The organism is Arthrobacter sp. Sr33, assembly GCF_054511195.1.
On record NZ_JBTNDD010000004.1, the window covers coordinates 228,001 to 280,665 of the forward strand.

The following is a 52,665-nucleotide window of genomic DNA, read 5'->3' on the forward strand; positions in this document are numbered from 1 at the left end:
GCGCGAAGACCGGATCGGAAGATGGCGTGGTCATCAACCACGACCACCGTGATTGGCTGCTGGGGATCATTCACTGCGCACCGTCTGCTTCCTTTTCTGGCATCACCAGCTTAACCTCGGTGCCTTCCGAGTTACTGCGGATGGACACCTCACCTCCGTGTCGGTCCATCCGGCTATACAGGGAGACGCGGATCCCCATCCGATCCTCCGGAATGGTCTCCGGATCGAACCCGCTGCCCCGATCCCTGACGAAGATCGTCGATCCGGTCAGGCCGGCCTCCAGGTACACGGAAATGTTGCCCCCCGCGTGTTTCGCGGCGTTGAGCACCGCCTCGCGGGCTGCCTGCGCCAGAATCTCCTGCCGCGCGGAGAGTTCAGCGTCCCCCACAACCACTACGTCGATGGGAGTGCCGTAGCTATCCTCGATCTCGGCGGCGAGGGCGCGGATCCGCTCCGCCAGGTTTCCAGACTGCTGGGTGGCATCGGCGTACAGCCAGTTTCGCAACTCACGTTCCTGCGCTCGGGCCAGCCGGACCACATCCTGTTCGGAGCCCGCCCGGTTCTGGATCAGCGCGAGGGTCTGCAGCACCGAATCATGGAGGTGGGCGGCGATTTCGGCCCGTTCAGTTTCTCTGGCCCGCCCCGATCTTTCGGTTTCGAGATCCCGCCAGAACTTCAGCCCCCACGGGGCCAACACCAGAAAGACCCCAGCCAGCACCGCTCCCGTGGCTATCAGTGTTGACCAGGTGAGTTCCCAGGAGATGGACCCGGAAACCATGATCAGCACTCCAACAGTCACCAACAGCAGGCCGGCTACCAGTCGGGCCAGGCCTCCGGCCTGCGATACCCCGGCACGGTTCATCAGGCCAGCACGGCGTGTCTCGTCCAGTTGGGTCCAGGCCAGTACTGCCCCGGCCACCACCACACCGACCGGCAGCAGGGTGTCGAGCGGCAGGTTGGCGCCAAGCTGCTGGGCAATCGCCACTGCCGCCACCAGCAAAAGTGCAGTGCCGAGCAGGACTTCGCGTTTACCGATGAGGGATTGAGTGCTGCCGCGCGACCCAGCCGAGGGATCCGCCGTCGGGCTCACCATTGGGCTTGCGGAACTCCCTACGAAGCTGCTGGTGGCCCCACCGGCAGCCCCCTGGGACGTCGGGAAGGTGAGGCGGGGGCCCACTGGGGTGGGGGCCCGCCGGAGTTGTTCCTCCAGGGTGGGGACCAGCACCCACAACCAGCCATAGAGGAAGATCCCTGCCCCGCCGGCAAATGCCAGGCCCACCATGGCGATCCGTGCCACGTTGACCGTGATGCCGAGGTGGGCGGCAAGTCCCGCGCACACACCGGCGATCATCGCGTCGTTGGAGCGAAGCAGGGCTGGTCTCATGACCCAATCCAAACACGATCCCGGGCCGACTGGTGCGGGATTCAGGGAAAGTCAGGTGCCCCTCAGGGACAGGTCAGGGTAGCCCCCGATAGAAACTCTGTTCCCCTGCCGACAGGATTGAGGTATGAACCCGCATCAGGACCCGAACGACCACTCGGATAACCCTCCGATTGAAGCAACACCCGATCCCGTGGAGCCGGCTGCCGGACACGGTCAGGACTTCAGCCCCCGGGACCAGCCCGCAGGCGAGGCTCCTCCCGCCGTCAACGGCATGCCTGACCCAGTCAGCGCTCCCGGGGGGACGCCTCGGGCCGACACACCCCCAGCAGCCTCCACCAACTTCTTTGGCTGGCTTCGTGGCCTTGGCATCGTCAGGGGTCAGGACCGCTGGATCGGCGGGGTCGCCAGCGGTATCGCGGTCCGGACCGGCCTGGACCCGGTCCTCATCCGGGGCGGGTTTATCCTGCTGGCAATCTTCGGCGGCGTGGGAGTCCTGCTGTACGGCCTCGCGTGGGCGCTGCTGCCCGAACCAGACGGACGCATCCACCTCGAATCCGCGGCGCGGGGCAGCTGGACCTCAGGCATGACCGGCGCCCTGATCCTGACGGTTGTGGGAATCGGCCGCCCCAACTTTCCGTTCTTCGTCGACGACGGTGGTGGTGGTGCATTTTTCTGGACCATCTTCTGGATCGGCGCCGTTATCTTCGGGATTTATGTGGTGGTCACTATGTCGAACAAGAAGACGGACGCCCCAGGGACTGCAAGCGCGCCACCCGCCGGGGCCCACACCAGCTCGACTCACACTGTCGCCACCGACAAACCTGGCACGTCCCGACCGCCGGGCACCCTAACCCCACCACCTCTGTACAGTGAGCTGCCACCGCTCCCGGCTCCCAGGCAGAGACCGCCTGTGCCGCAGAAACCTCCGGTCCCCAAGCCGAGCGGCGCCGAATTGGCTCTCTATCTGGGTGGCGCACTCATCGCCGTCGGCGCCGTCCTGGTCCTCGACTACACCGGAATTTTCAGCCTGGGCAACTCAGCGATCCCGGTTGCGATCGCCGCTGGCCTGATCCTGCTCGGATTGGGCATCGTGACGCTGGGTCTCCGCGGCCGCACCTCAGGCTTCCTCGGCTTCATGGCTGCAGTCGGCATGGCGGCAGCAGTGGTGACCGGCTCAACCCTAGGCACGGGAGCTCTCACGATCGGCAGCAGTGCCGCCTGGAGTCCCACCACCGAGAGACCTGCCAGCGACGGATACACCGTGGTTGCGGGTCAGGGCACCGTTGATCTCAGCAACCTGGCCAACCTCGACGAAGATCTGGTGGTCCCAGTGAACAGCCTCGCAGGAAATGTGGGCATCCTGATTCCCGACGACGTCCCGGTTGAGGTGCGCTCCTCAATCGCTCTCGGAGCTCTCAGCACCGTGGATAACGGCCAGGAAGCGACGGCTGGCGGCATGTGGCATCCCGCGCAGATCGATTTGAACCAGGACGCCTCCGGACCGAGGATCATCCTCGAAATCCGCGGCGCCATGAGCCACACCACGGTGGCCGCCACCCAAACCGAACTTGAAAACGTAGGAGGCATCTCGCGATGAGCACCACTGGGTACACTGCCAAGAACGACGGCGGGAAATCAGTCCGCGCCGGCACCGTGGTCTGGGGGCTGATAGCGATCGCGGTGGGAATTCTGGTGCTGCTGTCTCAACTTGTTGACATCAACCTGGACACCGGTCTGGTGCTGATCGGTTTACTGGTCGGCACCGGGGTGGCCCTCGTGGTCGGCGGTCTGATCTCAATGACCGGACGCAAATCCAACCACCACTGACTACCGAAACGGGTTAGCCTAAATCATGGACAAATTCTTCGATATTCTCCGTAAATCACCCATCAAGCGTGCCCCGGGCGGGTGGCTCGGCGGGATTGCTTCCGGCATCGCACTGCAGTTCAACTGGCCAGTCGCGTACGTCCGGATCGGCATCCTCCTGAGTTTCCTCCTGCCGTTCATCAGCATCCCGATGTACTTCGTGGCGTGGCTGCTCCTTCCCAAGACGGACGGCACCGTAGCGTTGCAGAAGATCATCGCCAGCCGGTAACGAACGCCGTAGTGAAGTAGGGGGCGCCCCGCAGCAGCGGGGTGCATCTAGGCAGACACTGCTCAGAATGGCGGTGGGGTTTCCGGCCGTGGTGCTGGTGGTGGGTCTGGTCGGGTGAGGTAGGTTTCGCCGAGTGGTGAGATCGCGATGATCGTCCCGGGGTCGGGTTGTTGGTAGTGCCAGTAGCCTTCGGTTTTGAACATGTGGTGACGTTTACACAGGGACGCCAGATTCCCGTAGGACGTTTTGCCGCCTTGGGACCAGGGGGTGGTGTGGTCGAGTTCGCAGAACACCGCCAACCGGTTACATCCCGGATGCCGACACGTCCCGTCCCTGACCCGGACCGCATCCTTCAGGTCCTGCGGGACCCGATACGTGGTCGCATCAGCGCCCAGCCTGGCCCCGGTAAAGGGGTGGGTGAGGATCCTGGTGAACGATGGTGCGTGCCCGGCGAGTTTCCGTGCCGTCTCGGGATCAATCGGACCGTAGCCTTCCAACTCACCCGGGGTATCCCCGCCGAGGAGAGTCATCACCGGGACGGTGACGAACACCTTCGCCTGCACACCCCAATACGTGCTGGCCTCCCCCGACTGACTAGCCCCGCGGCTCTCTCGCCGCTGACTGGATCCGCTGTTCGTCCGGGATACGGGGTCCGCTGTTCCCGGCCCGGCCCGGTCAGCACCCGGGCCGGGCCCAGCGGCAGTATCAGGTTCGGTCCCAGCGGCAGCACCAGGACCAGCTGGGCCAGCTGGGTCGGGTGCTTCACTCATGTGTCCGGTGGGTCCGGCGCTGGTGAGGACATCCACGAGGACGTCGGCGCGTAACTGGGTGAGGGTCCGGTCCTCGTCGGGGCCTTGCAGGTTACGGGCTGCGGTGTCGACGCGGTGGAAGATCCCGGCAGCTTGTTCGGTGGGCAGGAAGGCTTGGAGCCAGGCCATCCCGTCCTGCGCCGGGTCCAGATACACTCGACGGTCCTGGAGCGCCTTCCGGTGCCGCAGGGTGATCGATTCTGGGTGGAAGATGTCACGTAACCGTTGGGCCTGGCGGTAAAACTTCGCCACCGTGGTCTTGCAGGCCAGACCGATGAGCTGGGCCTCGAATGCGGCCATCACGGCGGGAACGGTATCCGGAATACCGATCGCTTCCCCGACCACCGCCCACGCGTGACGGCGCGATAACCTGCCATTCTCCAACGCGGTCAGGGTGGCCCGGTAATCGCGGACCAGCAGCTCACTATGGTCAAGCAGAGAACCAGCAGTGCGCTCCGGCAGGCGCAGGGCCGCACCGATCTCCGACGCAGCCAGGGCGTGAGTGTGGTCCTGGTCTTCGGCCCACGAATGTTCCTCGGTTATCACGTCATGAAGGTGGGTGGCCGCTTTGGCTTCCTGCGCGTCGACCCAGGACCGCAACACCGACAGCGTCTTGAGTAGGTTCATGGTCTGGCCAGCGTTCAACGTCACCATCGCCGCGACCGACACCTGACCAGACAACGCCGGCAGCGACGCCGGGCCACCCTCGGCAGCCGGATCAAGAGGATCAGTGGGACCGGGGGGATCGGTGGGATCGGTGGATGCCTTCGGTGCCGTCCAGGTCGAGCCCTCGCCCAGGGGCCCGCCGGCACCATACCCACCCGGGATCCTCGAAGCACCCGAAGCCCCCGCAGCACCCGCACACCCTGAAGCGCCCGGGGACCTGTTCGCTGACCCGGAATCCGGACCGGAATCCGGGCCCGGCTCGGGGAAGAGTCCCGATCCGGTAGAAGAAGCTGTATTGCTTTCCATACCTCCATTCCATCATCGGGCACTGACAAAACAGGGGCCGATTCAGGGCCACCAGAAAATCTTTTTCAACTATTTTTCAGACCAGAGAACCCGCCTCTGATAAACGCTCAACCTTTCCCGGCCAAGGGCGGGATGCGCATCGAAGGCGCCCCGGCCCGGGGGCCTGCCCGCCCCGGGCCAGCTGATGTTCGTGTCCTGCTGTAGCAGGACAGGATCACTCGTCCTACCGGATCTGTCGCCGGGCTGGCCCCGGTGACACGCTGGTGTTATGAAACAGTCAACTGCGTCCAGCCGCACCGAAACACCAGGTTCCGCACCCCCGCCCGATCCGGCGAGCGCCGTCGTCGTCGACTCCCTGACGAAGTCTTACCGGCAGGCGAAGAAGGGTGATCTAGTCGCCGTCGACAAGCTGTCGCTGACCATTGAGACCGGCGAAACCTATGCCCTGTTGGGACCCAACGGTGCCGGAAAAAGCACCACGATCGAGATTCTTGAAGGCCACCGCAAACCAACATCCGGCACTGTCACCGTCCTGGGACAGAACCCGTACAAGGCGCCGGCTTTGTTCCGCTCACGCATCGGCATTGTGCTGCAGGAAGCCACCGATATGGGCACACTGAAGGTCGCCGAGGCACTCAAAGACGCTGCCGCCCTCTATCCCAACCCGCGCCGCGTTGATGAAGTGATGGTTGCTGTGGGGATCGAGGAGAAGGCCGGGGCCCTCATCAAGTCCCTCTCCGGTGGTCAGCGCCGACGGGTTGACGTGGCCCTGGGCATGATCGGCAACCCGGAACTGCTGTTTCTCGACGAGCCCACCACCGGCTTCGACCCTGCCGCCCGCCGCCGGTTCTGGGACCTGATCCGGGGCCTTGGCAAGGATGGAACCACAATTGTGCTCACCACCCATTACCTGGACGAAGCCCAGCACCTCTCCGACCGGCTCGGCATCATCGCGTCCGGACGGGTCATCGCCACCGGCACCGCCGACAGCGTGGGAGGCCCGGACCTCAGAATCCCCCGAGTGCGGTGGAGGGACGACGACGGCCAGCACGAAAAGGCCACCACCTCCCCCGGTGCCCTGATCCACCAACTCACCGAGGGAGGCTCCTGGGAACCGACCGATCTGGAGGTTATCCGGCCCAGCCTCGAGGATGTCTACCTAGAACTTCTGCGCCAGCACGACGCCGACACCGTAACCACCACGACCGCTGACCCGCTGACCTCACCCGAAGGAGAACAGGCATGACCACCCTGAACGCCGGCAAGCAGACCGGCGCTGCACACAACGCAGCCTGGCGGCCCAGCACCCTTGCCCTCGGCGGACGCCGGGCCGTCACCGAGATCAAAGCCTTCAACCGGGACGGGCTGTCGTTAATCCTGATCCTGTTCTTCCCGATCGTCATGATGGCGCTCTTCGGGACCGTGTTCGGCAACGACCCCTCAGTGGGCCCACCCGAGGCAAAAGTCACGATGGCACAGTACTACTTCCCGGGGATGCTGGCGCTCGGCACAATCCTCAGCGGCTTCCAGAACCTCAGCGGCTATGTGGCAGCCGACCGGTTCAACGGCGGGATCAAACGGCTCGCTGGAACCCCGCTACCCATGCTGTCCTATTTCATCGGCAAAATGGGTGTCACCCTGTACCTGATTGTCGGGCAGTCAATCATCCTCGTGATCGGCAGCACTCTCTTCCTCGGCATCGACCTCCCCACCACCTGGGGCGCCTGGCTAACCGTAGCCTGGCTGCTACTGGGCGCCACTGCCGCCTGGGCGGTCGTGGGGACAGCCTTCGCGTGCATCGCCAAATCGGCTGAAAGTGCTTCGACTCTGGCAGTGATGCCGGTCCTCATCCTGTCCTTCATCTCGGGTGTCTATTTCCAGTTCACGGGTCTCCCAGAGTGGCTGCAACAGGCGGCCAACCTGACGCCACTACGCTGGACTGCCAGTGGCCTGCGCAGCGTGTTCCTGCCCGAACAGTTTGAACTGGCTGAGCCCGGCCAGACCTGGGCGTTGGGCATGTCAGCCATGGTGATTGGTCTTTGGCTGGTGGTCGGGCTGATTCTGACCCGGCTCACCTTCAAATGGCCACCGCAGAAGTGAGAATTTGTGGGCCGCGGCACCTCACCGGACGTAGGGTGTTGGCATGAACACCAAACCCGAGCGCACCGACCGGCTCCTGCCGGAGAACTCGGTGTGGATCCACGGGATGAAGTGGTGGCACATCGGGTTCTACACAGCATTAGTTGTGGTGGTCCTCGTGGTTCTCAACGGGGAGCCGAACCCCACGATCATGGCGGTGACCCTCAGTGCTCTGGGGGTGTTGGCGGCCACGTACCCCTTCCTGACCCGCCAGCAACATTTGGGGACGTGGCGTCCTACGGCCTACGTGATCCTCCTCATCCTGGTGGTCGGATTTCTGGCCTTCCTCCCAGGCTCCGGAGCTGTACTCCTCTTCGTGGCGTTTCCGCAGATCTGGATGTTCTCCAGCACGGCGCGTGCAGGGCTCATCAGCACGGCAGCCATCTGCGTCGCGGTGGCAACGGGGCAGCTTGTCCGGTTCGGCGGGTCCCCCGAAGACCTCCTCGGAATCGGACTGCAAGCCGGCCTGTCCTTCCTGGCCTCAACGATGCTGGGACTGTGGATCTACAAGATCATTGACCAGAGCGAGGACCGTGCGCAGCTCCTCGCCGAGCTGGAGGCCGCCCGGACCGAACTCCAACTCGCCGACCAGCGGCAGGGCGCCATGGCGGAGCGGGAACGGATGTCCCGTGAAATTCATGACACCCTCGCCCAGGGCTTCACTTCGGTGGTGATGCTGTCCGAAGCAGCGCTCGCACAGCTGCGCAGCACCCGATTGGACGACGGCGCCGCCCAGGACCTGGTGGCACGGCTGGACGCCATCAATACCACCGCACGTGACAACCTACAGGAAGCCCGGTCCCTGATTGCGTCGACCGGGCCGTCCCAGCTGCAGGGCGGAGACCTGCTGGGGGCACTGGACAGGCTTGCCTCGGCGGCGACATCAGCGGGCTGTGACACCTCCTCGACGCTGCCCGATGCCCTGCCGCACCTGACCTCGAACCAGCAAATCGCGCTCCTCCGCTCGGCACAGGAGGCACTCACCAATGTCCGGCGGCATGCTTCGGCTTCCCGGTCCCAGCTGAAACTCGAACACTCGGGATCTCATCTGGTCCTGACCGTCAGCGATGACGGCGGAGGGTTCGACCCGGACCTGGATACCTCCGGCTACGGGCTGAAATCCATCAGCGCACGGCTCGGCGAGATTGGGGGGACTCTCAGTATCAGCTCGGCCAACGGAGAGGGATGCGTCCTCCACATGGTGGTGCCCGTCGAAGATCACCAGAGCACCGTTGCGGCCCCGCCTGCTGCGGCGCAGAACCAGCCGGAACGGGTTGAGGCTCAATGACTCCTGCCCAGCCGCGCAGCAGCAGTTCCACCTCACCCAACTCCCCCGCCCACAGTGCCGACGCGGATACGGTCCGAATTCTTGTGGTTGATGACCATCCGGTGGTGCGCGCCGGGCTGATTAACCTGCTCTCCACCGATCCCCGGATTGTGGTCGCCGCCGAAGCAGCCAACGGGGAGGAAGCAGTGGCCGCCGCGACCGACGTCGTGCCCGACGTCGTCCTCATGGACCTGCGGATGCCGCTCCTGGATGGGGCGGACGCTACCGCCCGCATCCTGGCGAGCCAGCCCGGGGTCAAAGTATTGGTGCTTACCACCTACGACGGCGACTCCGACATTGTGCGGGCCGTCGAGGCCGGCGCGGTCGGTTACCTGCTGAAAGACACCCCGGGTGAAACCATCATCAGTGCGGTGTTCGCGGCGGCCCGTGGGGAAACAGTTCTCGCGCCGCCGATTGCGGCGAAATTGGTGTCACGGCTGAGGGCGCCAGAGCGACCGCGCATGTCGCCGCGGGAACGGGAGGTGCTCCAGTGCGTCGCCCAGGGGCTGAGTAACCCGGATATCGCCGCGAAGCTCTACATTGCCGAAACCACCGTGAAGACCCATCTGCTGCGGATCTTCGCCAAACTGGACGTCGATGATCGAACGCGGGCGGTCGTGGTGGCGATGGAACGTGGCATCCTGAACGGGCACACACCGGGTTCCCGATAGCGGTCTTGCTCCGAAAATGTGTTTAGAATCATAGCTGAGCTCAATGGGGCGCTCTGACCTTTCTACCTCTTCAACCTGCAAGGACCCAGCTCCACATGAAAATCGGAATACTCACCAGCGGTGGCGACTGTCCTGGACTCAACGCCGTGATCCGTGGAGCAGTCCTCAACGGCATCAAGACCCACGACCTGGAATTTGTCGGATTCCGTGACGGCTGGCGTGGTGTGGTGGAGGGCGACATCATCGAGCTCCCCCGTCAGGCCGTCCGGGGCATCTCCAAACAGGGTGGCACCATTCTGGGAACCTCCCGCACCAACCCTTTCGAGGGCAACGGCGGACCCGACGCCATCAAGGCCACCCTCGAACGGCTGGGTATAGACGCGATGATCGTGATCGGCGGCGAAGGAACACTTGCCGCCGCGAATCGGCTTACCGATGCCGGCCTGAAAATTGTCGGCGTGCCCAAGACCGTCGACAACGATCTCGACGCCACCGACTACACCTTCGGCTTTGACACCGCCGTGCAGATCGCCACTGAGGCTATCGACCGGCTCCGGACGACCGGGGAGTCGCACAGCCGCTGCATGGTGGCCGAGGTGATGGGACGCCACGTAGGGTGGATTGCCCTGCACGCCGGGATGGCGTCCGGCGCCCACGCCATCCTCATCCCTGAGCAGCAGACCAGCCTGGAGCAGATCGCCGAGTGGGTCACCGAGGCCAATCACCGTGGTCGTGCGCCCCTTGTGGTGGTGGCCGAAGGTTTTGTCCCGGCGCACCTGGACCAGGCCCACTCCGAACGTGGCCTCGACACCTTCGGGCGGCCGCGCCTCGGCGGGATCGCCGATCAGCTGGCCCCGGAAATCGAATCCCGTACCGGAATCGAAACCCGCGCCACGGTGCTGGGTCATATCCAGCGCGGCGGGGTTCCCTCGGCGTTCGACCGGGTCCTCGCGACGCGTCTCGGCATGGCTGCCGTTGACTCGGTGGTGGACGAAGCCTGGGGCACCATGGTCTCACTCAAGGGAACGGAAATTGCGCGGGTGGGCTTCGCGGCCGCTTTGGGTAACCTCAAGGTGGTCCCCCAGCACCGGTACGACGAGGCAGCCATCCTCTTCGGCTAACGTTGCCTAGATGGAACTTGATCCCGGCACCGTCTCAATCATTCAGCTCGGATGGTCTCGGCTGCTGAAACTCGATGACACCGCGTTCGCCGAGGCAGCTGGCGAACGGGTTTACCGCCGGGACGACGACGCCGAACTGCTGACCTTTGTGCGGCTGTTCGGCGAGGAAGCGTTGGTCGGGCCCGGTTGGGCCCTCGACGCAGCAGCAGAGCTCGACGGCGATGTGCTCGCCCGCCACTCGACCCTGCTCCGGCTCTCCAGAGAACAGGGGGGCCGTGGTCTGGGAGCGGCTGGCCTGTATTTTTGCGATAACCTGCCGACCCTCGAACCCCGCGACGACGTGGCAGTGAGCGATGAGCTGGAGTTCGCCGTCGAGCTGGAGCGGCTTTGCCCGCCCGATGACATCGCCGAAGTGGGTCTGAGCGCTCTGGAACACCGCACCATCCTGGTCGACGACTCGACCGCTCCCCCCACACCGTTCGCCGGCGCAGGGTACGACATCTGGAGCGGCATCCTCGCCCATCTGGGGGTGCTGGCCGCGCCGGGTCACCGCGGTCAGGGCCACGCCACCTTCATCACCAAGGTGGTGATTGAGGATGCCATGGCGGCGGGACTGATTCCGCAGTGGCGGGCACGCACGGATAACAGCGCTTCGATCAGGACGGCGTTGAAGTCAGGCTTCGTCGCGTGCGGCAGCCAAACCAGCGTGCTGCTACCAACCGGGCACTAAACAGGGCGGTTGCTACTGCCCGCCGAACAGCTCCAGCAGGTTCTGACGCTTGAACATCTGGGCCGTCTGTCGTGCCGTGGGATTGCCCCGGTCGGGGTCGGCCCCGGCACCTACCAGCACCGCTGCGACGTCGTCATAACCCTTGAAAGCCACACCCGCCAGTGGCGTCTGACCCTTGTCGTTGACGGCGTTGACATCAACCCCGCGGCGGGCAAGGTCAGCCACGACGCTGGCGTGCCCGTGGTAGGCAGCCAGCATGAGCAGACTGTCACCGCCACTGTTGGTCAGCGTGACGGGAACCCCCGCGTCCAGGTAGCGGCTCAGGGTCGCCGCGTCGCCGGCACGGGCGGCGTCGAACAGCTGGTGTGCCAGTGCGACGGCCTCATCCGCGCTGGTGTCCGGTGAATTGGTGTCCGGTGTGTTGGCGTCCGTCATCGTTACCGGCGTCCTTTCAGGAACCCGGTGGCGCGTCCCACCACCTGGCCCGCGTCCGGCGCCACAATGATTTCCTGCGCTGCGGCGTACACCTCATCGCCGTCCTGCACCACCAGTTCACCCAGTGGATCGACCGAACGTTTCACGACGGCGAGCGCTACCGCGCCCATCTCGTAGTGCTGTGCCACAGAGGTCACCGTGCCGACGGTGCGTCCACCGGCGACGACGGCGCTGCCCACCGCGGGCAGGGTGTGCTGGCTGCCGTCGAGCTGCAGGAAGACGAGGCGGCGTGGTGGGTGTCCGAGGTTGTGCACCCGGGCGACGGTTTCCTGACCTTTATAGCAACCCTTGTTCAGATGAACAGCGGTCCGGATCAGGTCCAGTTCGTGCGGAATCGTCTTCTCATCGGTCTCGGCGCCGGCCCGCGGACGCCACGCGGCGACACGCAGCGCCTCGGAAGCCATGGCGCCGGCCAGGCTCAGACCGTGCCCAGCGAGTTCATCCACGGTGGTAACGAGTTCGGCCTGCGGGATCAGGTATTCGAACCAGGGGCGTTCCAGCCCGGGGTGGTCTTCCTCGGTCACCACCGAATAGGCGTACCCGCCCTCCGTGACCCGCGGCCACGGGTCGACCCACACGGTGCGTGCTACCAGCAACTCGATGGGTTTCACCGATCCCAGCACCGCCCAGGTCTCTGACACGTCGGCGATTTCCACCCGGAGCATGAACTTCATCCGGTTCAGCCACGCGGCCATACCTGCGGCTTCGAAGCCTTCGACGAGCAGCCAGGTAGTGGTTCCGTCGTCGACCACCCGGGCGTTGTATTCGATCCGGCCCTGCACGCTCAACAGGAGGGTCTCGGAGCTGCTGCCGGGCTCCAGGCCCAACAGGAGTTGCGAAGAGAGGGTGTTCAACCAGCTCAGGCGGTCGGGGCCGGTTACCGTGACCACGCCCCGGTGGGACAGGTCGACGACGGCGGTGCCACGGGCGAGGGCGCGCTGTTCCTTGAAGGGGTCACCGTAGTGGGATGCGGTGCCCTGATCGGGTGCGCCAGCGGCGACGGCGCCGGGCCGGGTGAGCAGCGGGCTGAGATAGGTCATGGTGATGTTAACGCATCCTTAGGCGGGCCGTATTCCTTGGCCAGCCGTGGAGCACGACTGGTCAGGATTCTTTTTTGAGAATCGCGGAGGCGTGGGCTTTCAGCGGCTGGCCGTCGGCGGCGACGTCCCAGCGCCAATACAGGTCGCCCTCCACAAGTCCGTACAGGCGTGTGGCGGCCGTGTATTCCTTGGAGTTCTGGCCCCGCATCACCAGGTCGGTGCTGAGCCGAATCTGTGGGCCCTTGATGACCCCGTAGTACAGTTCGGCGATTCCTCCGGGGTGCACAATGGTGGCGGTGATATCGAAACCGTCTTCGGCGTTGCGGAGTTGCTCCACCTCCTCGGCGCTCTTCAGCGCCGGGACGATGTCGGCTGGTTCCAGCCCGGGCCCGCCGTCGGCGTCGTTGAGTTTGCGGTCCAGCGCCCAAAACCCGGTTTCCACTGAGAGCGGGCGCAGGCGGGTGCCATGCTCGTCGGTGAGCCAGCTCTCCGCCGTGTACCGCAGGTACGGGAGCCCATTCTGGGTGAAAGTGACGAGCTGCTCGAAGTGCTCGGACTCGGACGAACCCTCGCCGAGACGGCCAGAGCCCTTCCAGGTACCCAGCAACCAGGACAGTGGCACCAGTTCGGGCGTGAGGTCCGTGGGAATCTCAAAGGACATGGTGAGCGGGCAGCCTTACTTTTGGCCCTTGTACAGGCGGGTGATCACCAGCGCTGCTACCCCAGCCATCGCCAGCGAAGCGAGTACCAACAGTCCAATGAAGAAGATTTCAAGCGCAAGAATCGACATGCGTCCATCCTAACGCGACGTATCGGCAGCTCTCGACCCCAACGGCGCTCCGGTGCGGCGCGGGCCGGCCGGAGGTAGAAGTTAGGCGGTGAGCAGCTTTTCCAGGAAGTAGACGAGCGAGCCGATCACCAAAATGGGTGCGACGCCGACGGACAGGGCCGCTGCCACGTTCAGTGGCGCTTCACGGGCAAGGAGCAGACGCCGGGTGCACACAATGACCGCTCCACTGATCGCACCCACAATGCCTGCGGCGAGGCCGGGCACATCGGTGAACAGAATGGCCCCCAGGGGTCCGGCAGTTGCGGCCAGGACCGTGCCCAGGGGCGCAACAATCCGGTCGGGCCAGGGCAGTAGCGACACGGCCAGGGCAATCATGACGCTGATCCCGGTGACCAGCATCATCCCGGTGTTTCCCGCATTGACCGACAACTGGTCAGCGGCCACCCAGCCGGACCCAAGGCAGACCAGGAAGACCCCCACGCCGACGCCGAGCGTTGATTCCAGCCGAAGGCTTTGGCCGGTTCCACGGAACAGCTGAATCAGGAAGACAGCCCCTAGACCGAGGGCAGCGGCGATAGGCATCCACCGCATGTACTCGCTGTCCGGGGCGGTGTAGGCGGCGGACGTAGCCGCCAGCGCACTCGCGGCCATGACCGTTGACTGGGTTTTCTTGGCCGGGACCCCCAGCAGATGAGGCCAGCCGATAGCTCCCACGAGGATGAGGACCGCAGTCACTGCTGCTACAGCACTTAACGAGACGTAGGACGCAGCCACCACCGAGACGACTGCTGTTGCCGCTGCAGCGGCCACCATCCATATTCTCACCCCAGCAATACTGCCTTACCGCTCCGGCAAGTGAAAACGAGGGTCCCGGGTGGGTCGCATCACACCCGGTATACTGAACCAAATCTGACAGGACTGCTGACCTGTGGAGATCGGTCAGGATCTTCACCAGCCGCCCGACCCAGAGCGCCCGATGATGCGCGTCCAAATATATGGAGGACACATGCCGCACATCTTGATGTTGACGAATAGCCCCGGATCCTCGGTGGGTGTGCTTCCCGCGCTCGAATTGCTGAACCACAAGGTCCACATTCTGCCCGCCGAACCGACCGCATTGCTGGAAACCGAGCCCTGCGACGTGGTGATGGTCGACGCACGTAAAGACATGGTCGGGGCCAGATCGCTCACCCAACTGCTGAAAGCCACCGGACTGAGTGCCCCGCTGATGCTGGTGCTCACCGAGGGTGGGATGGCCGCCGTCGCCGCGAACTGGCTGGCTGACGAGGTCGTCCTCGACTCCGCCGGTCCGGCTGAGGTGGAGGCCAGGCTACGCCTCGTCATCGCGCGGTCCAGTGCCGCCGAGACGGAAAGCAGCAGCGAGATCCGCGCCTCCGGCGTCGTCATTGACGAGGCCAGCTACACCGCCCGGGTCGGCGGGGAACCGTTGAACCTGACCTATAAGGAATTCGAGTTGCTCAAGTACCTGGCGCAGCATCCGGGCAGGGTGTTCACCCGCGATCAGCTACTGCACGAGGTGTGGGGCTACGACTATTACGGCGGCACTCGTACCGTTGACGTTCATGTGCGGCGGCTGCGGGCAAAACTGGGCGCCGACCATGAGCAACTGATCGGGACCGTGCGCAACGTGGGGTACCGGTTCACGCTGAACCGGTCCACCGACGACCGGCCAGCGGTCGACGCCTGAGGATTGCCTCCCTCCAGAAGACGCTTCCCAAAACACGCCGCTTAACGAAAGAAGTCCCTCCCCCACTTGCGTGGCGGTGGGACTTCTTTTGTCTTACAAAGTGGAGGACATACGGGTCGAACGTATCGCGGGCACCCCACTGGTGCATCCCCCGTGAACGATCCCCAACATTACCCCACCGGCTGCTCCAGGCCAAAATCCTCCCCTACGCACGGGGTACCAGGGGGTTAAGCTGGCATCATGACCACAGCCCACGTTCCCACCTGGCCCATTCTCCATTCCGCTGGGGCTCCCGACCCGCGGGTCCTGCAGGACATTCTCGGGCTCGCCGCGGCTGCCGCGGAGGCCGACGGCAACCCTCCTCTGTCCGAGCAGACCCTGGTCAACCTGAAAACCGCGGGTGCCCATCCGGGGTCACTGCTGGTTTTCGCCACCTACGCGGTCGACGACGACTCTTCCGGCGGAGATCCGGCTGGGGCATCCCACGACACCGAAGAACTGGCCGGGGTTGCGGTGGTGAGCCTGCCCCGCACCGGGACCGGCGCTGATAATGCCGATGAGGGTGAAGCTGGCGACCCGGGCGTGCTCGAGCTTGTGGTCCGGCCGACCTACCGCAGCCAGGGAGTCGGGACCGCCCTGGCCGACGCCGTCCAGGCCCACGGGTTGCCGAATCTGCATGCCTGGTCCCACGGCAATCACGCGGCGGCTGTCAGCCTGGCCACCAAGAATGGGTTCGCGCCCGTGCGGGAACTGTGGCGGATGCGTCAGACCCGGGCCGCACTGGAGGAGTCGGTCCTGGCTCCCACCGCCGACCAGATCACCCTGCCCGACGGCGTCGTTCTCCGCGCCTTCCAGCCAGGCGTCGACGAGCCGGCATGGCTGGCGGCGAACCGGGCGGCGTTCGCCCATCACGCCGAGCAGGGCTCAACCACGCTTGAAGACCTCCAGGCGCGGATGGCCGAAGACTGGTTCGACCCCGCAGGGTTCCTGCTGGCGGTCCGTGAATCCGACGGGCAGCTGCTGGGTTTCCACTGGACCAAGGTGCATCCACGCTCGGGTGACCACCCCGCGATGGGTGAGGTGTACGTCGTCGGCGTCACCCCCGATGCCCAGGGCATGGGCCTGGGGAAGGCACTGACTATCGCCGGAATCGAGCACCTGCATCGCCAGGGCCTGCAGGCAATCATGCTTTATGTCGACGCCGACAACACCGCCGCTGTGGCCCTCTACCGCAAGCTGGGATTCACCCGCTGGGATGTTGACGTCATGTACGCGCCGCAGGTTTCCGGGGCAAGCTTGTAAGGTGGATCCTGATGCCGTGAAACCCCTCCAGAGAGGGGTGGATCAAGGCAACCTACCCGCTGTCAGGAGACACTATGGAATCGGAAACCGCGGCACGCGTTCCGGCACGGTATGGCTCGTCCGAAGTTGCACCGGCCCGTGCCACCCAGGACCGCATCGACATCCCGGAGTTCGCCCCGAGCCTGCTCCCCTCCGGCGAGATCACGCCTGACCGGTTCCTCGACCGTGAGTCGAGCTGGCTCGACTTCAACGCCCGGGTGTTGGAGCTCGCCGAAGACCCCGACCTGTACCTGCTGGAGCGGGTCAGCTTCCTCTCCATTTTCGCGTCCAACCTGGACGAGTTTTTCATGGTGCGCGTAGCCGGCCTGAAGCGCCGCATCGCGACCGGCCTGGCTGTCCCGTCAGCCGCCGGCCTGAGCCCCATTGAGCAGCTCGAGCAGATCATGGCCGACGGCTACAAGCTGCAGCAGCGTCACGCCGCCGTCTTCGCAGAGAACATTCGACCGGCCCTGGCCGAGGAGAACATTCACCTCACCACGTGGGACGAGCTCGACGACGCCGCCCGCACCGACCTGAACAAGCTCTTCGCGGAGAAGGTCTTCCCGATCCTGACGCCCCTGGCCGTGGATCCAGCGCACCCCTTCCCGTACATTTCGGGGCTCTCACTGAACCTCGCCGTCGTCGTCCGCAATCCGGTGAGCGAAAAGGAACTCTTCGCCCGCGTCAAGGTTCCCGACCAGTTGCCGCGCCTGATTTCGGTGGACGGCCCCCGCGCCGGGAACGTCACCGGCCGCACGGCCCGGTTCATCCCGCTGGAGGAGGTCATCGCCGTCCACCTGGACCAGTTGTTCCCGGGCATGGAAGTCCTCGAACACCACACCTTCCGGGTGACCCGGAACGAGGACCTCGAAGTGGAAGAGGACGACGCCGAGAACCTCCTTCAGGCGCTGGAGAAGGAGTTGCTGCGCCGCCGGTTCGGCCCACCGGTCCGGCTGGAGGTCACCACCGATATCAATCCGAGCATCCGCGCCCTGCTGTCACGTGAACTCGGCGTGGAAGAGGACGAGGTGTACGGCCTGCCGGCGCCGCTGGATCTCCGTGGGCTCAGCGTGATCGGCGGCATCGACCGCGGCGAGCTTCGCTACCCGAAGCACGTCCCGCACACCAACCGTGACCTCAAGGAAAGCGAGACGTCGAAGGCTGCGAATGTGTTTGCCGCCATGCGCCGCCGCGACATTCTGCTGCACCACCCCTATGACTCGTTTTCCACCTCCGTTCAGGCGTTCCTGGAGCAGGCAGCGGCCGACCCCAAGGTGCAGGCCATCAAGCAGACCCTGTACCGCACGTCGGGCGACTCGCCAATTGTCGATGCGCTGATTGACGCCGCGGAGTCCGGCAAACAGGTACTCGCCCTCGTCGAGATCAAGGCCCGGTTCGACGAACAAGCCAACATCTCCTGGGCACGCAAGCTGGAGCAGGCCGGGGTGCACGTGGTGTACGGGATTGTGGGACTGAAGACGCACTGCAAGCTTTCCCTCGTGGTCCGGCAGGAAATCGATGGACTTCGCCGGTACTGCCACATCGGCACCGGCAACTATCACCCGCGCACGGCCCGCTACTACGAGGATTTCGGCCTGTTGACCGCCAATGACCAGGTGGGCCAGGACCTGACCCGACTGTTCAACCAGCTGTCGGGATATGCGCCGAAATCCACCTTCAAGCGTCTCCTTGTCGCCCCGCGTTCAGTGCGCTCCGGGCTGATTGACCGGATTGAACGCGAGATTGCCAACCAGAAGGCCGGTCTTGCGGCTCGCGTGGTGGTGAAGGTCAACTCGATTGTTGACGAGGCCATCATCGACGCGCTCTATCGTGCATCGCAGGCCGGGGTGAAGGTGGACGTCATTGTCCGCGGGATCTGCTCGGTACGCCCCGGCGTCCCGGGCCTCAGCGAGAACATCACAGTCCGCTCGGTATTGGGCCGTTTCCTTGAGCACTCACGGGTGTTCGCGTTTGCGAACGGCGGAGACCCAGCTGTATTCATCGGTTCGGCGGACATGATGCACCGCAACCTGGACCGTCGGGTGGAGGCGCTGGTGCAGCTCAGCGCGCCCGAGGACATCGCCTACCTCATGTCCCTGCTCGACCGGTACATGGACGAGGGAACGGCGAGCTGGCACCTCGACAACCAGGGCGATTGGACCCGCCACCACAAGGACGACGACGGCGCACCGCTCAGCGACGTGCAGAGCTACCTGCTGGCTTCCCGTGCACGCAACCGGTCAGCGGTCCGCCGCTGATGGCCTCAACTGACGAGGCGGTCACGGAAACCGCCCAGGACGCGGCGCCGGCGGTGGTGGCAGCGGGTGCTATCTGCTGGCGGAAGGAACAGGGGCAGCTCGAGGTACTCCTGATCCACCGTCCAAGCTATACGGACTGGTCCTGGCCCAAGGGCAAGATCGACCCCGGTGAGACCACCCCTGAGTGTGCAGCCCGGGAAGTGTTGGAAGAGGTTGGCCTGCGGATTTCGCTGGGCATTCCCCTGGCGTCGACTCGTTACGCAGTGGCCTCCGGGCAGAAGGTGGTCTACTACTGGGCGGCACGCACGGAGCGCATGACGGTCCGCCCGGACGGCAAGGAAGTAGACAAGTTCCTGTGGGTCGCCCCGGCCCGGGCGTTGGAGTTGTTGACCAACCCTACCGATCGTGAACCCCTTGAATCGTTGATTGCGGCTTACGCAGCGGACCAGCTGGAGACCTGGCCGCTGATCGTGGTCCGCCATGCCAAGGCGAAGCCGCGCTCGTCCTGGACCCGTGCGGAAGGCGAACGCCCCCTGGCGGCTACCGGTCGCCGGCAAGCCGCAGCAGTGAGCCGGCTCCTTGAGGCCTGGGGCCCGTCCTGGGTGGTGAGCAGCCCATGGGAACGGTGTGTTCAGACCGTCGCTCCGTACCTGAAGAACAAGGACATCAAACTCAAACTCGCTGATTCAATGACCGAGCGTAACGCCACGCGCAAGCCGGACAAGGCCCGTTCAACGGTGGAGAAACTCTTCGATAAGCGCCGTCCCGTGGCGCTGTGCACCCACCGCCCGGTCCTCCCCCTCATATTTGGCGTGCTGCAGCGCCACATGCCCGACACCCTGGCAGTTGGACTGCCGGCCGACGACCCGTATCTGGCGCCCGGAGAAGTGCTGATTTCCCACGTCAGCACCAGGACTCCGGGCCGCATTGTCGCGCTCGAGCAGTTCAGGGCCTACGACGACTAAGCCAGTCCGACCCCTAGGACAGTTCATCGCGGATGAAGTCCTCATTTTCCGGAGCGACTACGCGTGAGTACAGGTAGCCGACCAGGAGGACGACGAATGGGAGTGCAATCAGGAACCAGCCCAGCGGGCTGAGTCCCCACGGCGTCACCGAGGGATCCACCCCTTCGGCAGTTGTCCCAGCCAGCAGGCCGAAGCGGGACATGAGGAGATACTCGCCGATCAGGAGCCCGATGAATGCCACGATCGGAGCAATCACTGTAGTGAAGACGCCTTCTGCGCCCTTGTTCCTGCGGAAATAGGCGACGACGGCAAGACAGACCAGTGCTTCGATCAGCACAATTGCCACCACTGCCAGGCCGCTGAACCAATAGAACATGTTCAGGATCGGCTCCAGCTGGAACAACGTGAAGAGCAAAATCACCACACCAGTGACGGCGGAAGTTGTCAGTGAAGCGCTTTGGGGAGCGCCTTTGACATTGACCCGTGCCAGCCGGCCGGGCAGGACTCCGCCACGCCCCAGGGCAAAGACGTAGCGGCCGGCCGCATTCTGAAAAGCCAGGAGGCCGGCAAACAGGCTAGAGAGGACGAGCACACTCATGACCGTGGCCATCCAGCCGCCAACGTATTCGGTGGCCAGGGAGAAAAGGACAGCGGCAGGATCTGCCAGCGGAACTCCATCCACCATCGAGTATTCCACCGTGGCTTCGACCACTCGGGACGCGCCCATACCCGTCACCAGCGCAAACGCGGTTACAGCGAACAACACCGTAATCAACCCAACCGCCAGATAAGTGGCCCGCGGAACAATACGCTTCGGGTCCTTGGATTCCTCACCATAAATTGCGGTAGCTTCGAACCCGATAAATGACGCGAACGCGAAGGCAAACGCAATGCCAGCCGATCCGGCGAGTCCACCCACCAGAATGGCCTGGGGTGAGAAGGAGGCTACGAAGTCGTAGCCCTCGGGGCCGCCGTCAAACAGGATTGCAACGGCGGTGATCGCCAGGGCGAGCACCTCGAGCAGCATCAACGCTCCGAGCACCTTCGCTCCGACATCAACACTTGCCAGCGACAGGACCGTGACGACCGCCCACGCAGCAAACGTCCAAAGCCACCACGGCAGTTCAAGGCCGAGAGCACCCATCTGCCCTGCCATCAGCCCGCCGAAGAAACCGAAAATGGCGAGCTGGATGGCAACGTAGGCGATCAATGAGACAAACGCGGAGCCTAAGCCGACGTTCGCGCCGAGGCCACGTCCGATGTAGGCGAAGAAGGCGCCGGCGTTGGTGACGCGCTGGCTCATCGCTGAGTAACCAACACTGAAGAGCAACAGCGTCAGACCAACGATTAGGTACGCTCCGGGTGCGGCCGCACCGTTTCCCAGCACAATCGCAATCGGGACGGCTCCGGTCATACCGACCAGGGGCGCCGCGGCTGCGACGACGAAAAATACGACGCCAATTACCCCAAGCCTGCCATGGCGCAGCGTGGTCCTTGATCCATCGGCGGGGCTTGATCCGCCGGCGGAGACTGTATCGGGTCTGTTCATGGTCTATCTCCTCAAATGAGCCGTCCCGCCAGGGCGGGACCTTGCGAAAGCTTCCTCCTGCGCATGAGTACTTTTCTGATGCTCTTTGGGAAGCGACTTGCGGTAAGGCAGACGTCGGTTGGCCAGCGAATCGGCCCTAGCCGTTGATCACCTGCGGAACTGCCACGCCCTTCAAACCCTCAACACCGAATTCCAGCCCGTACCCAGACTGCTTGATGCCGCCGAATGGTACGCGGGGGTCGACCGCGCCGTGCTTGTTGATCCACACGGTGCCCGCCTCGATCCGCGACGCTACCTTGCGGGCAGCGTCCACATCGGAGGACCACACGGATGCGCCAAGGCCGACCTCAAGGTCGTTCGCCATGGCAATCGCCTCGTCGACGGTGCTGTAGCGAATGATCGGCAGCGCCGGTCCGAACTGCTCCTCGGCAACGAGCGGATTCTTGTTGTCGACGTCGGCGATGAGAGTGGTCGGGTAGAAGTATCCGACCTGATCCGCATCGGGGTTGCCGCCGATAAGTACACGCGCGCCGGACTCCTTCGCGGCGTCTACCAGGCGAGCCACGATGTCGAACTGTGCCTTGTTCTGCAGCGGTCCAAGGACGTTCGCCTCGTCAAGTCCAACACCCATCGGCATTGCCTCCGCTACAGAGGTCAATGCCTCACAGACCTCGTCGTAAATGTCCTCGTGTACGTACAGTCGTTTCAGGGCGGCGCACGTTTGGCCGGTATTGATAAAGGCGCCCCAGAAGAGCCCTTCCGCGATTGCCTTGGGGTCGGCATCCGGCAGAACAATACCGGCGTCGTTTCCGCCCAGCTCAAGGGTGAGCCGCTTGATGCTGTCAGCGGAGGACTTGATGATCGCCTTGCCCGTGGCCGTGGATCCGGTGAACATGATCTTCCCGACTGCCTCGTGCTCCACCATGCGACTGCCAACCTCACCATCCCCACATACCGCGGTCAATAGACCGTCAGGCAGTTCCTGGTTAAGCACGTGAACCAGTGCAAGGACGCTTAGTGGCGTGTATTCCGACGGCTTCACGACGACGGCGTTCCCCATCCTGAGCGCGGGAGCAATCTGCCAGATGGTGATCATCATCGGCCAGTTCCAGGGGCCGATTGCCCCGACCACACCAATGGGACGGTAGTGAACCTGCGCGAAGGTCTCGCCGTCGTCGGCTACGGTTTCTGGCTCGAGGACCGTGGTGGCGGCTGCGCGGAGCCATGCCGAACACGCACCAACTTCGAAGCGTGCGTTGGGACCGTTGAGCGGCTTGCCCTGTTCCCGGGATAGCAGAATGGCCAGCTCTTCTGCGGAGCGGTCGATCGCTTCGGCGGCCTTCAACAGCATCTCGGTGCGGGCTTCATGGCTGAGCGCGGCCCATGCGGGCTGGGCTGCTGCCGCTGCCGAGATGGCAGCCTCGAGATCGGCGACACTATGCGCCGGTGCCTGACCGACGGTTTCACCGGTCGCGGGGTCCTTGATAGTTCGAGTAGGGCCTGAAGCCGGGGTAATTGAGTCGAGTAGCGCGTCGTAGGTTTCCATGAATACTCCCCTTTGAGTAGTTAGGCCAGGTGTTCCTGACAGCGACCCGGAGGCTGTGATCCCCCGTGAGGTGTGTTCTGCAACACATTGGCTACAGACTAGACCCAGCAACCCTCATCCGTCATCTTTTTTCGACAGCGGGCGAATTTACCTCACGACAGATTCTGCAGAAACCCGTCCAACTGGTCGGTATAGGCGGGGAGATTGTCCTCGGGTACAGATAGGGCAGCTGTGATCTGCGCACCCAGGAACAGGTTCATCAGTTGCTCGCTAATGAGGGCGTCCGGCACCTCGGTGGTAATCTCGCCCGTCTGTCGCGCTTCCCCAAGGTGGCGCTTCAGCGCAACCCGCCACTGCTCCATCGATTCGCGGTGAATGGCCATCTTGAATTCGTCCGTGACAGCCTTCTGCCAAAACGGGATAACGACGCGGGCCTCGCTGACCTTTTCTTCGTCAATCGGCAGGACTTCCCTTCCGAACGCCCGGATTGCAGGTAGCCCCGTCTGGTTGAAGGTCGTTAGGGCAATCCGTTGATTGGTGCGGTTGAAGACATGCCGGAACGCAAAGGTGAGCAGATCGTCTTTCGTCGGAAAGTAGGGTTTCAGTGCCCCATTTGAAAAGCCGGCCTCGAGTGCAATGTCGCGCATCGTTGCGCCCTCGATTCCGTGCCGCGCGATGATTCTCCACGTTGCGTCCACGAGTTCCAGACGTCGCTGGTGATGGTCAACAATCTTGGGCACGTCGCACTTCTCCTTCAGAAAACTCTTGTGATCCATCTTACCTTCGGCTTACTCTACGAACATAGAAAAACACCGGACTGAGGATTCTCATGACAACGTCACCCACAGCGACTGCCAATTCCTACGCACTGGCCACAGCGGAAGAAATTCTGGAAGTGCAACGCATCCTCCGAGACAAGGGCCTGCTCGGAGCGACCAGAAGGATTGCCTACCTCGGGCTTGTCGATCCCAGCCGTGCGGCTACTGCGGGTGAGGAGGGCCGCCGGTTCCGTATTTTCCTTCACGACACGTCGGGCTCAGCACCGCTGGATGTGGTCGTTTCTGCGACTACCGGCGAGGTGCTCACCACTGTGGAGCTGGATACAGCTGTGATGGGTGAGCTCCCGGTGCTTGAGGAGGAGTTCGCAGCCGTGGAGGAACTACTGTCCACCGACGACCGTTGGCTTGCCGCGCTCGCTGCCAGGAACCTCGACGTCGCCACCGTGCGCGTCGCACCGCTGTCCGCTGGTGTGTACGAATACCCCGAAGAAAAAGGGCGACGCATCCTCCGCGGGCTCGCCTTCGTCCAGGAACGCGGGACGGATAGCGCGTGGGCACACCCAATTGACGGGCTGGTGGCGTACGTCGACGTCGTCAAAAAAGAGGTCACGCAAGTCCTGGATCTGGGGGTCATGCCGATCCCGCAGGAGCACGGCAACTACACCGATCCCGAACTGACGGGACCGCTGCGCACTACGCAGAAGCCGATCAGCATCACTCAGCCCGAGGGGCCCAGCTTTGCCGTTACCGGCGGCAATCACGTGGAGTGGGAGAACTGGAGTGTTGACGTCGGCTTCGACGTCCGGGAGGGCGTGGTTCTCCACAACCTCTCCTTCAATGACAAAGGTCGGATCCGGCCCATCATCAAACGTGCCTCCATCGCCGAAATGGTGGTCCCGTATGGTGACCCTTCTCCTGTCCGGTCGTGGCAGAACTACTTCGATACGGGAGAGTATCTCGTGGGCCAATACGCCAACTCACTCGAACTAGGTTGCGACTGCCTGGGTGATATCACCTACCTCAGCCCCGTCATCAGCGATGCGGCAGGGAACCCACGCGAAATCCGGAACGCAATCTGCATGCATGAAGAAGATTGGGGCATCCTCGCCAAACACAGCGACCTATGGTCCGAGATCAACTACACAAGGCGCAACAGGCGACTCGTGATTTCCTTTTTCACCACGGTGGGCAACTACGACTATGGGTTCTACTGGTACCTGTACCTCGACGGCAACATAGAGTTCGAGGCCAAAGCCACCGGCGTCGTCTTCACCAGCGCCTATCCGGTGGACGGATCTCCCAACATGTCGCAGATTGCCCCGGGGCTTGGAGCGCCATTCCACCAACATCTCTTTAGCGCCCGCCTCGATATGGCCATTGACGGCTTCACTAACAGGGTGGAGGAGGAAGACATTGTCCGGCAGCCACTGGGACCGGAGAACCCGCGCGGCAACGCGTTTTCCCGCAAGCGGACGGCACTGACCCGGGAGTCGGAGAGTGTTCGGGAAAGCGATGCGCGAAGCGGCCGCACCTGGGTGATCTCCAACCCGGAGTCCCTGAATCGCCTCGGTGAGCCGGTGGGATACAAGCTGCATTCGGAAGCCCAGCCAACGCTGCTGGCAGATCCCGAGTCCTCCATCGCACAGCGTGCGACCTTCGCCACCAAGGACCTGTGGGTCACCCGGTTCGCTGAGGACGAGCGCTATCCCACCGGCGACTTCGTCAATCAGCATGTGGGCGGCGCTGGACTACCCGCGTACGTTGCGCAGGACCGCGACCTCGATGGGCAAGACCTCGTGGTGTGGCACACCTTCGGGCTGACACACTTCCCCCGGTTGGAGGATTGGCCGATCATGCCGGTGGACACGGTTGGCTTCAAGCTTCGCCCCGAAGGCTTCTTTGACCGCAGCCCGGTCCTGGACGTCCCGCCAAACGCACCGGCTGCTGGCGGGCACTGCCACAGCTAGCCCCGCGGTGAAGCGCGCCGGGTGGCCTTAAAGCACTCAGCCACTAGAGTGGATGGGGTGAGTTCACAACCCATCCCCACCCCGTACGAGGATCTGCTGCGCGATGTGATGGCCAACGGTGCGGTCAAGACCGACCGCACCGGCACCGGAACGCGCAGCGTCTTCGGGCGACAGCTGCGCTTCGACCTCGCGGACTCCTTCCCGCTGGTCACCACCAAACGCGTGCATTTCAAATCCGTGGCCCTGGAGCTGCTCTGGTTCCTTCGCGGGGATTCCAACGTGTCTTGGCTGCAGGAACGCGGCGTCAAAATCTGGAACGAATGGGCCGGCGACGACGGCGAACTCGGCCCGGTCTACGGCGTCCAGTGGCGCTCCTGGCCCACGCCCGACGGCGGACATATCGACCAGATCACCCAGGTGGTCGAGGACCTCAAAACCAACCCGGATTCCCGGCGGCACCTGGTCTCCGCATGGAATGTCTCCGAACTGCACAACATGGCCTTGCCGCCGTGCCACGCGTTCTTCCAGTTCTACGTGGCGGACGGCAAGCTGTCCTGCCAGCTGTACCAGCGTTCGGCGGACACCTTCCTCGGTGTGCCGTTCAACATCGCCTCCTACGCCCTGCTGACCCTGATGGTTGCGCAGCAGGTGGGGCTGGAGCCAGGGGAACTCATCTGGACCGGCGGCGACGTCCATATCTACGACAACCATGTGGAGCAGGTCAGGGAACAGCTGACTCGTGAGCCCTACCCGAGCCCCAAACTGCTGATCAACCGCAAACCCGAGAGCATCTTCGACTACACGCTGGAGGACTTTGACGTGGTGAATTACCAGCACCATCCCACTATCAAGGCACCGATCGCCGTATGAGTTCAATGAATCGCGGCATCATCGAGGCCATCGGACGGGAACCGTTCGTCGGCATGATCTGGGCCCAGACGGAAAACGGTGTGATCGGGAAAGACGGCGGGATGCCGTGGCGTCTCCCCGAGGATATGGAGCACTTCAAGCGGACCACCACGGGACATCCGGTGATCATGGGTCGCCACACCTGGCAGTCCTTTCCCGCCAAATATCGCCCCCTCCCGGACCGCACCAACATCGTGGTGAGCAAGCACGGGCTGGAGGCAGGTGAGTTGGCGGGCGCCGTCGTCGTCGACTCGCTGGAGGACGCACTTGAGGAAGCCCGACGCAGTCCGGGCGCCGAGCAGATCTGGGTGATCGGCGGCGGGCAGATCTACGAAGCCGCCCTGCCAATTGCCCAGGCAGCCGTCGTGACAGTGATCGAGTCGACGACCAAGGGCGACACCTTTGCCCCGACGCTGGGGCCGGACTGGCAACTCGATGGCGTCACTCCACAGCAAGGCTGGCTTACGGGCGCCAACGGCACCCGCTACCGGATCAGCCTGTGGACCCGCGGCCGGGACTAGTCGGATAACTCCGGCGAGCTTCGTAACCAAGCGGGGCTCACGGGGGTCCTGACCTAGACTGGGAGCATGACTTCTGCAGTAAATAGTTCATCCTCAGCGCCCAGCGTCGGCTTCGTCGGCTGGCGCGGCATGGTGGGATCGGTCCTGATGCAGCGCATGCAGGACGAGGGCGATTTCCGCCTGATCAACCCCGTGTTCTTTTCCACTTCCAACGTGGGAGGCGCGGCGCCGTCGTTCGCTGAGGGCGCTCCGGCGCTCCAGGACGCGTACGACGTCGACACGCTGGCCAAGCTCTCCACCATCGTCACCGCCCAGGGCGGCGACTACACCGCCGAGGTGTACCCGAAGCTGCGCGACAGCGGCTGGGACGGACTGTGGATCGACGCGGCGTCAACGCTGCGGATGGAGTCCAGCTCCATCATCGTGCTGGACCCGGTGAACCGGGACGTCATCGACGCCGGGCTCTCCCGCGGTGTGCGCGACTTTGTTGGCGGTAACTGCACCGTCTCCTGCATGCTCATGGGGCTTGGCGGCCTGTTCCGCAACGGCCTCGTCGAGTGGGGAACCTCGATGACGTACCAGGCGGCGTCCGGCGGCGGCGCCCGCCACATGCGTGAACTGTTGAACCAGTTCGGTGCCATCCATGGTGCCGTGGCGCCTAATCTGGACGATCCGGCGTCGGCCATCCTGGCCATCGATCAGGCCGTCCTGGCGCAGCAGCGCAACCCTTCGATGGACGCATCACAGTTCGGGGTGCCCCTGGCGGGATCGGTGATCCCTTGGATTGACGCCGATCTCGGTAACGGGATGTCCCGCGAGGAATGGAAGGCCGGCGCCGAAACCAACAAGATCCTCGGCATAGATGCGGTCGACGGCGGCCGGATCCCGTTCGATGGGCTCTGTGTCAGGATCGGGGCCATGCGGTCACACTCGCAGGCGCTGACCCTGAAGCTCACCGAAGACGTGCCACTCGCCGAGATTGAACGCCTCATTGACAGTGACAACGAATGGGCGACGGTAATCCCCAACACCAAGGAAGCAACCATGGCCGGGCTGACACCGGTCGCGGCGACCGGTTCGCTGTCAGTCCCTGTGGGTCGGCTCCGGAAGCTGGAGATGGGACCGCAGTATCTGAGTGCCTTCACCGTGGGAGATCAGCTGCTGTGGGGCGCCGCAGAGCCGCTGCGCCGGATGCTGCTGATCTCCACCGGAAACCTTTAGGAACCAGACTTCCAGGGACTGAAAGGCTACCCGCTGGGCTAATTGTTAAGGCCTGAACTTTCGGTTCGGAGGGCGCAGCCGATCAGGAGCGGCTCCGGGTGCAGCCGGATACCAAACCGGTGTTCGACGCCGTCGGCCACCAGTGCGGCGATGGCCAGCAGGTCGGCGGCCGAGGCACTCCCCCGGTTGGTGACTGCCAGGGTGTGCTTGGTCGACAGGGAGGCCCGACCGCCTGCAGCGGTGAAGCCGCTGTCTGCGGCGAGGCCAAAGCCCTTCCCGAAGCCGGCCTGATCAATCAGCCAGGCCGCCGATAGTTTGACCTGCCCGTCTTCCGCCGTTGGGTACCGCGGAGCGTTATCGGGGAGGGCCGCCGCGGTGTCGGCGTCGACGAGCGGGTTGGTGAAGAAGGATCCCGTGCTGAACGTGTCGCGGTCGTCGGGGTCCAGCACCATTCCCTTTGCTGCGCGCAGTTTCAGGACGGCCCGCCGCACATCGTTGGCGTAGGCCCGCTCGCCAATGTTCACTCCCACCTCGCGTGCCAGCTCGGCGTACTTCACGGGAGCGCTCATCCGCCCCAGGCCCAACTGGAACTCGACGGTCAGCACCACGTAACGGGGCGACCCGTTCACGGTGGTGTGCTTCAACAGTGAATCCCGGTAGCCGAACTTCAGTTCGAAGTTTGTAAAGGACTTAACAGTATTTGTTTCTCGGTCCCAGGTGCGCACCGTGGCGATGGTCTGCGAGACGTCGGCCCCGTACGCACCAACGTTCTGGACGGGGGTGGCGCCGGTAGACCCGGGGATACCCGAGAGTGCCTCAAGGCCGGAGAAGGCGTGCAGCACCGTGTATTCGACGAGGGCGTCCCAGGGCTGGCCCGCCTCGGCCTTGACCATTACACCACCGCACGTGGCGTCGTCGTCGTTCACTGAGAAACCGGTCGAGGCCAGACGTATTACCGTGCCCGGGAAGCCTTCGTCGGCGATGATGAGGTTTGATCCGCCGGCAATGATCAGCAGGGGGTCGCCCGCTTCGTCAACTGATCGGACGGCGTCGATGATTTCCGTTTCGGTGCGCGCCTCCACGTAGGTGTGGGCGGGGCCGCCGACGCCGGCCGTGGTCAGCTCAGCCAGCAGGGTCACCAGATGTGCACCACTGCCTGTGCCTTGACCAGCACCTTGAGCCCCGCCGACATCACGGTGAGGTCCACGCGGACCGTTGAATTGTCGAGGTCTACTGCGCCGATCTTGCCGGCCACCTCAATCACCGCACCCGGCGTGCCATCGGCGGTGGTGTCCTCGACGATCACCGGTTTGGTGAATCGGGTCTGATAGTCGACGACGGCGGTGGGGTCGCCCACCCAGTCGGTGACCAGCTGTACAGCTGCCCCCATGGTGAACATGCCGTGGGCAATGACGCCCGGCAAGCCGACGCTTTGGGCGAAGTCGGAGTTCCAGTGGATGGGGTTGAAATCACCGGAGGCGCCAGCGTACTTGACGAGGTCCTGACGGGTCAGCTCTACGGTGGTGGATCCGATTTCCTGGCCGACGCTGAGATCGGTGATAGCAATGCCCATTACTGTTCCTCTCCTCGCACCAGCAGGGACGACGTGGTGGTCGCGGTCTTTTCACCGTCGGTGGTGGAGATTTCAGCGCGGGTGGTAATCATCGCGCCGCCGCCCATTGCGCGGACGCTGTCCACATGGAGCTCGGCCACCAGTTCATCACCGGCCACGATCGCACGGTGGTGAATGAACCGCTGGTCGGCGTGGACCACGCGGCTGAAGTCGATGCCGGCGTCGGGATCGTTGATCAGCTGGGCATCCGCCAGCTGCGCCACAATGATCGCGAAGGTGGGTGGTGCCACCAGGTCCCGGTGCCCGAGGTCCTGGGCGGCTTCGACCTCATAATGCGACGGGTGGGTTGCCTTGACGGCGCGGGCGAATTCGCGGATCTTTTCGCGGCCCACGACGTATGCCGGACCGGCGGGATAGCTGCGGCCCTGCAGCTCTGGATTGATGGTCATGGGGCTCCTGACGGGTGCGGTGGAAGTTCATTTCCAGCCTAGTGCAGTGGGCTACTTCTTCTGGGTACGCGCCTGGTGCCGACGCTTGGCATCCCGCGCACGCACGACCAGTCCCGCCAGATGCGTCACCAGACCGGCGACAAGTACCGGGATGCCCGTGAACACTGTGGCGTTGCTGCCAGTAGCTGCGCCCAGAACGGCGATCAGAATGCCGGCACCGGTCAGGATGAGGGCGGCGATGACCAGCCGGCGATACAGGTCCGATCCGGTGTCCCAGGGGGTGTTCAACATGGGTTAAGCCTACCGGGCGCCGCGCATTCCAGTGGAGAGCGGGCTAGAACAGGGCCGCCTGGACATCCGGAATCTCCGACACATACGGGCCGAGTTCAATCCGTTGTCCCTTAAGCCGCGAAAGGTCAACCAGGAACGGCACCTCCGACCCCCTGATGAAGGCCAGCGCGGTGGGTCCCAACAGAGCATCCACCCGGAACCCGTGCTCCCCCGCGGCCAGGCTGTGGGGGTAAAGGTGCGCCCCAGTCGCGCCAAGCACTGTTGCCCACGACGGCGGTGCCTCCCACTGCTCCTCCACCGCCCGGAACCCGGCCAGGTCCAGACCACCGTGAAGCAGGCTCCTGACACTCGCGGCAAATTCGGCATTGATCCCATTAAGCGACGCCCCGGTGCGCGGCGACGCCAGCGCTGCGGTTTTCGCCGACGCCCGGACGGCCTGCGCAAGGCCCACTTCGCGAGTGACAACGTCCTCGAGCACCCGAACAATCCGCCCGTCGTCCGCACACGCCACATAACGGGCGACGACGGCGCCCTGCTCCGCCAGCCGGTGCCACTTGCGGAGGTTCGAGGCGGTCCCAACTTTAGAGGCCCCGTCGGCGAAGGTGGCAACATACAGCCAGTGCTCTTGCGCCAGGTAACTCAACAATCCATCGGGGGCGATGCCGGACCTGTGCACATCATGCATGAACCGTAGGTCATCCCGGGAGAAGCATCTCCCGCACTGGTAGCCGCGCTCGGCAGTGGTTTGCTGTGGACATGGCGTGTGCTCACGCGCGTCGGGGCCAAACACTCGATGAAACCCGAGGCAATGCCGTTCGCCGTACTGGCTCAACAACCGAAACCCAAGGTCACCACCACCCTTCTCCGCTGGCCCACGAGGGACCAACGCAAGGTCGTGCTGATCTCCCTCGGGGGTGGCTAGGGAAAGCACCGGCCCGTCCCGATGCCAGCTCACACCCCTGCAGAGAAAACGTTCATCGCCCATCCGTAAACTCTAGACATTGGAACCCGCGAGGCCCGAACCCACTGAAGGACCGGTGGTTCCCCACCGGTCCTTCAGTAAAGCTCTGATTCAGTAGAGCTCTGGGCGTTGGGCAGTACTCTGCCCGGAGTGAGTCAGTTAGGCGGTCTGGCCTTCGTGCTCGCCTTCGGCGATCTCCTCGATCATCTTGTCGTTGAAGGCCGGGAGGTCGTCAGGGGTGCGGCTAGTGACGAAGCCCTGGTCAGTGACCACTTCGTCGTCGCTCCAGTTGGCTCCGGCGTTACGGAGGTCGGTCTGCAGCGTGTGGTACGAAGTTAGGTCGCGACCGCTGACTACTCCTGCGTCGATCAACAGCCAGGGCGCGTGACAGATCGCCGCGACTGGCTTGTGCTGGGCAAAGAATGCGCGGGCAAACTCCTGGGCGTCCTTGTCGACGCGCAGGTGATCCGCGTTTACCACTCCGCCCGGTAGGACCAGGGCGTGGAAGTCGTCAGCATTGGCGTCCGCGACCGTGAGGTCAATGGTGAACGTGTCACCCTTGTCGGTGCCGTTGAAACCCTGAACCGTGCCGCTACCTGGGGCTACGAGCACGGGCTTGCCGCCAGCCTGCTTGACCGCATCCCAGGGGCTGGTGAGCTCAATCTGCTCGACTCCGTCGGTGAGTAGGAATGCGACTTTTTTACCGGAAATGTTATGGGGGGACATGCTTCCTCCTGTGTTCAGAACGTCGATGTCGTACTCCTCAACACTATGAACACGCGAGATAATAAGCAAGCTGTCTAAACCTGGAGGGGTTGACCTACAGGCCCTCGGCGACGCCCGCCGCTGCGGACAGCCAGGCGCGTTGCGTCGCCGGCCGCAGTGAGCCCCAGCGAATGCGGCCTTTGTGCAGCGCCGTGTCGTAGGGGATGGTCACCGCACAGCGGGCAAGCTGCGCGAAACCGTCGGCAATCTCCTGCGCCTGGGCTGCTGTGCCGTTCTTGTCGGACTGGCTGACAATGACGACGGCGTTCTGCGACAGCTCGGCGTACCGGCCTCCCCTGGCCTGCAACGCCTCGAGCAACAGGGCTCCGGCCTCCGCATGCTCTTCGAGGGTGGTGGTGGCGATCACCAACTGGTCAGTGTGGTGGATCATCCGCAGCCAACGCTCGGCCGTTTCGTCGTTGCCGGAGTCGACGACGTTCAGCCTGAAGTACTTCGACGCAACCTCGTGCAGGTCGTCGAAATTGTCGGCGGTGACCTTCTGCTCGGAGGCAAGGACATCCGGCTTGGAGCGCAGCACGTCGTACTTGTCCTCTGTCTGATGGTGCACGTAGCGGGCCAGCAGCGCCGACTGTGCCGAGGGAGCCAGCAGCTGAGCGGTCTGCGGCAACAGATCCATCACCGTGGCGCTGTGCGGCCCTTGCTCGGTGCGCCACCCGAGGGTGCCCCGGGTTTCGTTGTTGTCCCAGGCGAGTACCGGACCGCCACCGTTGCGGGCAAAGACTGAGGACAGCATCACTGTGGTGGGAGTCTTGTTGGCGCCGCCTTTACCGTTGACCACGGAGATGGTGCGGGGTCCGGGCCAATGCTGGCTCACGGCACGGGTATTGGCCCGTTCTTCCAGTTCACGCTGGGAAGGGGCAATGCGGATACCCAGTTTGGTCAGGATGCCCCTGAACCCGGTCTCGGCGGGCACCCGTGTGGTGTCAGCGGCAAGGAACGACTTCCGGGTACTCGGCTCTGCCTGCTGGCGGCCCGGTGCCGTTGGCGCCGCGGGCCCGGATGCTGCCACTGCGAGCGACGGAGCGGCTGCGGGCGACGGAGCAGAGGACCCTGGCACACCGGTCACGGGCGGCTCAGCGGTCACAGAGTCGGCAGACTCCGGGGCTACCCGGTCGGCGAAGCGCGGGACCTCCGAGCTGGGCCCGGCAACCGGATTAGCCGCTACCTCCCGGCGTCGTCGTGCGCGTGTGGGGAGGGCCCCGGGATTGACGTCGGGCCCCCAGTCGGAGTTGTTGTCTGTCATGGTTCCGTCCGTTTCGTGCGCCGCGTGCAGGTGGTGTTCATCTCTGGTGCGCCCGCACCATCCATGAGGATGCTTAGTGTGGGGGCCGACCCGTCAGAACCATGATGGGAGAAGGCCGGTAAAAAAGAAAGCAGGTCAGCGGCTGCTCAGCCTCTGACCTGCTATGTCTGTAGCGGTGCCGGGACTCGATCCCGGGACCTCACGATTATGAGTCGTGCGCTCTAACCAGCTGAGCTACACCGCCACAAATGAGTGTGCCCGCAGCCGGACCAGTTGGTCTGCTTGCGGGACTCCCACTTGAGAGCCCCCCACCGGAATCGATCCGGTGACCTCGTTCTTACCAAGAACGCGCTCTACCACTGAGCTAGGGGGGCAACAGCAGAAAACTTTACCAGCTTCTGCCACCTACACGAAATCAGCATCCGACCACTAGGGCCGGGCCCTGATTTCACCGTCAGATCCCCGGAAAACCGGGGATCTGACGAAATCAATCAGCTACTAAATTACCACTTGTCGCGGCGCTGGGTGGTGCCTGCTCCGGCACCTTTACCGTGACGTTCCTTACGGTCCCCGCCGCCACCGCCGGCGCTGTGGCCGGAGGAGCGGAAGCCGCCGTCGTGCCCGCGATCCTTGTTGAACCCGCCACCCTCGCCTTCACGCTTCTTGAACGGCTTCTTGAAGCCGTCACGGTCGCCGGCAGGCTTGCGGCCCTTGTCCAGCTCGAGGTGAATCAGCTCGCCACCGATGCGGGTCTTGGACAGTGCACGCCACTGATCCTTGGACAGATCGGCTGGCAGCTCCACCAGGGTGTGGTCGGCGCGGATGTCGATGCCGCCGATCTGAGCTGAGGACAGGCCACCCTCGTTGGCGATAGCGCCAACAATGGAGCCCGGCATGACCCGCTGGCGACGTCCTACCGCAATGCGGTAGGTGGCGTTGCCCTCGGTCAGGCTGCGGGTTGGTCCGCGTGAGCCCAAGCCATCCTTGCGGCCGGCAGCGCGTTCCTTCTGCCCTGCAGGGGCTACCGGGATGTCCTTGACCAGGATCGGGTTGCCACCCTGCGCCATGACGGCGAGGGCTGCGGCGATCTCGGTGGCGGGCACATTGTGCTCGGTCTCGTAGCTGGTGATCAGGTCACGGAAGATCGACACATCTTCGGTGGCGATGGTCTCGGTGATGCGCTCGGCGAACTTGTTCATCCGCAACGCGTTGACGGCGTCCGAGGAGGGCAGATGCATCTGCTCGACGGGCTGGCGGGTTGCCTTCTCGATCGAACGCAGCAGGTACTTCTCCCGTGGCGTGATGAAGAGGATCGCGTCGCCCGAACGGCCCGCACGGCCGGTACGGCCAATGCGGTGCACGTAGGACTCGGTGTCGTGAGGGATGTCGTAGTTGACGACGAGTGAGATGCGCTCGACGTCCAGCCCGCGAGCCGCGACGTCGGTGGCCACGAGGATGTCGAACTTGCCTTCGCGGAGACCTTCGATGGTCCGCTCGCGCTGCTGCTGGGGAATGTCACCGTTGATTGCTGCAGCCTGGAAGCCCCGTGAACGCAACTTGTCCGCCAGGTCTTCGGTTGCCATCTTGGTGCGCACAAACGCGATGATGCCGTCGAAGTCTTCGACCTCGAGGATGCGCGTCAGGGCGTCCAGCTTGTGCGGGCCCATGACCTGCAGGAAGCGCTGGCGCGTGTTGGTGCCGGTCGAGGTTTTACCCTTGACGGTGATTTCGGCTGGGTTGTTCAGGTACTTCGACGCAATGCGGCGAATAGCGCTGGGCATCGTTGCCGAGAACAGCGCCACCTGCTTGTCGTCAGGGGTACCGGACAGGATCTGCTCGACGTCGTCGGCAAAGCCCATACGAAGCATCTCGTCAGCCTCGTCCAGCACCAGGTACTGGAGGTTGGACAGATCGAGTGAACCCTTGGAGATGTGGTCGATCACACGACCCGGGGTACCCACCACTACCTGCGCGCCGCGGCGCAGACCGGCCAGCTGAGGGCCGTAAGGAGCTCCACCGTAGACGGGCAGAACAGTGAAGTTGTCAATGTGCTTGGCGTAGGAAGCGAAAGCTTCGGCAACCTGCAGCGCCAGTTCACGGGTTGGTGCAAGCACCAGGATCTGGGTGAACTTGCTGGGACCGTTGAGGTCGGCGAGCTCAGCCATCCGGGACAGTGCGGGGATAGCGAATGCTGCTGTCTTACCCGTACCCGTCTGTGCCAGGCCGACGACGTCGCGCCCTTCCAACAGCACCGGAATGGTGGCGGACTGGATGGGAGAAGGCTTTTCGTAGCCGACATCGCTCAGGGCTGCGAGCACGCGGCCGTCGAGGCCGAAGTCGGTGAACTTGATGTCGTCGGCTTCAGGAGCTTCGACGTTCTGGGGGGCTGCAACGGCGTCCGGTGCTGCAAGCGTCTCGGGAGTGTTATTTTCTGGCATGAGGGAATGACCTTCAGGTAGATGCCGGAGAGCTGGAATTAAAGGATGATTCCAGCCCATGAACATAGAAATCCGGCACTGTTTCAATCCCGCGGCAGGATTTCGCGTCATAACTGGCGGCCGCTATCTCAGCGGTCTGTATGACGTTTTCTTCTAGCCGGCGCTCCCTGATGAATCTGCCCGCATGCTTACTCTGCGAGCCCCAACACAACCTATCCAGCCCAGCAAAATTGGGCGGAAATTAAAGGGAATACCGGTGTGGGGGATGTTTCAAGTGTACTGCATGGCTCCGCCTACCTGCAGCCACAACGACGGCGACGCCGCGTGAGCCTGACCACACTCGGGCCGGCCCTCCGTGGTCACGCCCTCCGCGGTCAAGCCCTCCGCAGTACCGCGGCGACCACCTTGTGGATCTCGGGGCTCAGCGCCACACCTTGTTTCTCTGCAACCAGGAGCTGCCGGGCGGTGTCGGCGTCCAGTCCGGCGAAGACCTGATGCCCGGTGATGCCATGGTCGGGGCGATTCACCACGGTAACGGTGTCGCCCGCCTGAACCTGTCCTTTCGTGATCACGCGCAGGTACGTGCCGACCCGGTTCTCCTCGGCGAACCGCTTCACCCACCGCGGTTCCTTGAGGAAGCGGGCAAAGTTCACACACGGGGTGCGCGGTGCTGTGACCTCGAGGACGACGTCGTTCCCCACCTGCCAGCGTTCGCCGATGACCGCGCGGCTGGCGTCGATTCCGTCGACCCTCAGATTCTCCCCGAACTTGCCCGGGCTCATATCCCGGCCCAGTTCGGCGTCCCAAAAGTCGGCGTCCTGCTGCGAGTAGGCGTAGATCGCCTTGGATTCACCGCCGTGATGTTTCCGGCTGGCCTGCACATCACCCGTGAGCCCGAGCTTGTGGACATTCACGGGCCCGTCCACCGCTCGCTTGTCAATGGCGGTGACGCCGGTGGCATCTTGAGTGGGCAGCAGCGCGTGAACACGGCACACAGCGAGCAGAATACCTGTTGTCATAGCGTCCATCCTAGGGATTGTCGGGGTTCAAAGCGGTAGCCCATACCGTTTTCGGTGCCAAGCAATGCACTAGGGGGTGGTTCCAGGCGCTGCCACAGCCAGGGACAAGGAGGGGTAGGTCGTTTTTTTCGGTGCATGCAATGCCTGCAATGCATGCATTTTCATTTTTCGAAGTGCATGCAATGCAGGCACTGCATGCACTATTTGGGAAGGCACCTGCTACCTGGCTACTAGCTCCTGGCGCCGGAGTCGCGCCGACGGAGGCCTTCCGGCCGAACAAGGCCGCCGCGTGTACCTCGAAGTGAGTGCGAACGTGGACGAGGAATTCCTGCAAGGTGTCTTCGGCTGCAAGGGAGAACCCGGTTCCCACCGGTGCGCGGCCTAGCGTGCTGAGTGAGGTCGAGCCCATAGCGGCGCTCTGTCGGGATTCGTGCAGGCGAGTACAGGAGTTTCGGGGCTTTCGGGAACTCCGGGACAGGTAGGCGTTTCGGGAGCTCCGGGACAGGCGGGAGAGACGGGGCAGCCAGGACTTCCAGGCGCTGCGAGGCGCTGCGGGGCTCTGCTAGGCCGAGAAGCCGCCGTCGGCCTTGATCAACTGGCCATTGACCCACCGGCCGTCCTGCGACAGGAGGAACGCGACCACACCGGCCACGTCGGCTGGCGTACCCAGGCGGCCGGTTGGTTGCTGCTGGGTGAGGGCCTGCCGCACCTCGTCGGTCATCCAGCCGGTGTCGACCGGTCCGGGGTTGAGGGCATTGGAACTTACTCTCCGGTCGCCGAGCTCACGGGCTGCAGCCAGAACAATCCGGTCGAGCGCACCTTTCGATGCACCATAGGGCAGGTTATTGACCGTGTGGTCGCTGGTAAGCGCGACAATTGCGCCTCCATTGTCATTGCATTGCAGAGCGAAGGCGTTGATGAGCTGCCAGGAGGCGCGGACGTTGACGGCGAAGTGCCGCTCGAAGCTCTTCACCGACGTGGTGAGCAGTCCTGAATCGACGCCCTCGGTGTGCGACAGGACGAGCCCGCTCAGGGTGCCCAGTTCCATTCGCGCGGCGGCAACCAGTTCCCCCGGCGTTTTCGGGTCCTCAAGGTCACCGGGCAGTCCGATGACCCGAGACCCAATGGCTTCCAGCTCGGGAATCAACTCCCGCAGTTCGGCTGCCGGGTTGGTGGTGCCGTTCACGCGCTGGTCGTAGGGGTGCCAGTAGCTCAGGGCCAGATCCCAGCCGTCAACGGCGAGCCGCCGGGCGATACCGGCACCCAGCCCAACTGAGCGCCCGACGCCGGTGACGAGTGCGGATTTCCGTGTCATAAGTTGTCGCCTTTCCTGCGCATCGGTTTTCAGTCTAGGCGGCTCCCTCTGCCGGGTGCGGAGCTGACCCCTCGCACGGTGAAGACGGTAGGTTGGAGATCACAACACTGTCTGCCGAAAGGTCACCACACATGACTGTCACAGCAATCGTCAATGCCCACGTTGTTCCGATCGAAGGCACCCCCTTCGATGGTTCGGTGGTCATGAAGGACGGCAAGATCACTGCACTGGGCGCCGATATCGCTGTCCCCGAGGGCGCCGAAATTCACGACGCCGACGGTCAGTGGCTGCTTCCGGGCTTGATCGACGCCCACGTCCACCTGGGCACCCATGAGGAAGGCGAAGGCTGGGCCGGGGACGACACCAACGAGATGACCGATCCCGTCACCGCTGGCGTCCGAGCGATCGACGCCGTCAACCCCTACGACCCCGGGTTCGACGACGCCCTGGCCGGCGGTATCACCGCCGTGAACGTGAACCCCGGCTCGGGCAACCCCATCGGTGGTCTCGCCGTCGCGATCCACACCCACGGCCGCTACATCGAGGAAATGGTGCTCCGCTCCCCCAGTGGCCTGAAGTCGGCCCTCGGGGAAAACCCCAAGCGCGTCTACGGCGACAAGAAGCAGACCCCCTCCACCCGGCTGGGCACCGCCATGGTGATCCGCAAAGCCTTCATGGACGCGCAAAACTACATGGGCAAAGCCGACGAGAACGCCCGCGACCCCAAGCTTGAGGCACTCGCCATGGTGCTGCGACGGGAAATTCCGTGGCGCCAGCATGCGCACCGCGCGGACGACATTGCCACCGCCATCCGGTTGGCTGATGAGTTCGGCTACGAATTGGTCCTCGACCACGGCACCGAGGCGCATCTGCTGGCCGATGTCCTGGCCGAGCGCGGTATCCCCGTCCTGATCGGGCCGCTGTTCACCACCAAGTCCAAAGTGGAACTGCGTGGGCGTTCCATCGCCAACCCCGGCAAGCTCGCCGCGGCGGGAGTGGAAATTTCAATCATTACCGACCACCCGGTGATTCCGATCAACTTCCTCATCCATCAGGCAACCTTCGCCATCAAGGAAGGCCTCGACCGCGAGACTGCTCTGCGCTCGATCACCATCAACCCGGCGAAGGTCCTGGGCCTGGCCGACCGGATGGGCTCCCTTGAGGTGGGCAAGGATGCCGACGTCGTACTCTGGAGCGGCGATCCGTTGGACGTCATGCAGCGTGCCTTGACCGTATGGATCGGCGGGCGTGCGGTGTACACGTACGACGCCGACACCCGCGCCGGCGTCGTTGTCCCCCGCGGCTAGCATGGCCCGCACCCCGCGAGTAGTTCCTCCGCCGCTGCCCTGGACCCTGAAACTGGGCCTGGTGGTGTGGCTGGTGGTGGGAGCCCTGTTCCTGGTGGCGGCGAGCTCGTTCCTCGGGTCCGCGCAACTCCAGGAACAGGACCGCGCAGGCCTGGTGGGGCTCGGCGTCGTTCTGGGGGTGCTGGCGTTGGTGCAGTTTTTCCTCGTGTTCCTGCTGCGGCGCGGCAGGCGCAGCGCCCGGGAGCTGCTGACCACGATCGGGATCATTGTCGGGTTGCCGGTGTTGCTGCGCGGAACGCCGGGGCTCTCGGTGGTGTCGGTGGTGATGCTGCTGGCGATCGTTCCGTTGTGGCTGCCGCCCAGCAGTGCGTGGTTGCAGACGATCGACTCGAAACCGGAGAACAAGTATCGACGGCTCATCCGCAGGACGCTGAGTCCCTTCAAACGGTCTTAGACCTCTCGGACACAGAAAACGCGCCCGCAGTTTTGCACTGCGGGCGCATTTTCGTTCAAGACTTCTAGAGGGCGGTGAAGGCCTGTTCCAGATCGGCAATCAGGTCCGCAACATCCTCAATCCCGACGGACAGCCGGATCAGATTCTCCGGGACGGCCAGCTCTGTGCCGGCCACTGACGCGTGGGTCATCGCGGACGGGTAGTTCATCAGCGATTCGATACCACCCAGTGATTCAGCGAGCGTGAACACGTGGGTGGACTCGGCCACCTTCCGTGCGGCCGCCTCGCCGCCCTTGAACGACACCGAAATCATGCCGCCGAAATCCTTCATCTGGGCTGCGGCGAGATCGTGGCCGGGGTGTTCGGGCAGACCCGGGTAGAAGACCTGTTCCACCTCGGGGCGCCCCTGCAGCCATTCGGCAATGGCCCGGGCGTTGGAGCTGTGCCGGTCCATCCTGACGCCGAGGGTCTTGAGCCCGCGTGTGGTCAGCCACGCTTCCATTGGCGCCGAGACAGCACCGACGGCGAACTGGATGAAGCCCACCTTCTCGGCAATCTCTTCGTGGCTGGTGATCACGGCGCCACCGCTTGCGTCGGAGTGCCCACCAATGTACTTGGTGGTGGAGTGGACGACGACGTCGGCCCCGAACGAGAGCGGCTGCTGCAGGTACGGTGTCGCGAAGGTGTTGTCGACCACGAGGATGGCACCGGCGTCGTGAGCGATCTTTGCCACGGCAGCAATGTCGGTCACCTTCATCATCGGGTTCGACGGCGTCTCCACCCACACCATGCGGGTGTTGTCTCCGACGGCGGCGCGGACGGCGTCGAGATCCGCCATGTCCACCGCTGCGTTGCTGATGCCCCACGGTGCCAGGACCCTATCGATCAAGCGGTAGGTGCCGCCGTAGACGTCGTTGCCCATCACGATCCGGTCCCCCGGTGCCAGCAGCGCCCGGATCAGGGAATCCTCGGCGGCAAGCCCCGACGAGAAGCTGAACCCGTGGGTTGCCCCCTCGAGTGCGGCGAGCTGGGTCTGCAGCGAATCACGGGTCGGGTTGGTGCCCCGGCCGTACTCGTAGCCGTTGCGAAGCTGCCCGATGCCGTCCTGCGCAAAGGTGGTGGTCTGGTACAGCGGGGGGATGACTGCACCCGTGGTGGGATCCGGTGTCTGGCCGGCGTGGATGGCCCGGGTGTTGAAGCCCTGATTCTCAGCGTGCGTCATGGTGCTCCTTAGTATGGAAGTCAGATACTCATATAGGTCAGCAAATCGTGGCGCGTCAGAATTCCCACCGGTGAGCCGACGAACGTCACCATCAGGGTGTCGCTGTCCACCAGACGCTCCCGTGCGGTGGCAACTGACTCCAGCGAACCGATCAGTTGCAGCTTGTCATTCATGTGCAGAGAAATTTTGTCGGTGAGCTTGGCTTCGCCGTGGAAAAGTTTGTCGGTGAGCAGGCGTTCGTCGACTGAGCCCAGCACTTCGCCCATCTTGACCGGGGGTTCCTGCGACAGGACCGGGATGTTGGAGACGCCGTACTCGGTCATGATGTGGATGACGTCGCGCACGGTTTCGGTGGGGTGCGTGTGCACCAGATCCGGCATGTTGCCGGTCTTCGAACGTAGGATCTCACCCACGGTGGCTTCGTCGCCGCTCTCCATGAAGCCGTACGACTTCATCCAGTCGTCACTGAAGATCTTGCCCAGGTAGCCGCGGCCACCGTCGGGCAGGAGGACGACGACGACGTCGTCGGCCGTCAGGTTCTTGGCCACCCGGAGTGCGGCGACCACTGCCATGCCGCAGGAACCGCCCACCAGCAGTCCCTCCTCGCGGGCGAGGCGGCGGGTCATGGCGAAGCTCTCGGCGTCGGTGACGGCCAGGATTTCGTCGGCCACTGTGGGGTCATAGGCGTCCGGCCACATGTCCTCCCCGACGCCTTCGACGAAGTAGGGGCGCCCGGTGCCGCCGGAGTAGATGGAACCCTCGGGGTCGGCGCCGATGACCCGGACCTTGCCGCTCGGGCGGTCAGCACTCACGTCCTTGAGGTAACGGCCGGTGCCGCTGATGGTGCCGCCGGTGCCTACGCCGGTGACGAAGTGGGTGATTTTGCCGTCGGTGTCGTTCCAGATTTCGGGTCCGGTGGACTCATAGTGACTCAAGGGCCCGTTGGGGTTGGAGAACTGATCCGGCTTGAACGCGCCAGGGATCTCGCGGGTGAGCCGGTCGGAGACGCCGTAGTAGGACTGCGGGCTATCCGGTGCGACGGCGGTGGGAGTGACCACCACCTCGGCGCCATACGCGGCCAGGACGTTGCGCTTGTCTTCACCCACCTTGTCGGGCACCACGAAGACGCAGCGGTAACCACGCTGCTGGGCGACGAGCGCCAGACCGACCCCGGTGTTGCCGGACGTCGGTTCGACAATGGTGCCACCGGGCTTGAGCTTGCCCTCGGCTTCGGCAGCGTCGATGATCTTCACTGCGATGCGGTCTTTGACGGAGCCGCCGGGGTTCAGGTATTCCACCTTCGCCAGGACGGTTGCGGCAATTCCTTCGGTCACACTGTTCAATTTGACCAGCGGGGTGTTGCCGATCAGGTCCACTACGGAGTTCGCATACTTCATACCTACAAAGTTACCGCGAAGTGCTCTGGTTCCTGGACGGCGCGGACCCGCCGGACCCTTCCACTCATCGGATCACTGTCGGCCCGGCGTGACACCATTGACCCATGACCGTTTCCGCTGCCCACGGCCCTGCGCCGGAGTCGGGCACAGGGCTTGAGCTGGGGCCTGTGCTGGACTCGGGGCCTGTGCTGGCCCCAAGCGCGGCCCGCTCAACGGTGTGGGAGCCGGACGGGCCATATAACCTGGCGGGAACCATCGGGTCGCTGCAGTGCGGCGCGTTCGACCCGGCGTTCCTCAAGGACCAAGGTGCCGCCTGGTTAGCGTTCAGGAACGACGACGGCGCCGCCACCCTCCGGCTGGAACAACGCGGAAGCCTCCGCTCGGCGCGCATCCACGCGACGGCGTGGGGCCCGGGGGCAGCCGCGGCCCTGCAATCGGTGCCCGCCCTGCTCGGGGCCGACGACGACTGGAGCCACTTCGACAGCCCCGGCTACCAGGCGACCCTCCCCGAGATCGCCCGCAAGGGGCGCTACCTCAACCCCGGGTTGCGGCTACCCTCGACCGGACGGATGCTGGACGCCGTCGTGCGCGTCATCCTTGAACAGAAGGTGACCGGAATCGAGGCCAAGCGGGCGTGGCGCTGGCTGCTGACCCGGCACGGCGATGCGGCTCCGCAGGCGCCCGGAGCTCCGAACGGATTGCGACTACCGCCCACCCCCGCCCAGTGGCGGCGCGTGCCGTCCTGGGATTGGCATCGTGCGGGTGTCGATGCGCACCGATCGGACACCATCCTGAAGGCCGTGGCGATGGCCTCTGGGTTGGAGCGGCTGGCCGGTGTCCGGTCATCGGCCGACGTCACGGCGGCCCTGCTTTCGGTACCGGGGATCGGCGTGTGGACTGCAGCGGAAGTTCTGCAGCGCACGCACGGCTGCCCTGATTCGATTTCGGTCGGTGACTACCACCTGGCCGCCTATGTGGGCGCCGCACTGACTGGGCAGCGGACCGACGACGCCGGGATGCTGCAGCTCCTGAAGCCGTGGGCCGGCGATCGGCAACGGGTGGTCCGGATGCTGTATGCGAGTGGGTTCCGTAAGCCCAACTACGGTCCTCGGCTCGCGCCCGAGGATCACCGCCACCGTTAGGCTTAACCCATGAGTGAACCACTAGATGTGACGGCCGTGTTTATCCCCAATCCCGGCGAGGTCTTCCGGGTGAAGCTAGCCCTCGACATAGCCATTGAGCAGGTCGTCAACGAGCCTGGATGCATCAGGTACGAGATCACCGATGTTGCTGAGGACCGCATTGTCCTGACCGAACGGTGGGAGTCCGAGGAACTGATGGACAAGCACCTGCGGGGTCCGGCGGTGCAGGACCTGGGCGAGTCTCTCAGTGCCCTGTTGGCCGAGCCGGTCCAGATCACCAAAAGCGTCTGACCACCAACAGCGTCTGACGCACCAACAGCGTCTGGCACGCGAAAACCCCGGATCCTTCATGGGATCCGGGGTTTTCGTTTGGTCTAGCTGCAGCTGAGTCCGAAGACTAGCTGGTCTTCTGGTCGTCCTGAACTGGAGCGTCAGCTGCTGGTGCCTCTGCAGCGGCTCCGGCCTGTGCCGCTGCCTGCTGCTGGGCCACCTGCTCATGGACCTCTTTCATGTCCAGGCCCTTCACCGCGTCAACCAGTTCACCGAACTGGGTGGCGTTCATCGCGCCGGGCTGCGAGAACACCAGCACCTTTTCGCGGAAAGCCATCAGCGTGGGGATCGAGGTGATCCCGGCCGCGGCGGCGAGGGACTGCTCGGCCTCGGTGTCCACCTTCGCGAAGGTGATGTCATCGTGCTTCTGCGAAACGGCGTCGTACACGGGAGCGAACTGCTTGCACGGGCCACACCATTCAGCCCAGAAATCGACGAACACAATGTCGTTCGTTTCGATGGTCTCGGGGAAAGTTGCCTCGGTTACTTCAATAGTTGCCATGCTTTAACGCTAACGAGTTTACTCGCCGATGTCTCCCCGTGTTCGCTCTCGATGAAGATTACCCGGCGATTCGCCGGATTAATCCTCGAACAGTGCACGCTGCAGCACGTTGTCTGGGCTTGCCGATCACCCGCTCTCACCAAAAAAGACAAAAAAGTAGCCCGTCCAGATCTTGGCGGAGATCCAAACGGGCTACTTCACCGGACTACCGGCGATGTGGCAGATACTGGATTCGAACCAGTGAAGGCGATGCCAGCTGATTTACAGTCAGCCCCCTTTGGCCGCTCGGGTAATCTGCCATACGTCCTCATAAATGAGGTTTACCCACGGTAACCGCGGGCAAGACAACTTTACAGAAAATCGGGGCAAGAATCGAATCGTCCCCGGACAGACGTGATTGGGCCTACAGTCCGGCGTTCACGCGACGCTCGATCTGGGCATAGAACGCGTCCGCCTGATCGTCAGTAACTGAGCCGAGGGCGACGGCGTGATCCAGTTCGGACCGCACCCCCGCCAACCGCTCCGAGCTGGCCGAAACAGGATACGAAACCTGGACCGACGACGACATATTGGCTGCCGCCGCTGGCATCGCGGAGAGGCCGGTGATGGACACCGCCGACGACGCGGCCAGGAAGGTCCCAGCCACGGCATGTCGAACTCGAACTTGGTACCGGACACGCGGCTTGCTGCTCATAGCTTCTTTCCTCCGGGGTGGTCACTGGAACCAACACTTTCACCGGCTGGTGTGAGCCGACACTGGGCTTCCTGTAGATCAGCTGGGAGCCATTTGCAGCAGCCCAGTGGCGCATAACCGATTAGGCTTGGACCAGATCCTTCTCACTACCCCCTAGGAGACATTGTGGCGAGCGAATCCACTTTCGATGTAGTTAGCAAAGTAGACAAGCAGGAAGTTGCCAACGCCCTGCACCAGGCGCAGAAGGAGATCGTCCAGCGCTACGATTTCAAGGGCATCGGCGCCGAGGTGGACTTCAGCGGTGAAATGATCCTGATGAAAGCCAACTCCGAAGAGCGTGTGCTGGCTGTCCTCGACGTCCTCCAGTCCAAGATGATCAAGCGAGGCATTTCGCTGAAATCACTGGACACCGGTGAACCTTACGCTTCCGGCAAGGAATTCCGCCTGGAAACCACCATCAAAGAGGGCATCGCCCAGGATGTGGCGAAGAAGATCAATAAGCTGATCCGCGATGAGGCGCCAAAGGGCGTCAAGTCCACCATCCAGGGCGACGAGCTGCGGGTCAGCTCCAAGTCCCGCGACGATCTGCAAGCCACCATGGCTCTGCTGAAGAACTTCGACGAGGCTGACCTGCAGTTTGTGAACATGCGCTAAGGCACCAGCTGGCCATTGAGGTGGCGCTCCCGTACCCGGGAGCGCCACCTTTTTTGTGCTCTTTCCGATCCCCCTCTTCGGTTCGCTGTGGAAGTAACTTTGGTCAAACCTTTGACATTTGTTACCTGTGTCACTCAAACTTTGAAAACAAAAGTTGTCTGGCAGGCTACAAGGCGGCGAATCGTCGTCGACCTTTCGAGAGAAGATCGCACTCCATGACCGAAAATCAAGACTTGACTCACGACGACGTCGCAGCCGCAGCGGCTCACGTCGTCGCAGCATTTTCGCGGACCGACACCGCAACGTATTTTGCATCCTTCAGTCCCGATGCGACCTTCGTCTTCCACACTGAGAACCGAAGGCTCGAGCGGCGGTCCGAATACGAGGCCCTCTGGCAGTCATGGCTTGCCGAGGGCTGGCAGGTCACTGAGTGCCTCAGCAGTAACCCGTCCATCCAACTGCTGGGCGACACCGCGGTGTTCTGCCACGACGTCACGACCACCTTCAACACCGGAGAGACCACGGTCGAACGCGAGACGATCGTCTTCCACCGGTCCGACGACGGGTCCATCCTCGCCGTCCACGAACACTTATCCCCTCTTCCCAACTCCCCCGAAGCCAGGTAACCACCATGAGCACACAGAGCACCGGACGTACCGGCTCAGCATTTTCCCGGCTATCCAATCATCTTGAGAAGAATTCGGAGGGCTTCGGCCCCATTCGAGGCACCCTCGGCGCCGGCCGTATGGGCATGATCTGGCTGGCCGCCAACCTGGTCGTCACCACCCTGCTCACCGGGACACTGTTTGTTCCCGGAGTGAGCTGGCCCCTCGCCGTCGGGCTGATCATTCTTGGTACAGCCATTGGTGGCGCCGTTCTGGTGTTGGTGGGCAACATGGGTACCCGCACCGGGCTGCCGACGATGTCGCTGACGAAGGGCTCCTTCGGGCTCCGCGGCTCCTTCCTCCCCGTCGCCGCGAACGTGATCATCCTGATGGGCTGGAGCTGGGTTCAGGCCATGCTGGCCGGAGTGACGGTCAATTTCCTGGTGGAGCAAGCCACCGGCTTCTCCAACCCCATTCTGTTCTCGGTGCTGTGTCAGCTGCTGGTGGTGTGCCTGGCGATCTTCGGTCACGCCGGCATCGCCCGGGTGGAGCCATGGCTTGCCCTGGTCATCCTCGCCTTCATGGCGTACATCTTCGTTACGGCGTTCACCACCTTCGCCCCCTCGGAGTTCATTGACCTGCCAGCCGATCCGGAACTCGGCTGGTCCGGGGTGGTGGTACTCGACGTCGTCATCGCCACCGCAATCTCCTGGACTGTCCTGTCGGCTGAGTTCAACCGTCTGGCGAAATCCCAGGCCGCAGGCATGATCGGTTCGGGTATCGGCTACCTGCTGTCGACGGTGCTCGCTATGGTGCTGGGCGCCACCACCGTGGCGTATCTAGTGCTCGACGGCGGCGAGGCCGTCGCGTTCGACCCCACCGCCATTGTTGCCGCCTTTGGAACACCGCTAGCCGTGGTCATCTTCCTGTCAGTGATGGCCACCAACACCATGGTGGTTTACGGCATGGTGTCCTCGGTAGTGAATATGGTGCCGTCCAGCAAGGTCAAGTTCCTTCCTACGGCGCTCGTACTGGGTGCGATCTCGATTGTTGGGTCCACCTGGTTGGCTTTGCTGGATCAGTTCACCTCGTTCCTGGTCCTCATCGGGTCGCTGTTCATCCCGGTGTTCGCTGTGATGCTGGTGGATTACTACATTGTTCGCAAGCGCCACTACAACAAGGACATCCTGCGTGGCACCGGCGGAGACTACTGGTACTTCAAGGGCGTCAATATTGCCGCGGTGGCCGTCTGGATCATTGGCGCTACTGCGTCCTTGATCCTGACCTATTCATTGCCAAGCCCGATCGGCGCGACCATTCCCACCTTCATCCTTTCGGCCGGGCTGTACCTGGGGTGGGCCATCGTGGCCAAGCGGATCGTGTCCGGAACGCCCCAGCATTCGCACCTGAGCGACTCCGAGTCGCCAGCGAACGCGGATTCTGGACGCCGTGCGGCTCGTTGATCTATCGCATCCCATTGTCAGTGGGATGCAGGTCTTTCCCGGTGACCCTGAGGTGACGATCACGGTTGCGGCCGAGATCGCCGCCGACGGGTTCCAGGTAGCCGAGGTGCATGCGGGCACCCACACCGGAACCCATCTGGATGCACCGTTGCACACGGTGCAGGGTGGCTCGTCGGTGGATCAGATCGACCTCAGCCGGCTGGTCGGCGTGGCCCGCATTGTTCGGCTTCCGGTGGTCGATGCGGGTCACGTGTTTGTCTGGTCCGACGTCGAGGCACAGCTTTCCGATCTGGATTCCGTAGCGATGGTGCTGTTCCACACCGGCTGGTCGCAGCACTTCGGCACCGAGCTGTACCTGCGGCATCCAGCGTTCGACGCCGACATTGCGCTTGGTTTGTTGGATCGCGGTATTTCGGTGGTCGGCGTCGATACCCTCAACCCGGATCTCACCGACCTGTCCGGGGCTGAAGTGGATCTCCCCTTTCACCGGGCATTGCTGGGCGCCGACGGTGTGATCGTTGAGAACCTGACCAATCTTGCGTCAATCGATTTTGCTGACCCGTGGGTCTCGGTGCTGCCGTTGCCGTTCGCCGGAATGGACGGTTCGCCGGTCCGTGCAGTGGCGATGAAGGTCGCCGTCGGGTAAGTGCTGCTCTCCTCCCTGCCGTCAATTCACGGTTCGGAGGGTGCTCAGCGGGCGGTCCGGGGTCTGATTTCCGGTGCTGATTTTTGGTGCTGAAAATAGTTGAAAAAGATTTTCTGGTGGCCCTGAATCGGCCCCTGTTTTGTCAGTGCTCGATGATGGAATGGAGGTATGAAAAGCAGTAAAGCTTCTTCTACCGGATCGGGATTCTTCCCCGATTCCGGCCCGGATTCTGGCTCTGATTCGGCCACTGATTCGGCTTCTGATAGCGGGTCCGCGAACAGGTCCGCGGATGCTTCCGCGGGGGCGTCAGCGGGGGCTTCCGACGATCATCGTCCGGGTGGTCCACTCGGTGCCGACGCTGTATGGACGGCCCCAGGGGCAGAAGCACCGAATACTTTTGCTGATTCTGGATCTGATTCTGATGGCCGGGTGCGTTCTGGTGATGGGCGGCCGGCGTTGGCCGGGAAGGTGGTCCTGGCCGCGGTCGCCGGCCTGGATTCAGGCCAGACGCTGACCGTGTTGCAGGACCCTGGCCGGCTGCGGTCCTGGGTAGATGCGCAGGAAGCGAAGGCGGTCACCCATCTTCATGACCTCACCACCGAGGCGCACTCCTGGGTGGGTGACCCGGGGCATGCCCGTACGCTGAGCGCGTCGGAGATCGGTGCGGCCCTGCGCCTGCCGGAGCGCACTGCTGGTTCCCTGCTCGACCATAGTGAGCTGCTGGTCCGCGATTACCGGGCCACCCTGACCGCGTTGGAGGATGGCAGGTTATCGCGCCGTCACGCGTGGGCGGTGGTCGGGGAAGCGATTGGTATCCCGGATACCGTTCCCGCCGTGATGGCCGCATTCGAAGCCCAACTCATCGGTCTGGCCTGCAAGACCACGGTGGCGAAGTTTTACCGCCAGGCCCAACGGTTACGTGACATCTTCCACCCCGAATCGATCACCCTGCGGCACCGGAAGGCCCTCCAGGACCGTCGCGTGTATCTGGACCCGGCGCAGGACGGGATGGCCTGGCTCGCCGCCTTCCTGCCCACCGAACAAGCCGCCGGGATCTTCCACCGCGTCGACACCGCAGCCCGGGCCTTGCAGGGCCCCGACGAGGACCGGACCCTCACCCAACTCAGGGCCGATGTCCTCATTGACGTCCTCACCAGCGCCGGACCCACCGGACACATGAGTGACGCACCCGACCCAGCTAGCCCAGCTAGCCCAGCTGGCCCTGCTGGCCCTGCTCCTGCCGCTGGGACCGAACCTGGTACTGCCGCTGGGGCCGGCCCGGGTGCTGACCGGGCCGGGCCGGGAACAGCGGACCCCGGATCCCGGACGAACAGCGGATCCGGGACGGACAGCGGATCCAGTCAGCGGCGAGAGAGCAACAGCCCCAGTCAGTCGGGGGAGGCCAGCGCATATTGGGGTGTGCAGGCGAAGGTGTTTGTCACCGTTCCGGTGATGACTCTCCTCGGCGGGGACACCCCGGGTGAGTTGGAAGGCTATGGGCCGATTGATCCTGAGACGGCCCGGAAGCTCGCCGGGCACGCGCCATCGTTCACCAGGATCCTCACCCACCCCTTTACCGGGGCCAGGTTAGGCGCTGATGCGACCACGTATCGGGTCCCGCAGGACCTGAAGGATGCGGTCCGGGTCAGGGACGGGACGTGTCGGCATCCGGGATGTAACCGGTTGGCGGTGTTCTGCGAACTCGACCACACCACCCCCTGGTCCCAAGGAGGGACGACCAGCTACGGGAATCTGGCGGCCCTGTGTAAACGTCACCACATGTTCAAAACCGAAGGCTACTGGCACTACCAACAACCCGACCCCGGGACCATCATCGCGATCTCACCACTCGGCGAAACCTACCTCACCACCGCCGACCCACCACCAGCACCACCACCCGACATACCCCCGCCCTTCTAGTGATCTGTTTCGGCTAGCGACGCCTGTCGGTAAAGGCACAGTGGCGACGACCTTTTTGCCCACACGCGCTGCCCGCACGCGCGTCTCGAGCCCACCGCTCAACTGTGAGATCGGACGACTTGCCATGCTCAGGCCGCCACGCCCTCAGCCCACCAGAACTAATCGATCGACGGCAAGGACGAGCGTCAGGGCGTGCATGTGATTCCTATCACCTAATTAGCTAATAACGCTCGTCTTTGGCATAGTCGGGCGCTGCACTCAGCAAATTCCAAGAAAAATGTGAGAGGACCCCGTCATGCCCGACCAGACATTCCAAATCATCGCGATGGTGATCTATATGAGCGCCATGCTCGGAATCGGATGGTATGCCTTCAGGAAGACCTCGGATCTCGACGACTACATGCTCGCCGGCCGTGGACTCAAACCGGGTGTGGCAGCCCTCAGCGCCGGAGCCTCAGACATGTCAGGATGGCTCCTCCTCGGACTACCGGGAGCCATTTATGTGTCGGGTCTGATCGAAATCTGGATAGCCATCGGTCTGACCGCCGGCGCATGGCTGAACTGGAAATTTGTCGCCCCAAGACTGCGCAGCTACACCGAGGTCTCGAACAATTCCATTACGGTGCCAAGTTTCCTTGAGAACAGGCTGAAAGATAAGTCACGGATCCTGCGGGTCGTTTCCGGAATCATCATCCTCGTGTTCTTCACCTTCTACGTCTCATCCGGGATGGTGGCGGGCGGACTCTTCTTCGAAAGCTCCTTCAACTCCAACTACACCGTCGGCATGATCATCGTCGCCGCGATTACCATCGCCTACACCCTGTTCGGCGGCTTCATGGGAGCAACCTACACCGACGTTGCCCAGGGCGTGCTGATGCTGGTGGCCCTGATCCTCGTTCCGATCATCGGTCTCATTGAGGTAGGCGGCTTCGGCGGCCTGACCGATTCCATCCGCGAAGTCGATCCATCCTTCCTGAACATCGTCGCCGGCGGATCAACGGTAGCCATCATCTCGGCGGCATCCTGGGGTCTCGGCTACTTCGGACAGCCACACATCATCGTTCGGTTCATGGCGATGCGCACCCCTCAGGATGCAGTTGCCGGACGCCGGATTGGTGTGGGCTGGATGGTCTTGACCGTTATCGGCGCCATCTCCACCGCACTGGTCGGCATCGCCTACTTCCAGCAAAACCCGAACCTGTCACTCACCGATCCGGAAGCAGTGTTCCTCGACCTGTCGCAGGCCTTCTTCCACCCCTTCGTGGCGGGCATCATCCTCGCGGCAGTTCTCGCGGCAGTCATGAGCACCATCTCCTCACAGCTCGTGGTCTGCTCATCGGCACTCGTTGAAGACCTCTACAACATGGTCTCCAAACGCACCCTGACCAACAAGCAGGGCGTTGTCCTTGGCCGTCTCGGCGTCCTGGTCGTGGCAGTTGTCGCAATCGTCCTGGCCTCCGGCCGCAGCGAGTCAATCCTCTCCCTGGTCGCCTTCGCGTGGGCCGGCTTCGGTGCCGCATTCGGTCCAACCGTCCTGCTGGCCCTGTACTGGAAGAAGCTCAGCATGCCTGGCGCCCTCGCCGGCATGGTTGCTGGCGCCGTCGTGGTCTTCGTCTGGGGCAACTCGCCCCTGGCCGACACCATGTACGAGATTGTCCCCGGCTTCTTCCTCAACCTGATCGTCGCCATCGTGGTCAGCAAACTCACCTGGAAGGCAAACGCCGAGATCGAAACCGAATTCGATCTGGCCGTCAAAGGCACCCGCTCCTTCAAGCGGATCGCTGCTGAAGACAAGGTCACCGTCTAGGTCAGCACCAGAACAACCGCACGTACGACGACGGCGGGGGATCCCCCCCAAGGGGGCGACGCCGTCGTCGTCGGTTGCGAAGAAACCCCCCCAAATATGGCATGCCCCCC

At 63.6% G+C, this 52,665-nt stretch carries 52 protein-coding genes and 3 tRNA genes (1 of these 55 only partly in view); 28 read left to right on the forward strand and 27 right to left on the reverse strand.

The annotated features are described in order from the left end of the window. Together ACX80T_RS07845 and ACX80T_RS07850 are read right to left on the reverse strand one after the other, a co-directional pair. Window positions 1-74, reverse strand: partial view of a LuxR C-terminal-related transcriptional regulator gene (locus tag ACX80T_RS07845; protein WP_459304120.1) — the 5' portion only. 586 nt of this gene lie to the left of the window's left edge; only the first 74 of its 660 coding nucleotides appear in the window; its start codon is at window positions 72-74; its stop codon lies beyond the left edge, outside the window. After that, the gene (locus tag ACX80T_RS07850) at window positions 71-1,384 is read right to left on the reverse strand and encodes an ATP-binding protein (protein WP_459304121.1); all 1,314 of its coding nucleotides are present in this window, start codon (window positions 1,382-1,384) and stop codon (window positions 71-73) included. The genes ACX80T_RS07845 and ACX80T_RS07850 overlap by 4 nt, the downstream gene beginning before the upstream one ends. Window positions 1,385-1,508: 124 nt before the next feature. Between ACX80T_RS07850 and ACX80T_RS07855 the strand changes: the two genes are divergently transcribed. From ACX80T_RS07855 to ACX80T_RS07865, 3 genes are read left to right on the forward strand one after another with little or no spacing between them, the layout of a single operon-like run. Next, on the forward strand, window positions 1,509-2,981 hold the full coding sequence (locus ACX80T_RS07855) for a PspC domain-containing protein (protein WP_459304122.1): 1,473 nt from the start codon (window positions 1,509-1,511) through the stop codon (window positions 2,979-2,981). Further along, entirely contained in the window at window positions 2,978-3,211 is a 234-nt protein-coding gene (locus tag ACX80T_RS07860; protein WP_019481464.1) for a hypothetical protein, read from the forward strand. Before ACX80T_RS07855 ends, ACX80T_RS07860 begins: the two co-directional genes overlap by 4 nt. 25 nt (window positions 3,212-3,236) lie before the next feature. After that, window positions 3,237-3,479: a PspC domain-containing protein gene (locus ACX80T_RS07865; protein ID WP_019481463.1), complete on the forward strand. Its 243-nt coding sequence runs from the start codon at window positions 3,237-3,239 to the stop codon at window positions 3,477-3,479. A 62-nt stretch (window positions 3,480-3,541) separates the two neighbouring features. Here ACX80T_RS07865 and ACX80T_RS07870 read toward each other — a convergent pair whose 3' ends face one another. Then, window positions 3,542-5,260, reverse strand: coding sequence for an HNH endonuclease signature motif containing protein (locus ACX80T_RS07870; protein ID WP_459304123.1), 1,719 nt, complete (start codon window positions 5,258-5,260; stop codon window positions 3,542-3,544). A gap of 268 nt (window positions 5,261-5,528) precedes the next feature. On the opposite strand from ACX80T_RS07870, the gene ACX80T_RS07875 reads away from it, so the two are divergent. The 6 genes from ACX80T_RS07875 to ACX80T_RS07900 all read left to right on the forward strand — a co-directional run bounded on the left by ACX80T_RS07875 (window position 5,529) and on the right by ACX80T_RS07900 (window position 11,248). Next, window positions 5,529-6,506, forward strand: coding sequence for an ABC transporter ATP-binding protein (locus ACX80T_RS07875; RefSeq protein ID WP_459304124.1), 978 nt, complete (start codon window positions 5,529-5,531; stop codon window positions 6,504-6,506). After that, window positions 6,503-7,360: an ABC transporter permease gene (locus ACX80T_RS07880; protein WP_459304125.1), complete on the forward strand. Its 858-nt coding sequence runs from the start codon at window positions 6,503-6,505 to the stop codon at window positions 7,358-7,360. The genes ACX80T_RS07875 and ACX80T_RS07880 overlap by 4 nt, the downstream gene beginning before the upstream one ends. A 43-nt stretch (window positions 7,361-7,403) precedes the next feature. Then, the gene (locus ACX80T_RS07885; protein WP_024477488.1) at window positions 7,404-8,687 is read left to right on the forward strand and encodes a sensor histidine kinase; all 1,284 of its coding nucleotides are present in this window, start codon (window positions 7,404-7,406) and stop codon (window positions 8,685-8,687) included. After that, window positions 8,684-9,397: a response regulator gene (locus ACX80T_RS07890; protein ID WP_019483723.1), complete on the forward strand. Its 714-nt coding sequence runs from the start codon at window positions 8,684-8,686 to the stop codon at window positions 9,395-9,397. The genes ACX80T_RS07885 and ACX80T_RS07890 overlap by 4 nt, the downstream gene beginning before the upstream one ends. Before the next feature lie 95 nt (window positions 9,398-9,492). Then, entirely contained in the window at window positions 9,493-10,518 is a 1,026-nt protein-coding gene (locus ACX80T_RS07895; protein ID WP_019483722.1) for a 6-phosphofructokinase, read from the forward strand. A 10-nt stretch (window positions 10,519-10,528) separates the two neighbouring features. Further along, window positions 10,529-11,248: a GNAT family N-acetyltransferase gene (locus ACX80T_RS07900; RefSeq protein WP_024477489.1), complete on the forward strand. Its 720-nt coding sequence runs from the start codon at window positions 10,529-10,531 to the stop codon at window positions 11,246-11,248. 12 nt (window positions 11,249-11,260) lie between these two features. Here ACX80T_RS07900 and ACX80T_RS07905 read toward each other — a convergent pair whose 3' ends face one another. The 4 genes from ACX80T_RS07905 to ACX80T_RS07920 form a co-directional block, all read right to left on the reverse strand. After that, window positions 11,261-11,683 carry an ankyrin repeat domain-containing protein gene (locus tag ACX80T_RS07905; RefSeq protein ID WP_024477490.1) on the reverse strand — a complete coding sequence of 141 codons (423 nt, stop codon included), beginning with the start codon at window positions 11,681-11,683 and terminating at the stop codon, window positions 11,261-11,263. A 2-nt stretch (window positions 11,684-11,685) separates the two neighbouring features. Next, entirely contained in the window at window positions 11,686-12,783 is a 1,098-nt protein-coding gene (gene ygfZ, locus ACX80T_RS07910) for a CAF17-like 4Fe-4S cluster assembly/insertion protein YgfZ (RefSeq protein WP_024477491.1), read from the reverse strand. 61 nt (window positions 12,784-12,844) lie between these two features. Further along, entirely contained in the window at window positions 12,845-13,444 is a 600-nt protein-coding gene (locus ACX80T_RS07915) for a nitrobindin family protein (RefSeq protein ID WP_459304126.1), read from the reverse strand. A 210-nt stretch (window positions 13,445-13,654) separates the two neighbouring features. Next, window positions 13,655-14,398, reverse strand: coding sequence for a hypothetical protein (locus tag ACX80T_RS07920; protein ID WP_459304127.1), 744 nt, complete (start codon window positions 14,396-14,398; stop codon window positions 13,655-13,657). 181 nt (window positions 14,399-14,579) lie between these two features. Between ACX80T_RS07920 and ACX80T_RS07925 the strand changes: the two genes are divergently transcribed. The 4 genes from ACX80T_RS07925 (at window position 14,580) to ACX80T_RS07940 (ending at window position 19,845) form a co-directional block, all read left to right on the forward strand. Next, entirely contained in the window at window positions 14,580-15,281 is a 702-nt protein-coding gene (locus tag ACX80T_RS07925) for a winged helix-turn-helix transcriptional regulator (protein WP_024477494.1), read from the forward strand. A 240-nt stretch (window positions 15,282-15,521) separates the two neighbouring features. Then, window positions 15,522-16,583, forward strand: a complete 1,062-nt coding sequence (mshD, locus tag ACX80T_RS07930; protein ID WP_459304128.1) for a mycothiol synthase — start codon at window positions 15,522-15,524, stop codon at window positions 16,581-16,583. A gap of 74 nt (window positions 16,584-16,657) precedes the next feature. Continuing rightward, window positions 16,658-18,880, forward strand: a complete 2,223-nt coding sequence (locus tag ACX80T_RS07935) for an RNA degradosome polyphosphate kinase (RefSeq protein WP_019483712.1) — start codon at window positions 16,658-16,660, stop codon at window positions 18,878-18,880. Beyond that, entirely contained in the window at window positions 18,880-19,845 is a 966-nt protein-coding gene (locus tag ACX80T_RS07940; protein ID WP_019483711.1) for an NUDIX hydrolase, read from the forward strand. The genes ACX80T_RS07935 and ACX80T_RS07940 overlap by 1 nt, the downstream gene beginning before the upstream one ends. A gap of 13 nt (window positions 19,846-19,858) precedes the next feature. Here the strand turns inward: ACX80T_RS07940 and ACX80T_RS07945 are convergent, their stop codons facing one another. The 3 genes from ACX80T_RS07945 to ACX80T_RS07955 form a co-directional block, all read right to left on the reverse strand. Beyond that, window positions 19,859-21,394, reverse strand: a complete 1,536-nt coding sequence (locus ACX80T_RS07945) for an APC family permease (protein WP_459304129.1) — start codon at window positions 21,392-21,394, stop codon at window positions 19,859-19,861. Window positions 21,395-21,530: 136 nt separating this feature from the next. Beyond that, the gene (locus tag ACX80T_RS07950; RefSeq protein ID WP_459304130.1) at window positions 21,531-22,940 is read right to left on the reverse strand and encodes an aldehyde dehydrogenase family protein; all 1,410 of its coding nucleotides are present in this window, start codon (window positions 22,938-22,940) and stop codon (window positions 21,531-21,533) included. 152 nt (window positions 22,941-23,092) lie between these two features. Next, window positions 23,093-23,716: a TetR/AcrR family transcriptional regulator gene (locus ACX80T_RS07955; RefSeq protein WP_459304131.1), complete on the reverse strand. Its 624-nt coding sequence runs from the start codon at window positions 23,714-23,716 to the stop codon at window positions 23,093-23,095. A 53-nt stretch (window positions 23,717-23,769) separates the two neighbouring features. On the opposite strand from ACX80T_RS07955, the gene ACX80T_RS07960 reads away from it, so the two are divergent. The 4 genes from ACX80T_RS07960 to asd all read left to right on the forward strand — a co-directional run bounded on the left by ACX80T_RS07960 (window position 23,770) and on the right by asd (window position 28,337). Continuing rightward, window positions 23,770-25,686, forward strand: coding sequence for a primary-amine oxidase (locus ACX80T_RS07960; protein ID WP_459304132.1), 1,917 nt, complete (start codon window positions 23,770-23,772; stop codon window positions 25,684-25,686). Between the two features lie 108 nt (window positions 25,687-25,794). Then, complete coding sequence (locus tag ACX80T_RS07965; protein WP_459304144.1) at window positions 25,795-26,556, forward strand: thymidylate synthase; 762 nt, start codon at window positions 25,795-25,797, stop codon at window positions 26,554-26,556. Further along, window positions 26,553-27,116 carry a dihydrofolate reductase gene (locus ACX80T_RS07970; RefSeq protein ID WP_019483705.1) on the forward strand — a complete coding sequence of 188 codons (564 nt, stop codon included), beginning with the start codon at window positions 26,553-26,555 and terminating at the stop codon, window positions 27,114-27,116. Before ACX80T_RS07965 ends, ACX80T_RS07970 begins: the two co-directional genes overlap by 4 nt. 66 nt (window positions 27,117-27,182) lie before the next feature. Next, a complete protein-coding gene (asd, locus tag ACX80T_RS07975) occupies window positions 27,183-28,337 on the forward strand; it encodes an aspartate-semialdehyde dehydrogenase (protein WP_083850953.1) in 1,155 nt (384 codons plus the stop codon). Between the two features lie 38 nt (window positions 28,338-28,375). Here asd and ACX80T_RS07980 read toward each other — a convergent pair whose 3' ends face one another. The 5 genes from ACX80T_RS07980 to ACX80T_RS08000 are packed head-to-tail and all read right to left on the reverse strand — an operon-like array spanning window position 28,376 to window position 31,335. After that, window positions 28,376-29,476: a UDP-N-acetylmuramate dehydrogenase gene (locus ACX80T_RS07980; protein ID WP_019483703.1), complete on the reverse strand. Its 1,101-nt coding sequence runs from the start codon at window positions 29,474-29,476 to the stop codon at window positions 28,376-28,378. Continuing rightward, window positions 29,473-29,910 carry a MaoC family dehydratase gene (locus tag ACX80T_RS07985; protein WP_019483702.1) on the reverse strand — a complete coding sequence of 146 codons (438 nt, stop codon included), beginning with the start codon at window positions 29,908-29,910 and terminating at the stop codon, window positions 29,473-29,475. The genes ACX80T_RS07980 and ACX80T_RS07985 overlap by 4 nt, the downstream gene beginning before the upstream one ends. Further along, window positions 29,910-30,359, reverse strand: coding sequence for an FAS1-like dehydratase domain-containing protein (locus ACX80T_RS07990; protein ID WP_019483701.1), 450 nt, complete (start codon window positions 30,357-30,359; stop codon window positions 29,910-29,912). The genes ACX80T_RS07985 and ACX80T_RS07990 overlap by 1 nt, the downstream gene beginning before the upstream one ends. Window positions 30,360-30,410: 51 nt before the next feature. After that, complete coding sequence (locus ACX80T_RS07995; protein WP_019483700.1) at window positions 30,411-30,650, reverse strand: hypothetical protein; 240 nt, start codon at window positions 30,648-30,650, stop codon at window positions 30,411-30,413. 43 nt (window positions 30,651-30,693) lie between these two features. Beyond that, window positions 30,694-31,335, reverse strand: a complete 642-nt coding sequence (locus ACX80T_RS08000; protein WP_019483699.1) for a DUF2797 domain-containing protein — start codon at window positions 31,333-31,335, stop codon at window positions 30,694-30,696. 78 nt (window positions 31,336-31,413) lie between these two features. Between ACX80T_RS08000 and ACX80T_RS08005 the strand changes: the two genes are divergently transcribed. Beyond that, on the forward strand, window positions 31,414-31,572 hold the full coding sequence (locus ACX80T_RS08005) for a hypothetical protein (RefSeq protein WP_019483698.1): 159 nt from the start codon (window positions 31,414-31,416) through the stop codon (window positions 31,570-31,572). Between the two features lie 198 nt (window positions 31,573-31,770). Here ACX80T_RS08005 and ACX80T_RS08010 read toward each other — a convergent pair whose 3' ends face one another. The 7 genes from ACX80T_RS08010 to ACX80T_RS08040 form a co-directional block, all read right to left on the reverse strand. Further along, a complete protein-coding gene (locus ACX80T_RS08010) occupies window positions 31,771-32,337 on the reverse strand; it encodes a type 1 glutamine amidotransferase domain-containing protein (RefSeq protein ID WP_019483697.1) in 567 nt (188 codons plus the stop codon). Window positions 32,338-32,431: 94 nt separating this feature from the next. Next, on the reverse strand, window positions 32,432-33,640 hold the full coding sequence (locus ACX80T_RS08015) for a MinD/ParA family ATP-binding protein (protein WP_459304133.1): 1,209 nt from the start codon (window positions 33,638-33,640) through the stop codon (window positions 32,432-32,434). A 170-nt stretch (window positions 33,641-33,810) separates the two neighbouring features. Then, window positions 33,811-33,884: transfer RNA gene (locus tag ACX80T_RS08020), tRNA-Met, on the reverse strand. A gap of 58 nt (window positions 33,885-33,942) precedes the next feature. After that, window positions 33,943-34,014 (reverse strand) — tRNA-Thr (locus tag ACX80T_RS08025). A gap of 129 nt (window positions 34,015-34,143) precedes the next feature. Continuing rightward, window positions 34,144-36,078, reverse strand: a complete 1,935-nt coding sequence (locus ACX80T_RS08030) for a DEAD/DEAH box helicase (RefSeq protein ID WP_019484323.1) — start codon at window positions 36,076-36,078, stop codon at window positions 34,144-34,146. A 374-nt stretch (window positions 36,079-36,452) separates the two neighbouring features. Next, window positions 36,453-37,097, reverse strand: a complete 645-nt coding sequence (locus tag ACX80T_RS08035; protein ID WP_459304134.1) for an MOSC domain-containing protein — start codon at window positions 37,095-37,097, stop codon at window positions 36,453-36,455. A 562-nt stretch (window positions 37,098-37,659) separates the two neighbouring features. Beyond that, window positions 37,660-38,412: an SDR family oxidoreductase gene (locus ACX80T_RS08040; RefSeq protein WP_019484321.1), complete on the reverse strand. Its 753-nt coding sequence runs from the start codon at window positions 38,410-38,412 to the stop codon at window positions 37,660-37,662. 131 nt (window positions 38,413-38,543) lie between these two features. Between ACX80T_RS08040 and ACX80T_RS08045 the strand changes: the two genes are divergently transcribed. Both ACX80T_RS08045 and ACX80T_RS08050 read left to right on the forward strand, forming a co-directional pair. Continuing rightward, on the forward strand, window positions 38,544-39,719 hold the full coding sequence (locus ACX80T_RS08045; protein ID WP_459304135.1) for an amidohydrolase: 1,176 nt from the start codon (window positions 38,544-38,546) through the stop codon (window positions 39,717-39,719). 1 nt (window position 39,720) lies between these two features. After that, window positions 39,721-40,173 carry a hypothetical protein gene (locus ACX80T_RS08050; protein WP_026041270.1) on the forward strand — a complete coding sequence of 151 codons (453 nt, stop codon included), beginning with the start codon at window positions 39,721-39,723 and terminating at the stop codon, window positions 40,171-40,173. Window positions 40,174-40,237: 64 nt separating this feature from the next. Here the strand turns inward: ACX80T_RS08050 and ACX80T_RS08055 are convergent, their stop codons facing one another. Then, the gene (locus ACX80T_RS08055; RefSeq protein ID WP_459304136.1) at window positions 40,238-41,395 is read right to left on the reverse strand and encodes a cystathionine gamma-synthase; all 1,158 of its coding nucleotides are present in this window, start codon (window positions 41,393-41,395) and stop codon (window positions 40,238-40,240) included. Between the two features lie 20 nt (window positions 41,396-41,415). Then, complete coding sequence (locus ACX80T_RS08060) at window positions 41,416-42,792, reverse strand: cystathionine beta-synthase (RefSeq protein WP_024476722.1); 1,377 nt, start codon at window positions 42,790-42,792, stop codon at window positions 41,416-41,418. Window positions 42,793-42,896: 104 nt separating this feature from the next. Here ACX80T_RS08060 and ACX80T_RS08065 point away from each other — a divergent pair, with 104 nt between their 5' ends. Then, on the forward strand, window positions 42,897-43,934 hold the full coding sequence (locus tag ACX80T_RS08065) for a DNA-3-methyladenine glycosylase family protein (protein ID WP_459304137.1): 1,038 nt from the start codon (window positions 42,897-42,899) through the stop codon (window positions 43,932-43,934). 9 nt (window positions 43,935-43,943) lie between these two features. Beyond that, entirely contained in the window at window positions 43,944-44,225 is a 282-nt protein-coding gene (locus tag ACX80T_RS08070; RefSeq protein WP_019484315.1) for a putative quinol monooxygenase, read from the forward strand. Window positions 44,226-44,331: 106 nt separating this feature from the next. On the opposite strand, the gene trxA is transcribed toward ACX80T_RS08070, so the two are convergent. From trxA to ACX80T_RS08085, 3 genes are all read right to left on the reverse strand, one after another. Then, entirely contained in the window at window positions 44,332-44,766 is a 435-nt protein-coding gene (gene trxA, locus ACX80T_RS08075; protein ID WP_024476725.1) for a thioredoxin, read from the reverse strand. Window positions 44,767-44,983: 217 nt separating this feature from the next. Continuing rightward, window positions 44,984-45,065: transfer RNA gene (locus ACX80T_RS08080), tRNA-Tyr, on the reverse strand. A 104-nt stretch (window positions 45,066-45,169) separates the two neighbouring features. Next, complete coding sequence (locus ACX80T_RS08085) at window positions 45,170-45,460, reverse strand: hypothetical protein (RefSeq protein ID WP_019484313.1); 291 nt, start codon at window positions 45,458-45,460, stop codon at window positions 45,170-45,172. 165 nt (window positions 45,461-45,625) lie between these two features. On the opposite strand from ACX80T_RS08085, the gene ACX80T_RS08090 reads away from it, so the two are divergent. From ACX80T_RS08090 to putP, 6 genes are all read left to right on the forward strand, one after another. After that, the gene (locus tag ACX80T_RS08090; RefSeq protein ID WP_019484312.1) at window positions 45,626-46,114 is read left to right on the forward strand and encodes a YajQ family cyclic di-GMP-binding protein; all 489 of its coding nucleotides are present in this window, start codon (window positions 45,626-45,628) and stop codon (window positions 46,112-46,114) included. Window positions 46,115-46,329: 215 nt separating this feature from the next. Next, window positions 46,330-46,740 (forward strand): YybH family protein, encoded by a 411-nt coding sequence (locus tag ACX80T_RS08095; RefSeq protein ID WP_024476726.1) that lies wholly within the window; start codon window positions 46,330-46,332, stop codon window positions 46,738-46,740. Between the two features lie 5 nt (window positions 46,741-46,745). After that, the gene (locus ACX80T_RS08100; protein ID WP_459304138.1) at window positions 46,746-48,182 is read left to right on the forward strand and encodes a purine-cytosine permease family protein; all 1,437 of its coding nucleotides are present in this window, start codon (window positions 46,746-46,748) and stop codon (window positions 48,180-48,182) included. 25 nt (window positions 48,183-48,207) lie between these two features. Then, window positions 48,208-48,828 (forward strand): cyclase family protein, encoded by a 621-nt coding sequence (locus tag ACX80T_RS08105; protein WP_459304139.1) that lies wholly within the window; start codon window positions 48,208-48,210, stop codon window positions 48,826-48,828. Between the two features lie 429 nt (window positions 48,829-49,257). Continuing rightward, window positions 49,258-50,748, forward strand: a complete 1,491-nt coding sequence (locus tag ACX80T_RS08110; RefSeq protein WP_459304140.1) for an HNH endonuclease signature motif containing protein — start codon at window positions 49,258-49,260, stop codon at window positions 50,746-50,748. 295 nt (window positions 50,749-51,043) lie between these two features. Further along, the gene (gene putP / locus ACX80T_RS08115) at window positions 51,044-52,555 is read left to right on the forward strand and encodes a sodium/proline symporter PutP (RefSeq protein WP_019484306.1); all 1,512 of its coding nucleotides are present in this window, start codon (window positions 51,044-51,046) and stop codon (window positions 52,553-52,555) included. Window positions 52,556-52,665 lie beyond the last annotated feature (110 nt).

Excerpts from the sequence above, each read along its gene's own strand:
- ACX80T_RS08065 (WP_459304137.1), top strand. The coding sequence starts at position 42,897 with ATGACCGTTTCCGCTGCCCACGGCCCTGCGCCGGAGTCGGGCACAGGG.
- ACX80T_RS07850 (WP_459304121.1), bottom strand. The coding sequence starts at position 1,384 with ATGAGACCAGCCCTGCTTCGCTCCAACGACGCGATGATCGCCGGTGTG.
- ACX80T_RS07885 (WP_024477488.1), top strand. The coding sequence starts at position 7,404 with ATGAACACCAAACCCGAGCGCACCGACCGGCTCCTGCCGGAGAACTCG.
- ACX80T_RS08040 (WP_019484321.1), bottom strand. The coding sequence starts at position 38,412 with ATGACACGGAAATCCGCACTCGTCACCGGCGTCGGGCGCTCAGTTGGG.
- ACX80T_RS08085 (WP_019484313.1), bottom strand. The coding sequence starts at position 45,460 with ATGAGCAGCAAGCCGCGTGTCCGGTACCAAGTTCGAGTTCGACATGCC.
- ACX80T_RS07895 (WP_019483722.1), top strand. The coding sequence starts at position 9,493 with ATGAAAATCGGAATACTCACCAGCGGTGGCGACTGTCCTGGACTCAAC.
- ACX80T_RS07995 (WP_019483700.1), bottom strand. The coding sequence starts at position 30,650 with ATGTTGAACACCCCCTGGGACACCGGATCGGACCTGTATCGCCGGCTG.
- ACX80T_RS07945 (WP_459304129.1), bottom strand. The coding sequence starts at position 21,394 with ATGAACAGACCCGATACAGTCTCCGCCGGCGGATCAAGCCCCGCCGAT.
- ACX80T_RS08050 (WP_026041270.1), top strand. The coding sequence starts at position 39,721 with ATGGCCCGCACCCCGCGAGTAGTTCCTCCGCCGCTGCCCTGGACCCTG.
- ACX80T_RS07890 (WP_019483723.1), top strand. The coding sequence starts at position 8,684 with ATGACTCCTGCCCAGCCGCGCAGCAGCAGTTCCACCTCACCCAACTCC.
- ACX80T_RS07935 (WP_019483712.1), top strand. The coding sequence starts at position 16,658 with ATGGAATCGGAAACCGCGGCACGCGTTCCGGCACGGTATGGCTCGTCC.
- ACX80T_RS07900 (WP_024477489.1), top strand. The coding sequence starts at position 10,529 with ATGGAACTTGATCCCGGCACCGTCTCAATCATTCAGCTCGGATGGTCT.
- ACX80T_RS08095 (WP_024476726.1), top strand. The coding sequence starts at position 46,330 with ATGACCGAAAATCAAGACTTGACTCACGACGACGTCGCAGCCGCAGCG.
- ACX80T_RS08070 (WP_019484315.1), top strand. The coding sequence starts at position 43,944 with ATGAGTGAACCACTAGATGTGACGGCCGTGTTTATCCCCAATCCCGGC.
- ACX80T_RS07870 (WP_459304123.1), bottom strand. The coding sequence starts at position 5,260 with ATGGAAAGCAATACAGCTTCTTCTACCGGATCGGGACTCTTCCCCGAG.
- ACX80T_RS07940 (WP_019483711.1), top strand. The coding sequence starts at position 18,880 with ATGGCCTCAACTGACGAGGCGGTCACGGAAACCGCCCAGGACGCGGCG.
- ACX80T_RS08035 (WP_459304134.1), bottom strand. The coding sequence starts at position 37,097 with ATGACAACAGGTATTCTGCTCGCTGTGTGCCGTGTTCACGCGCTGCTG.
- ACX80T_RS07985 (WP_019483702.1), bottom strand. The coding sequence starts at position 29,910 with ATGGGCATTGCTATCACCGATCTCAGCGTCGGCCAGGAAATCGGATCC.
- ACX80T_RS07990 (WP_019483701.1), bottom strand. The coding sequence starts at position 30,359 with ATGACCATCAATCCAGAGCTGCAGGGCCGCAGCTATCCCGCCGGTCCG.
- ACX80T_RS07955 (WP_459304131.1), bottom strand. The coding sequence starts at position 23,716 with ATGGATCACAAGAGTTTTCTGAAGGAGAAGTGCGACGTGCCCAAGATT.
- ACX80T_RS08030 (WP_019484323.1), bottom strand. The coding sequence starts at position 36,078 with ATGCCAGAAAATAACACTCCCGAGACGCTTGCAGCACCGGACGCCGTT.
- ACX80T_RS07960 (WP_459304132.1), top strand. The coding sequence starts at position 23,770 with ATGACAACGTCACCCACAGCGACTGCCAATTCCTACGCACTGGCCACA.
- ACX80T_RS08105 (WP_459304139.1), top strand. The coding sequence starts at position 48,208 with ATGCAGGTCTTTCCCGGTGACCCTGAGGTGACGATCACGGTTGCGGCC.
- ACX80T_RS07905 (WP_024477490.1), bottom strand. The coding sequence starts at position 11,683 with ATGACGGACGCCAACACACCGGACACCAATTCACCGGACACCAGCGCG.
- ACX80T_RS07855 (WP_459304122.1), top strand. The coding sequence starts at position 1,509 with ATGAACCCGCATCAGGACCCGAACGACCACTCGGATAACCCTCCGATT.
- ACX80T_RS08060 (WP_024476722.1), bottom strand. The coding sequence starts at position 42,792 with ATGAAGTATGCGAACTCCGTAGTGGACCTGATCGGCAACACCCCGCTG.
- ACX80T_RS07925 (WP_024477494.1), top strand. The coding sequence starts at position 14,580 with ATGCCGCACATCTTGATGTTGACGAATAGCCCCGGATCCTCGGTGGGT.
- ACX80T_RS07915 (WP_459304126.1), bottom strand. The coding sequence starts at position 13,444 with ATGTCCTTTGAGATTCCCACGGACCTCACGCCCGAACTGGTGCCACTG.
- ygfZ (WP_024477491.1), bottom strand. The coding sequence starts at position 12,783 with ATGACCTATCTCAGCCCGCTGCTCACCCGGCCCGGCGCCGTCGCCGCT.
- trxA (WP_024476725.1), bottom strand. The coding sequence starts at position 44,766 with ATGGCAACTATTGAAGTAACCGAGGCAACTTTCCCCGAGACCATCGAA.
- ACX80T_RS07865 (WP_019481463.1), top strand. The coding sequence starts at position 3,237 with ATGGACAAATTCTTCGATATTCTCCGTAAATCACCCATCAAGCGTGCC.
- ACX80T_RS07970 (WP_019483705.1), top strand. The coding sequence starts at position 26,553 with ATGAGTTCAATGAATCGCGGCATCATCGAGGCCATCGGACGGGAACCG.
- ACX80T_RS08010 (WP_019483697.1), bottom strand. The coding sequence starts at position 32,337 with ATGTCCCCCCATAACATTTCCGGTAAAAAAGTCGCATTCCTACTCACC.
- ACX80T_RS08045 (WP_459304135.1), top strand. The coding sequence starts at position 38,544 with ATGACTGTCACAGCAATCGTCAATGCCCACGTTGTTCCGATCGAAGGC.
- mshD (WP_459304128.1), top strand. The coding sequence starts at position 15,522 with ATGACCACAGCCCACGTTCCCACCTGGCCCATTCTCCATTCCGCTGGG.
- ACX80T_RS07875 (WP_459304124.1), top strand. The coding sequence starts at position 5,529 with ATGAAACAGTCAACTGCGTCCAGCCGCACCGAAACACCAGGTTCCGCA.
- putP (WP_019484306.1), top strand. The coding sequence starts at position 51,044 with ATGCCCGACCAGACATTCCAAATCATCGCGATGGTGATCTATATGAGC.
- ACX80T_RS08055 (WP_459304136.1), bottom strand. The coding sequence starts at position 41,395 with ATGACGCACGCTGAGAATCAGGGCTTCAACACCCGGGCCATCCACGCC.
- ACX80T_RS07950 (WP_459304130.1), bottom strand. The coding sequence starts at position 22,940 with ATGGAAACCTACGACGCGCTACTCGACTCAATTACCCCGGCTTCAGGC.
- ACX80T_RS07965 (WP_459304144.1), top strand. The coding sequence starts at position 25,795 with ATGGCCAACGGTGCGGTCAAGACCGACCGCACCGGCACCGGAACGCGC.
- ACX80T_RS08015 (WP_459304133.1), bottom strand. The coding sequence starts at position 33,640 with ATGACAGACAACAACTCCGACTGGGGGCCCGACGTCAATCCCGGGGCC.
- ACX80T_RS07880 (WP_459304125.1), top strand. The coding sequence starts at position 6,503 with ATGACCACCCTGAACGCCGGCAAGCAGACCGGCGCTGCACACAACGCA.
- ACX80T_RS08000 (WP_019483699.1), bottom strand. The coding sequence starts at position 31,335 with ATGCATGATGTGCACAGGTCCGGCATCGCCCCCGATGGATTGTTGAGT.
- ACX80T_RS07860 (WP_019481464.1), top strand. The coding sequence starts at position 2,978 with ATGAGCACCACTGGGTACACTGCCAAGAACGACGGCGGGAAATCAGTC.
- ACX80T_RS08100 (WP_459304138.1), top strand. The coding sequence starts at position 46,746 with ATGAGCACACAGAGCACCGGACGTACCGGCTCAGCATTTTCCCGGCTA.
- asd (WP_083850953.1), top strand. The coding sequence starts at position 27,183 with ATGACTTCTGCAGTAAATAGTTCATCCTCAGCGCCCAGCGTCGGCTTC.